The sequence below is a fragment of the Gemmobacter denitrificans genome, assembly GCF_036964905.1.
In the GTDB taxonomy this organism is placed as follows: domain Bacteria; phylum Pseudomonadota; class Alphaproteobacteria; order Rhodobacterales; family Rhodobacteraceae; genus Gemmobacter; species Gemmobacter denitrificans.
Genome location: NZ_JBALHR010000003.1, coordinates 397,526 through 454,058, shown reverse-complemented (window position 1 = coordinate 454,058; position 56,533 = coordinate 397,526). Strand labels below are relative to the sequence as shown.

The following is a 56,533-nucleotide window of genomic DNA, read 5'->3' as shown; positions in this document are numbered from 1 at the left end:
GCATCTGCAGGGGCGCGGTGATCATAGACCTGCAGCCCCGGTTCGGTGGTGGCCAGCGTCAGGGTCAGCCCGCCCTGCCCGGTCAGCCACAGCACATCCCGCAAATCCTCGGGCCAGTCAGACAGACAGAAATTCGTATCCAGTGCGGGCGCCCCCGGAACTACGGGCCGCCCCTGCCGGAAATCGAAGGCGCCACCCGCGACCGGCAAAAGCCGCCCCGTGGGGATCAGCGCCCCATCCACCTCGGTCATCCGGTCGGCTGCGATGCGCAGGTGATGGCCCCGGAAATCGGCGCTGCCGTCCAGGTTCCAATAGCTGTGATTGGCCAGGTTGATCAGGGTGGCCGCATCACAGCGGGCGGTGAGGGTCAGGCAAAGCTCGGTTGGGCGCAGGTGCCATTCGGCCTGCAAATGCCGCTGGCCCGGAAATCCACCGGCGCCATCGGGCAAATCCAGCGTCAAGGTCAGATGATCCGGGCCATGGGCGGCAATCGTCCAGGTCCGGGCATGGGTGCCATCAGGGCCTGAATGCAGGCAATGCGGCCCGTCATTGGCAGCGAAACGGCACAGGCGGCCCGCCACGGTGGCGCGCGCATGGGCAATGCGGTTCGCCACCGGGCCGACCAGCGCCCCGTGCCAGCACAGGGCGCCTTCGTAATCGGCCAGCCGATCCGAACCCAGCGTCAGCCCGTGATCCAGACCTTCCAGCCGCACCGATTGCAGGATGGCACCAAGCGTCAGGATCGTGGCGCTCAGCCCGCCCGCCTGCAGCGTGATGGCCTGCACTGCAGCGCCTGCCGCCGTTATGCCGAAGTGCCGGATCATCGCGCCCCACCCTGTTTGCGCAAAAATACTCCGGGGGCGCGCGGGAGCAAGTCTCAGTTCAGGCAATCCGCCAGATTGGTTGCCAGATTGCGCAGCAAGGTCGCATAGGCATCTGGCCCCGGGTCAATGGCGGCCCCTTCCGGGTCCAGCGGGGCGCCAAGTTTCACCCCGGTTGCCTCGGCCATCTGGGCGACCAGCTTCGGATCATGCCCGGCTTCGGGGAAAAGACAAAGCGCCTCGGCCCCGGCCTTGTCCTGCAACGCCCGCAGCCGCGCCGCACCCGGGGCGGTGGCATCGCCCAACGCCACCGACCCGGCCACCGTCAGCCCGTAATGGGCGGTGAAATAGCCATAGGCATCGTGGAAAACCACGAAAGGCTTGCCCTGCAAAGGGGTCAACTGCGCGGCAAGTTCGCTGTCCAGCGCGGCGATCCGTTCAGCCCCGGCAGCAGCATTCGCCGCATAGATCGCAGCATGTTCGGGATCGCGCGCGGCAAGAGCCTCGGCGATCACCGTCAGCCAATGCGCGGCATTATGCGGGTCAAGCCAGGCATGGGGATCAATTCCTTCATGGGCATGATCTTCATGCCCGGGCTCGGTGTGGTCGTCATGCCCTGCATCATGGTCGGCATGGTCATGCCCTTCGTGCGCGGCCTCTGGCGCGGCATGGCCGTGGCCCTCATGCCCGGCTTCCGCTTCGGCATGGTCGCCATGCACCTCCTTGCCTTCGGCATGGTCATGGTCGTCATGCGTCGCGCCAAATTCCCGCAATTCTGTGCCGGGCGCGTCCAGCAAACGCAGCTGGGGAACATCGCCCAGCCCATCCAATGTGCGGTCCAGCCAGGGCGACATCTGCGGCCCGGCCCAGATCACCAGACCGGCTTCGGCCAGGGCCGCTGCCTGACTGGGGCGCAGTTGGAAATCATGGGCATTGCCGCCCTTTTCCATCAGTATCTCGGGTTGGCCCAGATCCCCCATCACCATCGACACCAACGCATGGGTCGGCAGGAAATCCGTCACCACGCGCGGCACTTCGGCAAAGGCCGGGCTGGCAAGGGCGGTGGCCATCAGGATCGATATGGTATAACGCATCATCATGCTCCTTGCGCTGTGCTCGCCACGGGGTATGTATGTTATACCATAACACGTCAAGAGGCCAAAGGTGCAAACACCCGCCTTCCACAGCCATGATCACGCACATTGCACCGGTGATGTGCTGGCCCGCGCCGATGCGCTCATGTCCGAACGGGCTGCCCGGCTGACCCCGGTGCGCCGTCGCGTGCTGGAAATCCTGCTGGAAGCCCATCGCGCCATGGGGGCCTATGACGTGTTGCAGCGGCTGGCGGCCGAGGGTTTCGGCAACCAGCCGCCCGTCGCCTATCGCGCGCTGGATTTTCTGGTGGAACAGGGCCTTGCCCACCGCATCCAGCGGCTGAACGCCTTCACCGCCTGCATGCATCCGGGCGAGGCCCATGCGCCCGCCTTTCTGATCTGCCGCAACTGCAATGCCGTGGCCGAGGCCCCGGCCAGCCCGGTGCTTGCGGCATTGGAAGCTGCCGCAGGAAGCGAAGGCTTTGCCATCGAACGCGCCAGCATCGAAGCGGTGGGGCTGTGCCCGTCGTGCCAGGCGGCAGCATGACGCCGCTGGTCAGCGCCGAACATCTGTGTGTGTCGCGCGGCGGAACCGAAGTGCTGCACGATGTCAGCCTGTCGATCCGCAAGGGCGAGATCGTCACCATCATCGGCCCGAACGGTTCAGGCAAATCGACATTGCTGCGCGCCCTGCTTGGGTTGGTGCCTGCCGGGCATGGGCGGGTGACGCGCCTGCCGGGCCTGCGGATCGGCTATGTGCCCCAGTCCCTGCAGATCGACCGCAGTCTGCCGATGACAGCGCGGCGTTTCCTGTCGCTGCCAACCCGGCAGACCCGTGCTGCCACGGATGCAATGCTGGCGCGGGTAGGTGTGCCCGAAGTGGCCGAACGCCCGCTGACCGGCCTGTCGGGCGGGCAGATGCAGCGGGTGCTGCTGGCCCGCGCCCTGCTGACCGAACCCGAACTTCTGATGCTGGACGAACCGACCCAGGGGCTCGATCAACCCGGAGAGGCGGCCTTCTACCGACTGATCGAAGATGTCCGGCGCGAAACCGGGGCGGCGGTGCTGATGGTCAGCCATGATCTGCATGTGGTGATGAGCGCCTCGGATCGCGTGATCTGCCTGAACGGCCATGTCTGCTGCGAAGGCACGCCGCGCGTTGTTTCGAACGCCCCGGAATATCGCGCGCTGTTCGGCCTTGGCACACAGGGCGCGCTGGCGCTGTATCAACACGCCCATGATCATGACCACACCCATGACCACGCACATGGGCACCCCCATCACGACACGCATCATCACCATGACCCTGCTTGACGATTTCCTGATCCGCGCGGCCCTTGCGGGCATCGGGCTTGCTGTGGCCACCGGGCCGCTGGGCTCTTTCGTGGTCTGGCGGCGCATGGCCTATTTCGGCGATGCAACCGCCCATGCCGCCATTCTGGGCGTCGCACTGGCGCTGGCTGCCGATCTGCCGATCGGGGCCGGAACGCTGGCGGTGGCCTTGGCGATGGCGGTGACCGTGGCGACACTGGCCGCGCGCGGCTGGGCCATGGATACCACGCTGGGGGTGCTGGCCCATTCGGCGCTGGCGCTTGGTCTGGTGGCAGTCAGCTTCGTGCCCGATGCCCGCGTCGATCTTTCTGCCTATCTGTTCGGCGATATTCTGGCCGTCTCGCAAACCGATCTGGCCTTCATCTGGGGCGGGGCGCTTCTGGTGCTGGCCCTGCTGATCTGGCGCTGGTCGGCCCTGCTGACCTGCACGCTGAACGAGGATCTGGCGGCGGCCTCGGGTCTGCATCCCGACCGGGAGCGGCTGGTGCTGACGCTTGCATTGGCGCTGACCGTGGCCATGGCGCTGAAAGTGGTGGGGGCGCTGCTGATCGCGGCCATGCTCATCATCCCCGCCGCAACGGCACGGGGGCTGGCCCGAAGCCCGGAAACCATGGCCGCCCTTGCCGCGCTGATCGGTGGCGGGTCGGTGCTGGGCGGGCTGCAGCTGTCGCTGGCCGAAGATACCCCGGCAGGGCCTTCCATCGTAGTGGTGGCGATGCTGTGCTTTGCACTGGTCGCCGGGTTCGGGCGGATGCGGCGGGGCTGACCCCGCCGCCCGCGAAAGATCAGGACAGCGCGCGTTTCAGCGGCGGCACCCAGTTCAGCACCAGCAGATCAAAGGCCAGCACGGCAAGCAGGGTCAACCCCAGCACCGGGAAAGCCATCGACATCACCAACGCAATCAGCACCATGCCCTTGGTCAGCGGCACAAGGTCGGGGCGCGGCGGTGCCGCCAGACGCGCAGCCCCTGACGGGCGGCGCTTCCACCACATCACCACCGAGGTGACGGATACGGTGATCAGCAGCAGGCAGATCGCGATGTTCAGCACGGCGTTCCACAGGCCCATGAGACCCATATGCAGCGGGATACCCACCGCCATCGCCTGCCCTGCCGGGCTGTAATCGGCAAACGTCACATCGGCCAGAATCTTGCCGGTGAACTGATCCACATGCACGGTGCGGTCGCTGGTCGGATCGGGGCTGTCATTCGACATGCTGTCGCGGCTGATGGTCCAGACCCCGGTTTCGCCTTGGGGATAATTCAGCTGGAACCGTGCGTAGAAATCAAGGCTGCGCGCCAGGGCCACAAGGCTTTCCAGTTCAACCGGCACACCCGGCGCGGTGCCCGTCACGCCCGTATCCGAGCCCGAAGCCGGCATCGGGGTCTGTTCCAGCGCCCATGGCACTTCCTCGACCGAGGTATGGTTCATCGCGGCATGGGTCGCATCGGACAGCGGCACATTATCCCACTTTTCGGCGGGGAAGGTGCTCCAGGCCTGCACGAATTTGGCCCCCCAGATGCCTGCCCAGCTGAGCCCGGAAATCAGGAAGAACACAAGGATCAAGCTCATCCAGCTGCCAAGGCTCAGGTGCAGCGATTTCCAGAAGGCGCGGCCCGTGGCGCTGAAATCCGGCACCAGCATGCTGCGCAGGCCTTTGCCATTGCGCGGCCAGGCCAGATAAAGCCCGGTCACCACCAGCAAAAGGCACAGCGAGGCCGCAATCTCGATCAGCAGATCGCCCCAGAACTTGGCCTCACCCTGCATCAGAAGCTGGCCATGCAACCCATCGGCCAACTCTTCCCAGGTATCGCCCTCGGTCGTGCTTCGCAGGACTTCGCCCGAATAGGGGTTCAGCGCCACCATCTGCGCACCGCTTTCGGTGGCCACACGGAAAATCGCCGGGTTTTCCGCGCCATAGGGCGCGATATAGCGGGTCACAGTGCCCCCGGCATGGGCAGCGGCAGCTTCGGCCTGGGCCGAGACAGCCATCGCGCTGCCTTTGGGTGTCAGGCTGAGCCGTTCGCCATACTCCGGCGCAATGGCACTGAACCAGACCATCACGATACCGGTGACCGACAGCAGGATCAGGAAGGGGATGACATAAAGCCCGGCATAGAAGTGCCAGCGCCATGCGGCGAAATAAAGGGGATTGATGCGGGATTGCCCGCCACCGGCAGCATTGCCGGGCGTCTGGATCGACATGGTTGTCTCCGTCTGAAAGGAAAATGGGGTTTCGGTTCAGACGGTTGCAGGGGGGCCACGGGCAAACAGCCCACGCGGATCGAAAGCCGGACGCCACAGATCATCGGGCGCGGCGGGCGTCAGCGGGACAAGCGTTGCGGGCGGCAGCGCCACGGCAGGCGTGGCAGTGATCAGGGCCGCCATTCCGGCCTGGGCCCAATGGCAGCGGTCATCTTCGGGGGCTTGCTGCGAAACGGGCTCACCCGTGGCTGGATCGACACGCAGTTCGACCGCGCCCTGATCGGAACAGATGACCAGCGTCAGCGCGCCATCCGCCGACCGTTGCGGCATATACCCCGGTGCCAGCAGCGACAGCAGCATGAAGGGCACCACCAGCACAAGGCCGGTGAGGCGCATCAGGATCGACTGGCGGGGCGCGCGGGCGGTCATGCCCTTTCGATGCCCGGGCTTTGCGGTTTCGTCAAGACCACAGGCAGGCACCGCAGCCGCAAACCAGCGGTCGGCCAGAGTTCTCTCAGGCCGGTGGATCAACTGCGATCATCGTGGCCTGCATCAGCGCGATCAGCGTTTCCTGCCCATCGCGCAGGGCAAAGACCTCGGCCTGCGCCACAGTCAACCGCCGCCCGGCCTTTACCACCTTGCCGCGCGCCAACAGGCTTTCGCCCAAGGCAGGGGCCAACAGATTTATCTTCGCCTCGGCCGTCATCACCTCGCGCCCGGCGGGCATCAGGGTCAGGCTGGCATAGCCCGCCGCGCTGTCGGCCAGCGCAAAGGTCAGCCCGGCATGGCCCGCCCCATGCTGCTGGCTGCTGGCCGGGGTCAGCGGGGCGGCCAGTTCAACCAGACCCAGTTCAACCCGCACGACGGTGGCCCCGAAGGTGGTCATCAATCCCTGACGGGCAAAGCTATCCCTGATCCGCGCATCCATCATTCCAACCCTGCCGCCTGCATCAACCGTTGTGCTGCCGCCTCGGCCAGCCGCTCCCTGCCACTACCCTGGACCGGGATGCGCCCGGGTTCAAGAAACAGCGGCGCGGCCAAGGGGGTGACACGCTGCAACCGGCGCAATTCGATCCGTGGCCCCACGCGCTCCAGCAGTGCCTCGATCCGCTGGAAATCGACAAGACCGCACATCGCCTCTTCGCGGGTGATCTGCAACAGCAGATGGCCCGGATCGTGGCGGCGCAGCGTGTCATACAGGATGTCCGACGAAAAGGTCGCCTGTCGCCCCGACTTGCGCCGCCCCTGATGGCTGCGTTCGATCAGCCCGGCGATGATGGCGCTGGCGCGGAAGGTCCGCTTCATGACCGCATTCCCCGACAGCCAGCTTTCCAACCCGTCGCGCAGGCCCTGTGCATCGAACAGCCCGTCCAGCCGCGTGACGGGTTCCAGCCCCCAGATCAGGGTGGCGTAATCGGTGCAGACAAAGCCAAGCGGGGCAAGGCCGCGATCCTCCATCGCCTTGGTGACCAGTAGACCAAGGGTCTGCTGGGCATTGCGCCCGGCAAAGCCGTGGATGCACAGATGTTCGCGCCCGTCATGCGGAAAGCTCTCGCACAGCAGACTATCCGGTTCGGGCAGGCGTGACACATCGCGCTGCAGGGTCAGCCAGCGGGCCGTGTGGCCCGGCAGATCGGGCCAGCTGTCCTGTTGCAACAAGGTCAGGATGCGGTCGGTCAGCCGGGTGGAGGTGGCGAATTTCGTGCCGTTGAACACGGCAACCTTGGGGTCGCGGCCGGGCTGGCGGGTCACCTCGACAGTCAGTTCGTTCAGCCCTTCATAGCGCACCACCTGCCCGCCAATCAGGAAGGTATCCCCGGGGCTGAGCGTGGCGGCAAAGGCCTCTTCCACCTCGCCCAGAGGCACGCCACCCATCCGGCCCTTCAGGCGCACTTTCAGGGTTTCGGTGTCGATGATGGTGCCAAGGTTCTGCCGGATCACCGCAGCGCTGCGCGGGTCGCGCAACTGCCACAGCCCACCGCGCTGCATCAGCCGCTGCCAGCGATCATAGGCGCGCAGGGCATAGCCGCCGGTGGCGGTGAAATTCAGGCAATCGTCAAAGGCGGCGCGGTCAAGCCCGGCATAGGGGCCTGCACTTGTCACCTCGGCATACAGGCTGTCTGCGTCGAACGGACCGGCGCAGGCGGTGGCAAGGATATGCTGGCACAGCACGTCGCGCGGACCGGGGCCGCGCGGCTCGCCATCCAGATCGCGGGCGCGCACCGCTTGCAGCGCGGCTTCACATTCCACCACTTCCCAGCGGTTCGCAGGCACCAGCAGCGCCTTGGAGGGGGCGTTGTAGCGGTGGTTCGCCCGACCGATACGCTGCACCAGACGCTTGACGTTCTTGGGCGCGCCCACCTGAATCACCAGATCGACATCGCCCCAGTCGATACCAAGATCGAGACTGCCGGTGCAGACGACCGCGCGCAGGGCCCCTGCGGCCATGGCAGTTTCCACCCGGTCCCGCGCTTCGCGCGACAGGCTGCCATGATGGATGCCGATGGGCAGATCGTCGGTATTGGCCAGCCAGAGATCGTGAAAGAAGATTTCCGCCTGTGCCCGGGTATTGTGAAAGATCAACGTGGTGCGGTGGCGCTGCACTTCGGCCAGAATGGCCGGAATGGCATAGCGCCCGCCCCCGCCCGCCCAGGGCGGCGGCTGATCGGTCTGCAACATGGCGATATCGGGTTCTGGCCCCGGATCGGCTTGCAGGATCGCGGCCCCCCCGAGAAAGGCCGCCAGTGCCGGCGGGTCTTCCACCGTGGCCGACAGGCCCACACGGCGCAGACCGGGGCACAGCCGGGCCAGACGCGCAAGCCCCAGCATCAGTTGATCACCGCGCTTGCTTTCGGCCAGCGCATGGATTTCATCCACGATCACCCGCTGCAGACCGGCAAAGATGCGCGGCGCATCCTCATAACTCAAGAGCAGCGCCAGACTTTCCGGCGTGGTCAGCAGGATATGCGGCGGATCGGCCCTCTGGCGGCGGCGTTGGGTCTGTGTGGTGTCGCCGGTGCGGTCTTCGATGCGGATGGCCAGCCCCGCCCCTTCGACCGGACGGCGCAGGTTGCGGCGGATATCGGCCGTCAGCGCCTTGAGCGGCGAGATGTAAAGCGTATGCAGCCCGGGAGGTGGTGAGGGGCCCAGTTCGGCCAGCGTCGGCAGAAACCCGGCCAGCGTCTTGCCGCCCCCTGTCGGCGCGATCAGCAGGGTGGCCGGGTCGCCCCTGCGTTCCAGCATCGCCTGCTGATGCGGATGCAACGCCCAGCCTTGCGCGGCAAACCAGTCGGACAGGGGTTCGGGCAGATCAACCATGGCCCCAAGATAGCCGCCACGGCCCGCCTGCCAATCCCCCGGCCTGCAATCTGCCCAACGATCTGCGACACAGGCCCCGTGCACCTGTCGTATTCCGCCTTGCAGCCCCGGATGGCTCTGCTATCGCTGGGGCATGAAACTGCTTTTTCTTGGCGATGTGATGGGGCGCGCGGGCCGCGCCGTGGTGCAGGAGCGACTGCCGGGTCTGCGCACGGAGTGGGGTCTCGATTTCGTTGTGGTCAATGGCGAGAATGCCTCGCAGGGGATGGGGCTGACGGGCGAACATGCCAAGGCCCTGTTCGCTGCCGGGGCCGATTGTGTCACGCTGGGCGATCATGCCTTTGATCAGAAAGACATGCTGGCCCATATCGAGCAGGAACCGCGGCTGATCCGCCCGCTGAACTTTGCCCGCCTTGCCCCCGGCAAGGGCGCAAAACTGTTCAGCGATGCGCGGGGGCGCAAGGTGCTGGTGGCGCAGGTCCTGGGGCAGGTTTTCATGAAACGCCCCTTTGATGATCCGTTCTCGGCCATCGACACGGTGCTGAAGGCCCATCCGCTGGGCGGGTTGGCGCAGGCGATCATTGTCGATGTGCATTGCGAGGCGACATCGGAAAAGATGGCGCTTGGCCATTGGTGCGACGGGCGGGCCAGCCTCGTGGTCGGCACCCATACCCATGTGCCCACCGGAGACGCGCAGATCCTGCAAGGCGGCACCGCCTATCTGACCGACGCCGGCATGTGTGGCGATTACAATTCGGTCATCGGCATGGAAAAGCTGGAGCCGATGCGCCGCTTTGTCACCGGCATGCCCAAGGACCGGTTCACCCCTGCAGGCGGCCCGGCCACGCTGTCGGGGGTTTATGTCGAAACCGATGACCGGACGGGCAAGGCCGAAAAGGTGCGCATGATCCGGATCGGCGGACGGCTGGAGGAAGCCAGGCCATGATCTCCCGCCCAAGGGCGCTGGCTGCATTGGTGGCGCTTGGCGCAGGCTGGGGCATCACACAGCCATTGGGCAAGATGGCTACCGAAACCGGCTATCCGCCCTTCGGCATCATTTTCTGGCAGCTGGTCATCTGCACCTTGGTCCTTGGGACCATATCGCTGGTACGCGGCCGCGGGCTTGTGCTGCATCGCCGGGCAATGTGGTTCTATCTGGTGGTGGCCATTCTGGGCACGCTGGTGCCGAATTACACCTTTTACGTCTCGGTCGCGCGGCTGCCGTCTGGCATCATGTCGATCCTGATTTCCGCCGTGCCGCTGCTGTCTTTTCCCATGGCGCTGGCCTTGGGAATGGATCGGTTCAGCACGCTACGGCTGTTCGGGCTGTGCCTAGGGCTGGCGGGCGTCGCCCTGATCGCCCTGCCCGGCGGCACCGGGCTTTCGCCGGACATGATGCTGGCCTTTCTGCCGGTCGCGCTGATCGGCCCGCTGTTCTATGCGATGGAAGGCAATTTCGTCGCCCGCTACGGCATGGCCGGGCTTGACCCAATTCAGGCGATGTTCGGCGCATCGTTGATCGGGGTGCTGCTCTGCCTGCCGATGGTCTTGGCCATGGGGCAATGGGTGACGCCGACGCTGCCCCCCGGGCGTCCCGAACTGGCGCTGCTGATTTCGTCTGCCGTTCACGCGCTGACCTATGCGGGTTATGTCTGGCTGGCCACGGCGGCAGGTGCGGTCTTTGCGTCGCAATGCGGCTATCTGGTAACCCTGAGCGGAATGGTCTGGGCGATGCTGCTGCTGGGCGAACGCTTTGGCCCGACCATCTGGCTGGCCTTGCTGGTGATGCTGTCCGGGGTGGCGCTGGTATCACCTCGACAGCGTTCCGCCTGATCGCCTGCGCGCGCAACCGTGTCCTTTTGACCGCAGCACAACGCGGTCGGGCGACGAATCCTTTGCATTTCGGGGGCAAATAATCTACCAAGTCAGTCGAGTTTAACGCGGAGACAGCATGCTCGGGTTGGAACTGGCGCAGGAAACACAGGCCATTGTCGCAATTGGCATTCTGATGGGAATGTTCGCGCTGTTCGTGCGCGAAACCTTTCCGGTCGAAGTGACAGCACTGGGCGGTGCGGCGCTGATGATCCTGCTGGGCATCCTGCCAGAGAAGCAGGCACTTGGCGTCCTGTCCAACAATGCGCCCTGGACCATTGCGCTGATGTTCATGGTGATGGGTGGGCTGGTGCGCACCGGCGCGGTGGAAATCCTGATCGGCATGGCGGAACGGCATGTCGGCAACCGGCCCCGCACGACGCTTGTGGTTCTGTTCAGCTTTGTGGGGGTTGCTTCATCGGTGATGAACAACACGCCGCTGGTGGCCGTGATGATCCCGGTGGTGATCCAGATGGCGGCCAGGATCGGGAAGGCCCCGTCCAAGCTGTTGATTCCGCTCAGCCACATGACGGTGATGGGGGGCATGATCTCGTTGATCGGCACATCCACCAACCTTCTGGTCGATGGCGCGGCCTACAAGGCGGGGCTGGATCATTTCGGCCTGTTCGAAATCGCGCCGCTGGGCATTGCGGTCTTTCTGACGGGCGGAGCCTATCTCGCGCTGTTCAGCGACCGGCTTTTGCCGGAACGGCAATCCATGGCAAGCATGCTGGGGGATCGCAAGCGGCTGAAATACTTCACCGAAGTCGCCATCCCCGAGGATTCCGTGCTGATCGGTACGCCCGTGCTGGAGGTGCAGCAGTTCAAGCGCTCGGGCGTGCGGGTAATCGACGTGCTGCGGGGCGATCTGTCCCTGCGCCGCGATCTGCAGGCCGCCGTCCTGCAGGCCGGTGACCGCGTGGTGCTGCGCACCGAAATGACCGAATTGCTGGGCATGCAAAGCCGCACGGACATGCGGGTGGCCGACAAGCTGTCATCCGTCGAAACCGAAACGGTCGAGGTGCTGATCACCCCCGGCTGCAAGATGATCGGCCGCAGCCTGGGCGAAATGCGCCTGCGTCGCCGCTATGGCGTCTATCCGCTGGCCGCCCATCGCCGCAGCCAGAATATCGGTCGGCAACTGGACGAACTGGTCGTGCAAGTCGGCGATACCCTGCTGCTGGAAGGCCGGGCCGAGGATATCAAGCGCCTGGCCGCCGATATGGACATGGTCGATGTCAGCCACCCGACGCAACGCGCCTATCGCCGCGACAAGGCGCCGATTGCCATTGGCGCGCTGCTGTTCGTGGTCGTGCTGTCGGCGTTCGAGGTGGCACCGATCTATGCCCTTGGTTTTCTGGCCGTCGCTGCGATCCTTCTGACCCGCTGTATCGACAGTGACGAGGCTCTTGGATTCGTTGATGGACGCCTGATGGCGATGATCTTTGCAATGCTGATGGTCGGAGAATCGCTGGACAGGTCTGGTGCCGTAGCCATGATCGTTGCGGGTGTGAAACCCTGGATAGAAGGCCTGCCGCCGTTCTTGATGATCCTTGCCGTCTATCTGCTTGGGTTGATCCTGACAGAATTTCTGTCCAACAATGCGGTGGCCGTCCTGTATACCCCGATTGTGATCGAACTGGCCCAACAACTTGGCGTCGATCCGCGGCCCTTTGTGGTGGCGGTGATGTTTTCGGCCACTTTGGCCTTTGCCACCCCTATCGGCTATCAGACGAACATGATGGTTTATGGCCCCGGCGGATACCGGTTCACCGATTTCACGCGGGTCGGCCTGCCGCTGAACATCATCACCTGGCTGCTGTGTTCGGCGTTGATCCCGCTGATCTGGCCGCTTTACCCGTGACGTGCCGCGCGGATCAGCGCCGGGCCGTGGTGCGATAGCGTTCTTCGACCTCGTTGCACAACTGTCCGACGCGTGCCTCGTATTTCCGTTCGATCTTGCCGCGTGCAAGCTTCATCGATTGCAGGAATACCCGGGCAGCCAGACTGCGCGCCTTGATTTCGCTACGCACCGTGACGCGGGTACGCCGCGCGGACAGTTCCACGAATTCGACATCGATTTCGGCATCGAATGAACTGCCGCTGGCCGCGAATGCCAGAACATGCTGCGGATCGACCCGTTTCAGCGCGATCGCCACCTTGCGGGGTTTGCCGCGCCAGACAAAGCCGACGGTCCACCCCATGCCGGGGCCGAAGCTGGTCAGCCGGTCGGTGCGCAGCACATCGGCCCCCCTGCGCATCGCTGCGCGCTCCCAATTCTCAGTATCGGCAAAACTGCGGTAGACAAAGTCGATCGGGGCTTCGAGGTCTTCGCGGCTGCTGAGCTTCATGCGGTTCTGCCTTTTTCGGGCCTAGGCGACCCTGTTCTTGTCGGCAGTGAGTTTCACTTCAATCCAGCCTGTCCGCAAGCCAGTTTGACAACAGGAAATGCGCAATTGCACCCTTTCGCGCCGGTTTTACCCGGGGGTGTTCACCGGCCATGGCCGCCAGAACGTCCTCACGGTTGAGCCACAGGACATCTTCCAACTCTGCCGGGTCAATGGTCAAGGCGGTATCCAAGGCGTCGGCGGCGCAGCCCAACATCAGCGAAGCAGGAAAGGGCCAGGGCTGGCTGGCCAGATAGCGCACAGCCCCCAGTCGGACCCCCGCCTCTTCGAACACTTCGCGGCGCACGGCGGCCTCGATCGTCTCGCCCGGTTCGACAAATCCGGCTAGGCAGGAATACATCCCTTCGGGCCAGCCCGGTGATCGCCCCAGCAGGACGCTGTTGCCATGGGTGACCAACATGATGACGACCGGATCGGTGCGCGGGAAATGTTGCGCACCGCAGGCCGGGCAACTGCGTTGCCAGCCCGCCATCGCCAGGTCAGAGGCCGCACCGCAGGTGGCGCAGAACCCATGGCTGCGGTGCCAATGCAGGATGGCACGGGCCGTGGCCGCACATTCCGCCTCCATGGGAGACAGCCGTGTCATGATGGCGCGCAATTCCAGAAAGGCGTAGTCCTGCCCCAGGGCAGGGTGATGCTGCGCCGATTGATCCAGAAATCCGGCCTGCACCGCCTCGGCCCCCGCTTCCGGCGTCCAGTCGGAGATGTCCTGGGTGAAATGGCCGAAACCGTCGATCATCCCCAGAAAGACCGGTGGGCGACCATGGGCCAGCGTCGGATGCCCCTGGGCCAACCACCCCAGTTCGGCCCCGTCAGCACGGGTCAGCGGTTTGCCCCGCCACATCGGCAGAATACGCCCTGTCATCAGCAACCCGGCCAATGCGGCTTCGTCCCCCCGCAGGGCCGCAGCCCTGTCGAGCCCTGCCCCACCGAATGTCACGCTTTCGGCCTCGCGCATGGTTCTTCCCCTTTTGGCCCGGCTTGCCCCACCCCGATGTCGCACCGGTGTGGCATGCGTGTGGCGGCATTGCAACGGACCGTTCTGCAACACCTGAAAGAGATTCAACCAAAACGTGAGTTTGTGCTTTCATGCGCATTGACTTTGGGCAAAACCTGTCTTCCAATCCCGCCGTAACTGCGTGGCACGTCTGACAAATAACCAGTTCAGTCCAGTATTGACTGCCGTGCTTTGCCTTCGGAAGCGACAGGATCAGCAGGTGTCAAACTGCACCGATGCACAACTCTGGCCCGTGAAACTTCGCCTTTTGGCGACCACGGACATGCATGTTCATCTGCTGGGCTATGACTATTACGCGGACCGCGAAACAGAAGGCGTCGGCCTTGCGAAACTGGCCGGCCTGATTGCCGAAGCACGTCAAGAGGTGCCCGGATCGCTCTTGCTGGACAACGGCGATTTCCTGCAGGGCAATCCGATGGGCGACTATGTCATGCAGGCGGGCGGGCTGGAGCAAAGCGGGCAGCATCCGGCGATCCTTGCGATGAACCAGTTGGGCTATGATGCGGCCACGCTGGGCAATCACGAATTCAACTATGGTCTCGACACGCTGGAACGTGCCCTGAAAGGGGCAAACTTTCCGGTCGTTTCGGCCAATGTCGCCCGCAAGCTGGGGCCAGAACCGGCACGGGATCAGCTTTTGCTGTCGCCATGGGTGATCCTGAACCGCGATGTGCCGGATGGCGCGGGGGGAAGCCGACCGCTGCGTGTCGGCATCATCGGCTTTGCCCCGCCGCAGGTGGTGATGTGGGACCGGTTGCTGCTGGAGGGCCGTATCTTCACCCGCGGTATAGTCGAAGCGGCGCGGGTTCAGGTGCCCCAGATCCGGGCGGCCGGTGCCGATCTTGTCGTGGCCCTGTCGCATTCGGGGCTTGGCCCGCCCGAGGATGACGCCTTTGCAGAACATGCCAGTGCGGCCCTGGCAACTGTGCCCGGGATTGATGCGATAGTCGCCGGGCACAGCCATCTGACCTTCCCCCACCCTTCGCATCCCTCGTTTCCGGGTATGGATGCCGAACATGGCACCGTATTCGGCGTGCCCGTGGTGCAACCCGGCTATTACGGGTCACATCTGGGGGTGATAGATCTGGATCTGGAACCCCGACCCGAGGGCGGATGGCAGGTGACCGCTGCCCGCGCGCATTTGCGCGCCAGCGCAGACAGTTCCGTACCGCCCTCGCCGGCAATCGCCAGGGCCGTCGCAACCGACCATGCGGCAACCATCGCCTATGCAAGGCGGCCCGTGGGCTTTACCCGCATTCCCCTGCACAGCTATTTCTCCACAGTCGCGCCCTGCACCGCCTTGCGCGTCGTGGCGCAAGCCCAGGCGGCATTTGTACGCCGCCAATTGACCGGGCGGCCAGAGGCGGCGTTGCCTGTGCTTTCGGCGGCGTCGCCCTTCAAGGCAGGCGGTCGCGGGGGGCCGTTCAACTATACCGATGTGCCTGTGGGCGATGTGAAGCTGCGCAATGTCGCCGACCTATATATCTTCCCCAATACGATCGCCGCGATACGGATCACCGGCGCAGAGTTGCGGGAATGGCTGGAAAACTCTTTGGGGCTGTTCAACCGCATCCAGCCCGGAATGCAGGACCAGCCGCTGCTCAACCCGGCCTTCCCCAGCTACAACCACGACCGTATCCTCGGGCTCAGCTTCTCTGTCGATCTGTCGCAGCCTGCCCGCTATGACAGCCATGGGCATCTGGTGGACCCTGGTGCCAGCCGGGTGCGCGACCTGAGCCATGACGGTCGCCCGCTCGACCCTGCGGCCGAATTCGTTCTGGCAACCAACAGCTATCGCGTCACCGGTTGCGGCGGGTATCTGGCGGCAGGGCCAGACCGGCTGATTGATGTCGGGCGCACCCCGATCCGGGATATCCTGCTGCGCCACATCGCCGAAAGCCCGCCGCTGGAACGCCTGCCTCTCCGCGCCTTTGAAATCCTGCCGATGCCTGGCACCAGTGTGATCTATGACACGTCACCTGCGGCAGAAGCCTATCTTGACGAAATCTCGCATCTGCAGCCCGAACCCTTGGGCCTGACAGAGACGGGCTTTGCCCGCTTCCGTCTGCATCTGTGATCGGCTAAGCCCGGCCGCAACGGGCAACGGAAAGGGGCGGCAGATGGCAAGTGGGGTGATCTTCGATCTGGACGGCACGCTGATCGACACGGAATCCCTTGCCCTGTCCACTGGCCTGGCTGTGGTGCGGGACCATGGCTTTGCCGTGCCCGAGGCAGTGATGCACCAATTGATCGGGCGCGATCTTGCGACGGGCGACCTGATCCTGCGCGCGGCCTGCCCCGATCTTGACATTGCCGCCCTGCATGCAAAGTGGAGCGCAGCCTTCGAGACCGCCATGACGCGTGATGGTCTGCCACTGAAACCCGGCGCCGTGGATTTGCTGGCGCGGCTGGATCGACCGCTGGCGCTTTGCACGTCATCGCAGCGGGCCAGCGCGCAGCGCAAACTGGCGATGACAGGGCTGCAGGCCTATTTTGCCCATATCGTTGTGCGCGAGGATGTGACCAGCCCGAAACCCCACCCCGAACCCTATCTGCTGGCGGCATCCTTGCTGGGCCTTCCCCCAGCCGAATGTGTTGCCTTCGAGGACAGCGAGGCGGGCGCGCAATCGGCGCAAACTGCAGGTTGCCGCGTGGTGCAGGTGCCTGACATCCTGCCCACGCAAGGGCAATTTGCCGATATCGTCGCGCCGAACCTGCTGGACGGCGCGCGCCGCGCCGGGATCATCGCATGACCGCCCGATCACCCTGGCCGCTGCGGTTGCTGGTCGGCGCGCTGGTTCTGGCCGGTCTGTCGGTGTTGGGCTCGACCTGGTTTGCCCATCGGTTGATGGTGTCGGTGTTGACCGCGACGGCCTTTGCATCGGCGGAAGGCCCGGCCCCGGGCAATGCGCCATCCGATCCGCTGGCCATCGGGTATCGCGGCACGCCCGAACAGGCCTTCGGGCTGGCATTCGAGGAAGTCTCGGTCGCAACGCCCTTGGGCCCCGCCCCGGCATGGCTGGTGCCGGCAAAGCCGGGCCCGGTCGGCGAATCCGGTCGCGCGGCGATCTATCTTCACGGCATCGGTGGGGCGCGCGAAGACGGCTATCCCTATCTGCCTGCATTGCACGAGGCCGGGTTGCCCGTGTTGATGATGACCTATCGCCATGACGCGGGCGCGCCACCTGCCCCGGGTGGATTGCGGCAGATGGGGTTGACCGAATGGGAAGATCTGGAGGCCGCTGTCGCCCTGATGCAGGCACGCGGCCATGACCGGATCGTGCTGGTCGGGGCCTCGATGGGGGGCGGGATTGTCGGGCAATTTCTGGCCCGCTCACCCCGTGCAACCGCCGTCGAGGCGCTGGTTCTGGATGCGCCCGCGCTCGATTTCCCCATGGTGATGCGTCATGTCACCGACCGGTTGGGCCTGCCCTTGCGCAGCATCGGGGTGCGGCTGGCGGTGCCCGCTTTCGCAATCAGCCATGGCGTGAACATGGCCGAGGCGCGCAGCATTGCGGCGGTGGCCGCTTTCGACGGGCCAGTGCTGCTGATCCATGGCGCGGCGGATCGCGTCGTGCCCGATCGCATCAGCCTTGCCGTGCTGGCCGCGCGTCAGGGCCAGACCACTGTGCTGCGCACCAGTGCTGACCATCTGCAAAGCCACCGCACCGCGCCGGAAAAGTTTGACCGCGTGCTGCGCGACTTTCTGGCAAGCCTGCCGCGATAACACAAAAGGGGGCCATCGCCCCCTTTTTGATCTTCATTCATTGCTGAATTGCCGCCCGATGTCACATCGGGCAGCCAGCCTTCATGCCTCGGGGATCAGGATTTCACGCTTGCCCACATGGTTGGCCGGGGTCACGACGCCCTGTTCTTCCATCTGTTCCACAAGCCGGGCCGCCTTGTTGTAGCCGATGCCCAGCTTGCGCTGGATATAGCTGGTGGAACATTTGCGATCCTTCGCCACGATGGCCACTGCCTGATCGTAAAGCGCATCCTCGCCATCGGTATTGCCCCCGGTATTGAGGCCAAGGACCGCATCGATATCGCTGGCCACGTCATCCTCGGGGCCTTCGACCACGCCAGACATGTAGCTGGGCGGGCCAAAGCTCTTCAGATGGGTGACAACTTCTTCCACTTCCTCATCGCTGACAAACGGGCCGTGGATACGGGTGATGCGCTGGCCATTGCCCATATACAGCATGTCGCCCATGCCAAGCAGCTGTTCGGCGCCCATCTCGCCCAGAATGGTGCGGCTGTCGATCTTCGAAGTCACCTGGAACGAGATCCGGGTCGGGAAGTTGGCCTTGATCGTGCCGGTGATCACATCGACCGAAGGCCGCTGCGTCGCCATGATCAGGTGAATGCCGCTGGCCCGCGCCATCTGTGCAAGACGCTGGATGCAGGCTTCGATTTCCTTCCCGGCCACCATCATCAGGTCGGCCATCTCGTCCACGATGACCACGATATAGGGGAAGGGTTCGGGCGCGAATTCCTCGGTCTCGAACACCGGTTCGCCAGTATCTTCGTCAAAGCCGGTCTGGATGGTGCGCTTGAACATCTCGCCCGCGGCCACGGCCTCGCGCACGCGGCCATTATAGCCGTCGATGTTGCGCACACCCATCTTCGACATCTTGCGATAGCGTTCCTCCATTTCGCCCACCACCCATTTCAGAGCGACGACCGCCTTTTTCGGGTCGGTGACGACGGGGCTGAGGAGATGCGGAATCCCGTCATAAACCGACAGTTCCAGCATCTTGGGGTCAATCATGATCAACCGGCATTCTTCCGGCGTCAGCTTGTAAAGCAGCGACAGGATCATGGTGTTGATCGCGACCGACTTGCCCGAACCGGTGGTCCCCGCAATCAGAAGATGGGGCATCTTGGCCAGGTTCGCGACGACCGGGTCGCCGCCGATGTCCTTGCCTAGCGCCAGCGGAAGGCGCATCGCGCTGTCGCCAAAATCGCGTGCGGACAGGATTTCGCGCAGGACCACCTTTTCGCGGGTGGCATTGGGCAATTCAATCCCGATCACGGTGCGCCCGGGCACGGTGGACACGCGTGCCGACAGGGCCGACATGCTGCGCGCGATGTCATCGGCCAGACCGATCACCCGGCTGGCCTTCAGACCCGGTGCCGGTTCCAGTTCATACATGGTCACCACAGGGCCGGGGCGGACGCTGACAATCTCGCCCTTGACGCCATAATCATCCAGCACGGATTCCAGCATGCGCGCGTTTTCTTCCAGCGCCTCATCTGACAGCGTATGGCGCTGCACCGTGCTGGCCGAAGTCAGCAGCGACAGTGGCGGCAGTTCATAAGCCTGCGCCATCTGATCTTCAAACCGCAACCGGGGCTGCGTTTCGGCCACCGCGCGGGCCGAAGGCTGAAGCGGCTTCTTCACCGGATGCTGGACAACCTTGCGGGCTGTCGTGCCCTGCAGGGCAAAGGCCGGGACCGGCGCAGGAACATGGCTGTCAGCGAAATCGTCCTCTGCGGGCCAGTCCGCGGGCAGGGCTTCGGCATCCGACGCCAGTGCCGCATCTGCCAGCGCGTCCCAATCTGCCGAAGCGTCCATAGGTGCGGCCATGGGGGGCTGCGGTTCGGACCGGACCATTTCAGGACGGGCTGGTTCCGCGCGCGCGGGTTCGATACGGCTCGGGGCGGGGCGGGCCATGACGGGCGGTTCGGCGCGGAAACCAACGGTGTTTCCGGCGGCCTTTCCGGCCAGACCCGAACGCGGCAGGGCTGCCAGAGGCTGGGGCGCAGCCATGCGCGGCGGAGCAGACAGGGCAGGAGCAGACATTGCTTGAGGGGCCGGGCTGGCCACAGGGGCAGCGGCCATCGGTGCCAGTGGGCGCCGCAGCGGCGCTGGCCGGTCAAGCTGCGGCACGGGCAGGCCGCTGTCATCCGCCAGCGCCACCGGGCCTTCCATCTGGGCCGGATCAAAGGCTTGCACCTGTATCGGGGCCATCTTGCGCGGCGTCATCAGCGGTGCCGCCAATTTAGGTGCGGCTTTGGGCGACAGGACCATCGGCGCCTGCATGGCGGCAACGGGTTTCGGCGCGGGGCGCGGCATGGGCGCGGGGGCCAGCACCGGGGTGGCCGGGGCCAATTCGACCGGCATATCCGCCACATGCCGGGCCAGCTGCGCCTGCGCTGCCGCAGCGCGCGCCGCAGCCGAGGCCACCGCCGCCGACACCGCCGAAAGCGACCGCGCTGCATCTGCAGGCAAGGCTGCCGCTGCGGTGACCGGGGGTTCCAACCGGGTTGCGGGCTCTGCACTGGCACGCCGCGACAGGGCCGGTTCGCGCCGCGCGATTGCCGCCTGCAGCGGGGTCATGTGCGGCTGGGGCGCGGCAACGCCGATGCCCTGACGCACCCGCGCCTTGATGACATCGCTGATGCGGGCCTTGATGCGGTCTTCGGTCGGGCTATCGGTCACTTCGGTCTGGTCCGGCAGGGGGGCTTTGAAAAGTTCAGGCTCGGGGTCGGGTTCCACCACGCGGCGCAGCCGATCCAGAAACCCTTCCTTCCGGCGCGGGGCGGGGGCCATTTCGACCGGGGCTTCAAATTCGGCATAGGGTTCCGCAGGTTCGACCCAGTCTTCGACCACCGGCTCTGCCAGCGGGGGCAGGGGGGCTTCGGCGCGGATCACCCGCCCGCGCGGGGCAGCGCCCATCGCGGGGGCAGCCATCTGGGCCGGGCGTGGTATGGCCATCGGGGCCGGAGCCGCCAGCTGTTCCATCTGCATCTCGGCCCGTGCTGCGCGCTTTTCCGCGTGACGCGTCTGCAGCGCCAAGGCAGCACGGGCGGCACTGGCCCCCCCCTGCCCCAACAACGCCATCAGCGCCGCATAGCCGCGTACCATACCAATGGCCCCGGCATGGCGCAGGGCCTCCAGTTCCTCGCGGTCAAACCCGGTGACAAACAGCAGCATGGCCAGCGCCGCCAGGCCGGTCAGCAGCGACAGCATGACCAGACCGAACGAGGCTTGCACACTGGCCATGTTGATCATGCTGCCCAGCACGGTTTCCCCGAACAGCCCGCCCAACCCGAACCGGTGCGGCCAATCGGGATCGGGCACGAAAGTTGCGGCAAAGACTGCGCACATGGCCACCGCGATCAGGGCGAAAACCACGCGCCCTGCGGCTCGGTCAGCCCCGCGATGCGTGATGAACCGCCCGGCCCAGACTGCCAGGATCAGCGGGATGGACCAAGCCCCCTTTCCCACCACCAGCATCAGCGTATCGGCGACCGAAGCCCCGATCCGGCCCAGCCAGTTCTGCACAGGGGCGTCGGACGCGGCCAGCCAGCCGGGATCTTCGGGCGAATAGCTGCCCAGCATCACCACAAAGACCAGCGCCAGCACCGCCAGACCGATCCCGATCAATTCGCGCGCACGGCGTTCCAGCGCAGCTTGGGTATTGGGGTCGATGAGCGGTTCACGTTGACGCATCTGATACAGGGCCATCTGCCGTCCTCACCCGTAAATGCAATCGCGCAGCCGGATCAGGCCGCGTTCGGTTTCGTCCTGCGGAGCGACCAGCGCCACGCGGATGTAGGGCTGGCCGGGGTTCTGCCCGTCCGCTTCGCGCGACAGATAGGCCCCGGGCAGAACCCGCACGCCGGTCTGCGTCCAGAGTTTTACCGCCGCCGCCTCGCCATCCTCGACCGGAAGCCAAAGGAAAAAGCCCCCTTCCGGCGAAGCATAGCCTTGCATCCCCGAGAAGATGCGGTCAGCCGCATCGAATTTGGCCTGATACAAGGCGCGCGAGGCAGTGACGTGATCTTCGTCCGCCCAGGCCGCTTCGGCCACCCGTTGCAACGGCAGGGGCAATGGTGCCCCGGCAAAGGCGCGCAGCTTGCGCAGGCGGATCATGCTTTCCGGCCCGGCCGCCACAAAACCCGACCTCAGCCCCGGCAGGTTGGAGCGTTTGGACAGCGAATGAAAGGCCAGCACACGTTCCGGGTTGGCGCCCACATCCTGCGCCACCTGCAGGATGCCGGGCGGCGGGGCCGTCCGCCAGATTTCGGAATAACATTCATCCGCAAAGATCACGAAATCATGCTTTTCTGCCAACGCCAGCAGGGTTTCCCAATAGGCGCGATCCGCCACCGCGCCCTGCGGATTGGCGGGCGAACAGATATAGGCCACAGCGACACGATCCAGCAGATCAGGCGCCAGGCCCGCATAATCCGGCAGATGGCCGGTTGCGGCTGTTGCAGGCACATAGACCGGTTCGGCCCCCACCGTCAGCGCGGCCACCGCATAGACCTGATAGAACGGGTTGGGCATCAGCACCGCAGGCTGTTTGCCGTTCTTGCGTTCGGGGCACAGCGCGATCAGCGCATTGAACAACCCCTCGCGCGTGCCGTTCAGCACCATCAACCGGTTTTCCGGCAGCGCAACCCCATAGCGGCGCTGCACCCAGTCCCCGATCCGGGCCAACAATTCCGGCGTGCCGTCATTGGGCGGATAGACGCCAAACCCATCCAGATTCGCGGCCAGAACCGGACCGACAAAACCGGGCATGGCATGTTTGGGTTCGCCAATCGTCATGGAAATCTGCGGCCCGCCGGGCGGCAGATGATCCAGAAGTTTCCGCAGGCGCGGAAACGCATAATCCGGCAGGTTCGAAAACCGCTCAGGAAACGCCATGTGTACTGCCTCATGTCGGGGTCATGTCGCCCCGTTTGAAGGCAGGATAGCGGGCTATTCCTGCGCGGTCCAGAAAAACGACACACCATCCATGGTATGCTGCGGGATATTGTGGCTTTTTCGCTGCTTGCGGTTTCTGAACGCTGCGCAGCATTCCACCCGTCGCCCCGCCTCATGGCCCGGCTGAAAACTCGGTCTGCCGGGCCCGAATGCGCCATGTGTCGCAATTTACCGGATCACAGTCGCCTCAGCCGCATGACAAATTTGTGAAATGCCCATGCTCCCGCGCGACCGGGCTGCCCAGAACGGACAGTCCGGAGCAACCGGAGGGAGGGAGCCATGGCTATCAAGCCACCACTAAGGGATTTGCCGATCACTACGGCCAACAGCGGGTTTTATGAAGGGTTCAACACGATTGTCACCATCGGGTCCAAGCTGCTTGTGGGCCTGCTCATCATCTGGGCCGCGGCCTTTCCCGAAAATGCAGGAGCTGCCCTTTCGGCACTGAACGGCTTTCTGCTGGGATCGTTCGGCACATGGTACATCTATGTCATGGCCTTCTATCTGATCACCTGCCTTGCGCTGGCGATCTGGCCTGCCACTGGGCGCATCCGGTTGGGGCGCGATGGTGAAGAACCTGAATTTTCAACATTTTCATGGTTTTCCATGATGTTCGGCGCCGGGATCGGCATCGGGATGCTGACCTATTCCACGGGCGAGCCGATCTATCATTTCTCCACCAACCCCGAAGTCATCACCGGCCAGGTGACCGCCGAAAGCGCCGAGGTGGTGCGGGCAGCCTTCAAATGGTCGTTCATGCATTGGGGCCTGTCGGCCTGGGGCTGCTATGCCCTGACAGGGCTTGCACTGGCCTTCTTCAGCTATCGCCGCGGACTGCCACTGACCATCCGTTCCGGGCTGACACCCTTGTTCGGGCGCAGCCTGTCGGGCCCACTGGGCCATGCCGTGGATATCGTTGCCGTGATCGCCACCGTGCTGGGCGTTTCGGTCACTATCGGCTTTGGCGTGTCGCAATTCGCCAGCGGCTTTTACAATATCACCGGCGCAGGCTGGGTGATGCAGGCCGACGGCACCACCCCCAGCAATGCCGCCATGATCGGGGCATTGGTCATCATCATGGGCCTTTCCACCCTTTCGGCGCTGTCGGGCGTTGGCAAGGGCATCAAATGGCTGTCCAACCTGAACATGGGCCTGACCTTCTTCTTCCTGGCCTTTCTGCTGGTCTTTGGCTCCACCGCCTTTGCGCTCAAGGCGCTGTTTGTCGGGATCGGAGATTACCTGATGGGCCTGCCTGCCATGATGGTCACCGTCTGGCACCCCGATGGCACCGAGACAGGTGATGCGCTGGCCGCATGGCAAGGTGGCTGGACCATCTTCTACTGGGCCTGGTGGATCGCTTTTGCCCCCTTCGTGGGCCTGTTCCTTGCCCGCATCTCGCGCGGGCGCAGCCTGCGTGAATATGTGATGGGTGCCATGATCGTGCCCTCGATCATGTGTTTCATCTGGTTTGCCATGGCGGGCGGAACCGCGATCGACCTTGAACTGAACGGCGGTGCCAATCGCGCCATCCTTGATGCAGGTCTTTCAAGCCAGTTGTTTGCAACGGTGAACCAGCTGCTTTCACCTGCGTTGGCCGTGCTGATGTCGGCGATGCTGGTCGTGCTGCTGCTGACCTATCTGGTCACCTCGGCCGATAGCGCCATCCTGATCATCAACACCATCAACGCTGCGGGCGATGAAACGCCCAAGGGCAAGGTGCATATCCTGGTCTGGGGTGTGGCGCTGACGCTGGTGATTTCGGTACTGTTGCTGGCGGGCGGTCTGTCGGCGATCCAAACCGCGATGATCATCGGTGCCCTGCCCTTCAGCTTTGTTCTGGCCCTGATGGGGATTGCCCTGATCAAGGCGCTGATCCGTGACGGGCAGCGCGCGAAAACCGGCTCATCCCGCGAATAAGTCCGCCTTTGGGCAGTGAACATCGGGTCGCCCCGCTGGGGCGGCCCTTTTGTTTGGCCTGCGTCAAGCCCTTGGGTGGAAAATCCGGCAGTTGTCATGACAAACGCCGCCCGATTCCGGGCGGCGCAAGTTCGTGTTTCTGCGGGTCAGCCTCTCAGGAAACGGCTTTCGGGCTTGTTTGCGCAGTGATTGGTCGCCCAAACACCATTTGACGAGACACCCAATTTTTGTCCATCGACTTCCTGTAACCAACTGATTTTGTTGATATGAGGTTTGTTGCGTTCCAAGGCCTTTGTCCATTTGGCAGTCTATTTTTGTCCACTGGAAAATTTTCCGTGTGAATCAAAAGGGCCGCCCAAGCGGGCGGCCCTCAATGCACGGGGATGGCAACAGGCTATGCAGCAAGATCGGACCGACTGAAATAATATCGGCCCACGAGGCGATTGGGCGCAATCGGGTTGATCCCCCGCAATGCCAAATCGGCCGCCAGCTTCTTAACGGGAAGCCCAAGTTCGGCTGCCAGATCTGTCAGTGAAACATGCCGATCGAGGAATGCGTTGAGATCGGTCACCGGGATGGATCTCTTTTGCACCCCTTTGGCGTTAGTGAAGGTGACGCTTGCGAGATACGGGGCGCCACCCTTGTCCGTCTGTTTGGCGAGAAACTCAAGTTTCGAAGGGCTGATGCGCAGGCGCTTTGCCGCCTCATCAACACTGAGCATCCCTTGATCACCCAGCTGGGCAACCGCAACCTTGATCTCTTCCGGATCGACAACGATGCCTTTGAAACGCAGGTCGCGATCGAGACAGCCAACACGGGTCAGGTGTCCGTCAAGGATTGCCTTGATGATGTCTAGCACCGGCCAACGTGAGGCTTCGGCTGCCGCAACAATCTCAAGCATCCCGTCATAAGGTGGGGTTTTGATGGTCACAGCACGGAAGAGCTTATCAAGGAAAGCGTCAGCGTCCTTCCTTGCGACGTTTCTGAGAAAGCTGGCTTGGCTTTCTGGGAAATCAAACAAACGCGGGATTACTCCCGAGCGAACAAGTGTTTCTGCCTGGGTCCGGTTGCAGTTCAGGTATTTGGGCAAGTGATTGGTTGGGATCGAGTCCCGGATGCGGTCGAATAGAGCAACCCCAGCCTCTGCATCAAAGACCGTTCGAACACTTGCCTTGTCGGGGTCTCCTTTTGCGAGACCAGCAAGGATCACCGCGCGGTTCACGGTTTTCGGGTGTTCACCTGAAACTTTGGCAAGACTATGGATCGAATGAACGCGCTGACAGTCAACGACCTGTCCCATCAACCGGGTGCCTTTTGCGATCGGGAAGTTGTCGAGCACATAGTCCCTCACGACATCGCTAACGGGTCCCTTCGACTTTTCGTTCTTGTTGAATTGAAGCCATTGATAGAGGCGGCCGAAGATGTGTTGCGGACCGCCCTTCAGGCCGGCTTTCACAGCGCGGTTGTAGCCTTCATCCAATGCTTCGCGGATCCCGTGTTCGCCACGCGCGGCGAACCCGAAGCCAACATCCCCCGCCTTGTTCCAGTCAGAAAGCGTGAGCTTGTTGAGGTTCGTGCACTGATTTCCGCAGGCGCAAGAACCCGAAGGGGCGTCTTTGGCTTCGGTCCGACGCCATCACGCCATTCTTTTTCGGCCAAGGCGTTTGCAGGATCAGGCAGTTCTTCGCGGAGATACTCTTCCGCCTTCTTGCGGATGCGGTCCATGTTTTGCGTGATCGAGGCATCGGTCATGCGAAGGCGATTTCCGCAAGCCAAATCGGCGTCTTTGCCGATACGACCCTCCGTATCCGCGTCATCTGCGTTTGGCGCTGCGAGTTCCTTGACCGCGCGAACCATCGCATAGCGCCCATCAAGGACGGCCTTTTGACCAGCCGTGAGCGAGGCAACAAAGACGTCATCGTCCGGTCCGAGACGGGCAGGCCGCGCATGTTCAGGCAGAAGGCCAAAGGGGATGATCGACACTGCCCCCGCCGCGTTCATCTGGGTCAGGACCGAGATTTCAAGCGTGGTTTGTGTGCGAGGATCGTCCATCAAGTGGAACGTAACGCTGTCCATGTTGCGGTAGGCAAAACGCCAAACAGCATCGTTGAACTTGTAAATATGGTGGGGTTCCAGACTGAAGCAGGGCAAGAAGTTTCTGGAGATCTTAGACATTTTAGCGCTCTTTCGTTGAATTGTGACAGGAACAGTCCGGCAACCGTGCAGCTGCGAGACGCTGATTTTTTTGTATGGTGGCGAGGACGCGGGGCGTGACGCGCCCTAAACCGGTATCGATCCGCAAGGGGATGCCGGTCCCGCGCGCAGCACGCGCGGGCCAGTGAGTCCCTTTCTTGATCGGAAAATCAGGCGGCGGAGCCGGTGCCGCCAATTGCTTGCGGCTTGTTTGCCACCAGCATGCGCTGCCGCGAAAGGTTCCAGCCCAAGGTCAAATCTGCACGCTGCACGATCGTCGAAGGCTTGATTTCAACACGCGCGAGGGTGGTCAGATAGAGGCGTCTACAAAGACGAAGGGGAGATTTTCAGGCGATGCCGCGACCTGTTCCGGCCCCGATGAGTGGGGTCAGACTTGGGTCGCTCATATGAGCTGAGAGGGCACAATCCTGTTCATGCCCCTATCGATGCCCGCGATTTTCGCGGGCGTCAAGCGGGGCAAACTGGCGGATTTGGGGATCCAGGGCCTGAGGTGGATTTCTCTGGATTTTCAGGTCCATCGGCCCCGAAAAGGGCCGATGGACAAACTTTAGCGTCCGCGATGGACAGAAAACGCCGAAAAAGGACAAACTTTAGAGGCGTCTACACATTCATACCGTCCGGACAGCCCTCAGCCGCATTTGGAATGGCCGCAATCGGTGCAGGTCATGCAGCCTTCCTTCATTTGCAGCGCATAGGAGCCGCAGGAGGGGCAGGGGTTACCCTTCGGTGCGCCGCCGACCACCATCACTTCGGCTTGCGGGTCCGATTTCAGGCCCATGCCCTCGCCCTCGATAAATCCGATATGGATCAGGTGGCGTTCGATCACGCCGCCGATGGCCGCGAGGATCGAGGGGATATAGCGCCCTTCCATCCAGGCACCGCCGCGCGGGTCGAACACGGCTTTCAGTTCCTCGACCACAAAGCTCACATCGCCGCCGCGACGGAACACCGCCGAGATCATCCGGGTCAGCGCCACGGTCCAGGCGAAATGCTCCATGTTCTTGGAGTTGATGAAGACCTCGAAGGGGCGGCGGTGGTTGGCAATGATGATGTCATTGATGGTGATATAGAGCGCATGCTCGCTGCCCGGCCATTTCACCTTGTAGGTATGGCCTTCCAGCGCGGCGGGGCGATCCAGCGGTTCAGAGAGATACACCACCTCGCCGCCTTGCGTGGTTTGCGGGGCCTCGGCCGGGGTTTTCTCGCTGCTTTCCGACACGGTCAGTACCGAACCCGTCACCGCATTGGGGCGATAGGTGGTGCAGCCTTTGCATCCCTGATCCCAGGCGGCCATATAGACCTCCTTGAAGTCATCAAAGCTGATGTCTTCGGGGCAGTTGATGGTCTTGGAGATCGAACTGTCGATCCATTTCTGCGCGGCGGCCTGCATGCGCACATGATCCAGCGGCGGCAGGGTTTGCGCGTTCACGAAGTAATCCGGCAGCGCGGCGTCGCCCTTGAGGTCGCGCCACAGTTTCACGGCGTAATCGACCACTTCTTCCTCGGTGCGCGAGCCGTCTTTCTGCAAGACCTTGCGCTTGTAGGCATAGGCGAAGACTGGCTCGATGCCCGAGGACACATTGCCCGCATACAGCGAGATGGTGCCGGTGGGGGCGATGGAGGTGAGCAGCGCATTGCGGATGCCATGGGTGCGGATGGCCTCGCGCACGTCCTCATCCATCTGCATCATGTTGCCGGTGGCCAGATAGGCGTCGGCGTCGAACAGCGGGAAGGGGCCTTTTTCCTTGGCAAGATCGACCGAGGCCAGATAGGCGGCGCGGGCGATGGCCTTCATCCAGGCTTCGGTCTGGGCAGCGGCCTCTTCCGAGCCATAGCGCAGGCCCAGCATCAGCAGGGCATCGGCAAGGCCGGTCACACCGAGGCCAATGCGGCGCTTGTTGCGGGCTTCTTGTTCCTGCTGCGGCAGCGGGAAGCGGCTGGCATCCACCACATTGTCCATCATGCGCACGGAGAGGTGCACGAGGCTGTCCAGCGCCGCCGGGTCCAGCCTGGCCTTTTCCGAGAACGGGTCGGTGACCAGCGTGGCGAGGTTGATCGAGCCCAGAAGGCAAGCGCCATAGGGCGGCAGGGGCTGTTCGCCGCAGGGGTTGGTGGCGGCGATCTGCTCCACATAGCCCAGATTGTTCATCTTGTTGATGCGGTCGATGAAGATCACACCCGGTTCGGCGAAATCATAGGTGTTGCGCATGATCTTGTTCCACAGATCGCGCGCTTGCACGGTGCGATAGACCTTGCCGCCAAAGACCAGATCCCACGGGCCATCGGCCTTGACCGCATCCATGAAGGGATCGGTGACCAGAACCGAAAGGTTGAACATGCGCAGGCGGGCCGGGTCTTTCTTGGCCTCGATGAAGGCCTCCACATCCGGGTGGTCACAGCGCATGGTGGCCATCATGGCCCCGCGACGCGAGCCTGCCGACATGATGGTGCGGCACATGGCATCCCAGACATCCATGAAGGACAGGGGGCCAGAGGCATCGGCGGCCACGCCCTTCACCTCGGCGCCGCGCGGGCGGATGGTCGAGAAATCATAGCCGATGCCGCCGCCCTGCTGCATGGTGAGCGCGGCTTCTTTCAGGGCGTCGAAAATGCCGCCCATGCTGTCGGGCACGGTGCCCATGACGAAGCAGTTGAACAGGGTCACATTGCGCCCGGTGCCTGCCCCCGCGGTGATCCGGCCTGCGGGCAGATATTTGAAGCCTTCCAGCGCCTTGTAGAATTGCGCTTCCCAATGGGCCGGATCTTTCTCCACCTCGGCCAGCGACCGGGCGATGCGGCGCCAGGTGTCTTCCACGCTGCCATCCACCGGCGTGCCATCGGCCTCTTTCAGCCGGTATTTCATGTCCCAGATTTGCTCGGCAATGGGGGCGGCGAATCGAGACATGGGAAAATCCTCTATTTGGTGGTCTGCGGGGGGAGGCCCTACAGGATACGCGTCTTCTAGGGAAGCGTCAAAGGCCTTGCCGTGTCGGCAGGTCCGGCCTATCTGGGCTGCAGCGATGGGGGTAATCGTGGCTGATTTCGTCAATATCCTGAAACTCTGTGTCGGGGCCGAGTCGGTCGAGGATCTGGAGCAGTGGCAAGCCAGCCAGGCCCATCGCTGGCCCACGGGCCGCGCTGTCCATGTCACCCGCATGTGGCCGAAACGCGCGCCCGAAGTGCTGTCGGGCGGCAGCCTTTACTGGGTCATCAAGGGTGTGGTTCTGGCCCGGCAACGGATTCTGGGGTTGGAAAAGGTGGCTGGCGGTGATGGAATCGACCGCTGCGCCCTGCTGCTGGATACCGAAGTGATCCGCACCGAAGCCGCGCCGCGCCGCCCCTTTCAGGGCTGGCGCTATCTGGCCCCGCAAGACAGCCCGGCCGATCTGCCCAAAGGCCGCAGTGCCGATGATATATTGCCGGAATCACTGGCTCTGGCGCTGGCCGAAATCGGGCTGCGTTAGTTTCCCTGCCATCAACGATCCGCCAGAATACCTTGGGTTGGTCGCGCCCTCGCCCCCATCCTGCCCGATTTGGAGATCAATACAGGTCCATCAACCCGCATAAGTCGCATGGGAAAAACAATGGACCGACTGACCGAAATGGAAGCCTTCGCCACTGTGGTGGATCAGGGCGGCTTTACTGACGCGGCCAAGAAGATGGGCATTTCCAAATCTGCCGTGTCCAAGCATGTCTCGGCGCTTGAGGCCCGGCTGGGTGCGCGCCTTCTGAACCGGACCACCCGCCGCGTCTCGCCCACCGAGATCGGCCTTGCCTATTACGATCGCGCCCGCCGGGTGCTGAATGACGCAGGCGAAGCGGATGCGCTTGTCACCTCCATGCAATCGGCCCCGTCGGGCCTGCTGCGCATCAGTGTCGCTACCGATTTCGGGGTGAACCTGCTGTCGCCGATCCTTGGGGATTTTCTGCTGGAATACCCCGATATCACCGTGAACATGGTGCTGAACAACCGCTATGTGGAACTTATCTCCGAAGGGTTCGACATGGCGATCCGGGTGGGCGAGCTGGAGGACAGTTCGCTGCGCGCCCGCAAGCTGACCGAAACCTCAAAACGGATGATCGGCAGCCCGGCCTATTTCCAGAAGTTCGGCCGTCCGATGAAGATCGACGATCTGAACGAACACAAGCTGCTGCATTACTCCAATCAGGCCAATGGCAATGTCTGGAAGGTCACCGCACCTTCGGGCGAAAAGCGTCAGGTGCGCTCCAACGGCTGGCTGACGGTGAATGACGGGCAATCGCTGCTCAATGCCGCGATTTCGGGTCTGGGCATCGCCTATCTGCCGTCCTTCCTTTATGCCGATGCCATGAAGGCGGGCCAGATCGAAGAGGCGATCCCGGGTCTGCCGCTGGAAACGCTGGGCATCTATGCGGTCTATCCGCCGGGGCGCTTTACCCAGCCCAAGGTGCGGGCCTTCATTGATTTTCTGGCGCGGCGCTTCATGGAAAAGGGCCCCGACAACTGGTGAGACGACAGGTTTACTACGGTGCGGCCAACTGGGTCGAGGTGAGCATCACCTCGACCCTTCTGTTTCGGGTGCGCCCTTCCGCTGTCAGATTGCTGGCGCGCGGGGCCAGCCAGCCTACCCCTTGCGCGTCGATCCGGCTGGCATCGGCCCCCAGGGCGATCAGGGCCTTGCGTACCGATCGCGCCCGCGCTTCCGACAGGGCGACATTCCCGGCCAGGGCACCTGACGCATCCGTGTGGCCGATCAGCGCCACCTTCGCGTCGGGCCGGGCCGACAGATAGGCCACCAATGCCGCGAGCGATGCATAATCCCCCGGCGCCAGCGCATCGGCGCCAGAGGCAAAGACCAGATCCTCCAGCACGACAGCCCCCTGCCCTTCCAGCCGCGCGGCCAGATCGCCGGGCGGGGGGGCAATGGTGGTCGCAGTCGTGCCGGTATCGGGCCCCGGATCGGCGGTTGCATTCACCGGGGGCGGAGCCGCATTGGCGCCGTCCAGACGTGTCAGCTGCACATGGCCCGACTGCCGCGACCGGCTGACCAGCAGCATCAGCAGCCCGTCGCCTTTTTCCGCCAGCAGATACCGAAAATCCCCCAGATCAACATGCATCTCGGGTTCGGTCTGCACCGGCAGGGCATAGCGGAAGTCAAACCCGCCACAGGCAGACGTTTCACAGGAAAACACCTCGGTCCAGCCATCCGCCAGAACCTGGGCCCGCAGATGCGCCATCAGATCCAGTGTGGCCACAGGCCCTTCGACACGCCAGGTGATCTGGGTTACCGTGCCATTCCCGATGCGCTGCGGCAGGTCCGCCCCGTCGCGCCAGGCGCCAACCGGCAGGCGCAGGGTCTGCGACGGGGTTTCCAGCCGCGAGGTTTCCGCAACCGGTGCCGGAAATTTCAGGTCTTGCGCCTGAACAGGGCTGGCAAGGATCAACAACAGGCCAACAAGGGTTTTCATCAGGCTCACTTCACGCGGTAATGGTAACGGGTCACCGGGGCGAACCCCATGTCGTCATACAGGGCGCGGGCGGGTGCATTGGCCTCGGTCACCACCACCGCAAAATCATGCACGCCCTGTTCCGCAGCCCAGTTGATCGCGGCCTGCATCATGTTGCGCGCAGCCCCTCGGCGACGCAGGGCCGGACGCACCTGGAGTGCATGCAGCATGGCAGCGCCCTCTGCACAGACCACGAAAGCCGCCCCCGAAGGCGTGTCATCGCTGCGGCCCAGAATGGCCGCCTTTGGCCCTGCAGCCCTGTCCATCACCGCCAGTCGCCCCGGTCCGATGCCACCCTCGGCCCAAAGATCGGCGGCTATGGCCAAAGGGGGCCAATGCACAAAGGCCGCCATACCGCTGACATCCCCCCGCAAGGCCGAAATCGATGCCGCATAGCCCAAGACGGGATCATGCACCCGATACCCGCGCGCCGCCAGCGCCTGATCCAGCGCAGCATCCCCCTCGCGGATCAAGAACAACGGGTCCTGCCCCATGGCTTGCATGGCCAGTTCAGCAGCCTCCAGATCCGCCGCAGCAAAGCCCCCTTCGGCGGTAGCTGCCGAAACCCTCTGTCCTCCGCCCCGGCCTTCGCGCAAGGTGAAGGGGCCGCAGCGGTGCTGCGCGAAGGCGGGCCATGTCGCCTCCAGCAAGGACATGAGCGCCGCAGGTGTCATGCGAACAACGCGCAAAGCTTGGTCATCGCCGCATCCAGACGGGCGGCATCCGTTCCCCGGATCACCAGATTGGTGCCATGCGCCCCATTCTGGATGAAGGGATAGGACCCCATCGACAGATCAGGGAACTCGGCCGCCAACGCCCCGAAAGGCCCGGCGATTTCGCCCTCGCCCCGGTTCAGGCGCAAGCTCTGGCTCAGCAGCGGGTCCCCCCCGGTCAGGCCGGGCAGAACGCTGGCCACCATGGCCTGAAAGATGTTCGGCACCCCTGCCATCACATGCACATTGCCCAGACTGAACCCCGGCGCGGTGGAAACCGGATTGTCGATCAGCCGCGCGCCATCGGGGATACGCGCCATACGCTGACGTGCCGCGTTGAACTCTAGCCCGGCCCGGTCGTAATGCGCCTGCAACAGCGCCATGGCGTCAGTGCGATGGCCGATCGCCACACCAAAGGCCGCGGCAATCGCATCGGCAGTGATGTCGTCATGCGTGGGGCCGATCCCGCCCGAGGTGAAGACATGATCCCACCGGGCCCGCAGATCATTCACCGCAGCGATGATCGCCGCATGATCGTCAGCCACCACCCGTGCCTCCATCAGACGGATGCCGCGCGCGGTCAATTCACCGGCCAGATGGTGGGTGTTGCCGTCGCGGGTCCGGCCCGACAGGATTTCATCGCCGATCACCAGCATGGCGGCAGTGGGGTTGGACATGGCAGTCTCCGATCCTTTTTGCGCCAAGCTAGCGTGACCGGCCCCGCAATCAAACCCCCGCCCTCTGGCCTTTTTCCATTTCCCGCCGTATCTACAGCCCATTCGAGCGAAAGGACGCCCCCGTGAACGACATCCGTGGCCGCATTACCCGAGATGGCATCCGCATCTATGACGATGCTGATTTCGCAGGGATGCGCACCGCCGGGCAGGTCGCGGCGGAAATCCTGGATGCGGTCATCCCTTTGGTCAAACCCGGCGCGACCACGGGCGAGATTGATGCCTTCATCACCGCCGAGGTCACGCGGCGCGGCGTCGTTTCGGCCACCATCGGCTACAAGGGCTATCAGCACGCCTCCTGTATTTCGGTGAACCATGTGGTCTGCCATGGCATCCCGGGCAGCAAGGTGCTGGCGGATGGCGATATCCTGAACATCGACGTCACGGTGATCGTGGATGGCTGGTATGGCGATACCAGCCGGATGTTCGTGGCGGGTGCCTTGCCGCGCAAGGCGGAACGGTTGATCGAGGTGACGCATGAAGGGCTGATGCGCGGCATTGCGGCGGTGAAGCCCGGCAATACCTTCGGCGATATCGGCCATGCGATTCAGGCCTATGTCGAAGCCAACCGCATGTCCGTCGTGCGCGATTTCTGCGGCCATGGTCTGGGCCGCGTCTTTCATGCCCCGCCAAATGTGCTGCATTATGGCCGCCCCGGCACTGGCCCGGTGCTGGAAGAGGGCATGTTCTTCACCATCGAACCCATGGTCAACCTTGGCCGCCCGGAAACCAAGGTGCTGGCTGATGACTGGACTGCCGTCACCCGCGACAAATCGCTTTCGGCACAATACGAACATTCGGTGGGGGTGACCGCCACAGGCTGCGAAATCTTTACCCTGTCACCAGCAGGCAAGTTTTTCCGCACCTGGGAATAAGCGCGGCACCTGGGGATCTGGTCGGCGTCAGACCCCCAGCAGCACCATCAGCACATAGATCGCATTGGCCGCGATCAGACAGGCCACCGCAAAACTGCCCAGATCCTTGGCATGTTTGGCGAATTGCGCCCATTCTGGTGCAAGGTGATCCACCACCTCCTCCACCGCGGTATTGAGCGATTCGATCGCCAGCAGCACCAGCCACAGCACGGCAAAACCCAGTATCTCGCGCAGCGCCGCGCCCCAAAGCGCAAGACCAACTGCAACGCCAAGACCGGCCAGCACTTCGTGTCGGAAAGCCGTCTCGCCCAGCATCCGGCCCAGACCCGCAGCAGAGAACCGGGCTGCGGCGAACAGATGGCGCAGGCCATGCTTGCGGGCGGGGCGGGGCTGCGCAGTGCGCGTCTGGTCTGGGTCGGTCATGCGGGTCCTTTCGGCATCGCCGCAGAATCGGGCAATTCGCGCGGTTTATCCAGCCCAAAGCTTGCAGCAAGCTTGCGGTCTTGCCAGTGGCCGCCCACCATGGCATGAATGATATGATATAACATTTCAAATACAGCTCATGCCCCAGAATCTCCGATCCCCCCGCGCCCGCTGGCGCAAGGGCAGCCCCATGCAACGCCATGACCGGCTGCCACCCGCTTTGCGGCGCTGGCTGATCCATGCGGCCCTGCCATGGAGCGCTGCGTCGGTCCTGCATCTGTGGCAGCGCACCTTGCGCGAAGGCGGTTCGGAATCACTGGCGTTGCAGCGGCTTGACGCCGCCGAACGGGCGACCCTGCGACGAGAGGCACCCCGGGTCTGGGGGGCGGCCTATCCCGTATGTGAAAACAGCCCGTGACCTGGGGGGACACGGGCTGCCGTCAATGCGGCGCGAGGGAGGAGGAACGCGCCGCCGAGCTCCGGCCACCGGGGGAGGATCCGGCAGACCGGTCGAAAACCTTACTTGCCGAAGGCGGCCTGATGCGCGATCTGGGCGATCTGGCTGCGGTGCATGCCCATATCGGCCAACTCACGGTCGCTCAACGCATCCAGTTCGGCCACGGTTTTCGCATAGGTCATGCGCCGGGTGATCGCGGTCTTCACCGTTTCCACCAGGGTGGACAAACGGAAGCCGGTCGCGCGTTGCGAAGAAACATAAGCCATTTCATATACCTCTCGGGTTCATCGCAGGGCAGGCAGCGGATCCGCCTCTCCTGATGGCGCTAACATGGGGTCAATGCCGCAGCTGCACAATCCGCCGGAATGCGATTCCTGCCATGCAATTTCCGCATGGCTTGCGAGCCCATGCTCGGGCAACCCGCGCAAGACAGCCGCACATGTCAGGTCGATGACAGGTTCCTGTGCGCAGATGGCGTCCGAGATGGCACGAGGAGGTGCCATCCAGCCGGAATCACCCCGCAATGTCGGGGTTCAGGGAGGAAAACCGATGAAACACGCTATTCTTGGCGCGGCGCTCAGCTTTGCGCTGGCTGTCCCGGCGCTGGCCGCCGATTACACCATCATGGCCCCGGCCTCGCCCGGTGGTGGCTGGGATTCCACCGCCCGCACCATGCAGGAAGTGATGCAGGCCGAAGGCATTTCAGGTTCGGTTCAGGTGCAGAACGTGCCGGGTGCCGGCGGCACCGTCGGCCTTGCGCAATTCGTGGCCTCGGCCAATGGCGATGCCTCGCAGCTGATCGTCGGCGGCTATGTGATGGTCGGCGCGATCCTGACCAATGGTTCGCCGGTCTCGCTGGCTGATGTGACGCCGATTGCACGGCTGACCGGCGAAGCCGTGGCCATCGTCGTGCCCGCCGCATCGCCCATTCAGGACATTCAGGGCCTTGTCGATGCGATGAAGGCCAATCCGGGCGCTGTCAGCTGGGCGGGCGGTTCGGCTGGCGGGGTGGACCACATCACCGCAGGCCTTCTGGCCAAGGCCGCCGGGGTTGACCCGACCAAGATCAACTACATCGCCTTCTCGGGCGGTGGCGAAGCGACGGCTGCCATTCTGGGCAATCAGGTGACGGCAGGTCTCTCGGGTCTGGGTGAATTCCTGCCGCAGGTGCAGGCAGGCACGATGCGCCTGCTGGCCGTGTCGTCGGGCGAACGTCTGGCCGGGATCGAAGCGCCGACGCTGAAAGAAGCAGGCTTTGACGTGGTCGTGCAGAACTGGCGGATGGTTGCAGCCGCGCCGGGCCTGAGCGACGAACAGAAGGCCGCCGTATCGGCTGACATCGAAAAGCTTGCCAAATCCGCGGGCTGGCAGAAGGCGCTGGCAGACAAGGGCTGGGCCGACACCTATCTGGCCGGTGCCGATTTCGAGGCGCAACTGGCCAAGGAAATCGAAGCCACCACCGCGATCCTCAAGGACATCGGTCTGGTGAAATGAGCCAGTTCGGCCAAAGCGGACGCCGCCCCGATGGGGCGGCGTTCATCATCGCGGCGGCACTGGCCGCCATCGGCACGGTGATCTTGTGGGATGCCGGACGCCTGCCCGACAATGGCGGTTATTCCGGTGTCGGCGCGGGCGATGTGCCAAGGTTGATCGGCTATGCCCTGCTGGGCCTGGCCCTGTGGACCGGGATCGACGGAATGCGCGGTGCTGATCCGCGCCCGAAGCAACAGCCCGTGCCGCTTCTGTGGCTGCTGGGGGGCCTGTCGGTGATGGTTGCCAGCATCCACTGGATCGGCTTTGCCCTTGGTGCCACCATCCTGTTCACTTGCGCCGCCGCCGCTTTCGGTGAACGCCGCTTCCACATCGCCATTCCCTCGGGGCTTGTGCTTGGCCTGGTCATCTATGCTGTCTTCGACCAGATCCTGAAGCTGAACCTGCCCGCTGGACCGATTGAAACCCTGATTTTCGGGGGCTGACACATGGATACGTTCGGATTTCTGCTGCAGGGGCTGGGCACTGCCCTTGACCCCATGATGCTGCTTTATGCGCTGATCGGGGTAACCCTCGGCACCGCCGTCGGCGTGCTGCCGGGCATTGGCCCTGCGCTAACCGTGGCCTTGTTGCTGCCTGTCACCTATGGGCTTGATCCGGCAGGGTCGCTCATCATGTTTGCGGGCATCTATTACGGCGGGATGTATGGGGGTTCGACCACGTCGATCCTGCTCAATACCCCCGGCGAAAGTGCCTCGATCGTCACGGCGCTTGAGGGCAACAAGATGGCCCGGGCCGGGCGCGGCGGGCCTGCCCTGGCCACTGCCGCCATCGGGTCATTCGTCGCCGGGCTGCTGGCCACGCTGGCACTGGCATTCCTTGCGCCGCATGTGGTGAAGCTGGCGCTGGTCTTTGGCCCGCGCGAATATTTCGCGCTGATGATGCTGGCCTTTGTCACCGTTTCGGCGGCCTTTGGCGAAAGCACGCTGAAGGGGCTGACTTCGCTCTTTATCGGGCTGGCACTGGCGCTGGTGGGGATCGACCAGCTGACCGGGCAGGCCCGGCTGTCCTTTGGTGTGCCGCAACTGCTCGACGGGATCGAGGTCACCACGCTTGCCGTCGCCATGTTCGCCCTGGGCGAGGCCCTGTTTGTCGCCGCACAAGGACCACAGGCCGATGCGGGTGTTCTGGCTGTCAAGGGCTCGGTCCGCATGACGGCGGCCGACTGGTCGCGGTCGTGGAAATCCTGGCTGCGCGGCACCGCCATCGGCTTTCCCATCGGGTCCATGCCGGCTGGTGGGGCCGACATCGCCTCGTTCCTGTCCTATGCGACGGAACGCAAGATGTCGAAACACCCCGAGGAATTCGGTCATGGTGCCATTGAAGGCGTGGCCGGACCCGAAGCTGCAAACAATGCCGCCGCCGCCGGAACGCTGGTGCCGCTGCTGACGCTGGGCCTGCCCACCACGGCCACGGCGGCCATCATGCTGGCGGGGTTCCAGCAATTCGGGCTGCAGCCCGGCCCGTTGCTGTTCATTTCGGCCCCGCAGCTGGTTTGGGGCCTGATCGCCTCACTGCTGATTGCCAATGTCATGCTGGTGGTGTTGAACCTGCCGCTGATCCGCTTCTGGATCCTGCTGCTGCGCATTCCGACGCCTTGGCTTTATGGCGGTATCCTTGTGTTTGCGACTCTGGGCACGCTGGGCGTGAACCCTTCACCGGTTGAACTGACGATGCTGGTTCTGTTCGGCCTGCTGGGCTATCTGATGCGGCTTTATGGCTATCCGATCGCTCCGGTGGTTGTCGGGCTGATCCTTGGCCCGATGGCGGAACAGCAGTTGCGCCGGGCCTTGGCCATCTCGCAGGGCGATCCGGTCACGCTGGTGCAAAGCCCGGTTGCGGCCTTCCTGCTGGGTCTGGCCGCGCTGGCGCTGATCTTGCCCATGGTGATGCGCGCGCGCGGCAAGGGGCAGGTTCTGTCACAGGTGGCTGGCTCCGACGATTGATCGCAGCGCTTTCCCGTGCCGGGGCAGCAACAAGGGGGGGCGCCAATGCGCCCCCCTTTCGCATCCCCCTTTGCCCGCCTGCGGCAATCTTGCCCCATTGCGCCGGATGCGGGAATTTCCGATAATATTACTCGGAAACCGCGCCTGCCATCTTGGCCCGCCGTATCGGAAAGACCATGACCCTCCGCCTCGCCCTTGCTGCGCTTTGGCTCGCAGCCCCCGCCATGGCCCAGACACTGGACGACCGGCACCTGCCTGTCATCCCGCGCAGCGCCGAAGAAACGGCCCGGATCACCGCGGTGACCGCGCCGCCCGCCGATTTCACCGCGCCCGAGACGTTTGAAGCCAAACCCGCCGGTGCGGCCACGGTGCGGCTGATCCCCACCGCCGATGCCTTTTCCAAATCCTCGGCCAATATGCCGTTCGAACGCGAAATGGATTTCAAGCTGGGCAATGGCCTGTTTCGCAAGACATGGGTGGCAGCGCCTGCCTCGACCCGGGCGTCGGACGGTCTTGGCCCGCTTTACAATGCCCGCGCCTGTCAGGATTGCCACCTGAAGGATGGGCGCGGCCATGTGCCCGAAGGCCCTGAAGATACCGCTGTGTCGATGTTCCTGCGCCTGTCGATCCCAGGCGGCCCCTCGCCCGAAGGCATTGCCGATTGGCTGGCCACGCGCCCCGATCCGAATTTCGGCGGCCAGTTGCAGGATTTCTCAGCCCCCGGTCATCGGCCCGAAGGCCGCATGGCCATCAGCTATGCTGAAGAACCCGTCACCCTGTCTGACAGGCTGCAGGTCTACCTGCGCCGCCCCACCTACGCGGTGGCAGATGCCGCCGCCCCGCTGCATCCCGATATCCAGCTTTCGCCCCGCGTGGCCCCGCAGATGATCGGGCTGGGTCTGCTGGAAGCGATCCCGGCAGCCGATATCCTTGCCCATGCCGATCCCGATGATGGCGATGGCGATGGCATTTCCGGCCGCCCCAATATCGTGCCAAGCATCGAATTCGGCGTGCCGATGCTGGGCCGCTTTGGTCACAAGGCGGGCAACCCCACCGTGAAGGAACAATCGGCGGGGGCTTTTTCCGGTGATATGGGCCTGTCAAACCCGTTGCATCCGTCTCCTGCCGGGGAATGCACCCCGGCCCAGACCCAGTGCCAGACCGCCATTCACGGGCAAGAGCCGGGCATCCGTGACGGGCTGGAGGTCGATGGCCAAAGCCTTGATCTGGTGACGTTCTATTCCCGCAATCTGGCCGTGCCCGAACGGCGCAAGACGGATGATCCGCAGGTATTGCGCGGCAAGGCGGTGTTTCACCAGGCGCAATGCGCCACCTGCCATGTGCCGAAATTCGTCACCCATCGCCTGAAAGACCAACCGGAACAGAGCTTTCAGTTGATCTGGCCCTATACCGACCTTTTGCTGCATGACATGGGCGAAGGGCTGGCCGATCACCGGCCCGAAGGCCGCGCGACCGGGCAGGAATGGCGCACAGCCCCGCTTTGGGGGATCGGCCTGACGGCGCAAGTGTCTGGCCACAGTCAGTTTCTGCATGATGGGCGGGCGCGCAGCCTGCTGGAAGCCGTGCTTTGGCATGGCGGCGAAGCGCAATCCGCCCGCGATGCCGTGGTGGCCCTGCCCACAGCCGACCGCGAAGCCCTGATCGCCTTTCTGGAAAGCCTATGATGCGCCTGCCACTTTTGCTCGCCCTTGCGCTGCCCCTTGCCCTGGCGATACCGGCCCGCGCCGATGTGGCCGAGGCAATCCGCGACCATGTCCTGCCCGGCCATGCGCGGCTGACCGAGGCAACGGCTGCGCTGGCCGCCAGTGAAAGTTGTGTGCCGGATGATTTGCGCCCGCTCTGGCATGATGCCTTTGACGCCTGGCTTGGCGTGGCCCATCTGCGGCTTGGCCCGGTCGAGGAAGAGGGCCGCGCGCTTGCCATCGCCTTCTGGCCTGACCCAAAGGGGATCGGGGCCAAGCAACAGCGGGCCCTGCTGGCCAAGGCCGATCCGGCCGTGCTGACCCCTGAAAACTTTGCCCGGCAATCGGTGGCGCTGCGCGGTCTTTTCGCTCTGGAACGGCTGCTGTGGCCGACCGAGGCTTGGACAGGCGATTATCCTTGCGCGCTGATCCATGCTACCGCCGATGATCTGGCCGCCACGGCACAGGCGGTGCAGGCGGGCTGGGAGAACGGCTTTGCGGACAGCCTGCTGCACCCCGGCCCCGGCCTGCGCTACCTGACCGAAGCCGAGACGCGGCAAGCCCTGTTCACCACGCTGATCACCGGGCTGGAGTTCAACGCCGATCAGCGCCTTGGCCGCCCATTGGGCAGTTTTGACAAGCCGCGCTCCGAACGTGCCGAAGCGCGCGTCAGCGGACGTAGCCTGCGCAACATCGCCCTCTCGCTGATGGCGTTGCGCGATCTGGCCCATACGCTGCATGCGGATCTGCCGCGCAGCGATGCCGGTTTTGCCACGGCGCTGCAACAGATCGACCGGATGCAGGACCCTGCCTTGCAAGGCGTGGCCGAGCCGCAGGGCTGGCTGAAGGCCGATATCCTTGCCCAGCAGATCCGCGCCATCCGCGATGCGGCGCTGGCGGAAATCGGCCCCGCCCTTGGCGTCGGGATCGGCTTCAACGCCGCTGACGGGGATTAAGGGCCATGCGCCGCCGCACATTTCTGGCCGCCATGCTGGCCAGCGCCGCGCCCCGCCCCGTCTGGGCCGATGTGGGCAGCCCTGCCTGGCTCGCCGCCGCCGCCCTGCCCGACGGAAGCCACCGGCTGCATGGTCTGTCTGCGGCAGGCGACATCCTTTTCGCCCTGCCCCTGCCCGCGCGCGGCCACGCCGCAACCGCCCACCCCGAACGCCCCGAGGCGGTGGCCTTTGCCCGCCGCCCCGGCACCTTCGCACTGGTGATCGATTGCCGGGCCGGGCGTGAAGTGGCACGCCTTACCCCGCCCGATGGGCGACAGTTCAATGGCCATGGCGCGTATTCTGCTGATGGATCAGTGCTGTATACATCCGAAGTGGTGGCTGAAAGCTCTGAAGGTCGCCTTGGTCTTTGGGATGCCACGCGCAGCTATGCCCGGATCGGCGAATGGTCCACTGGCGGGATCGGCCCGCATGATGTGAAGCGCCTGCCCCTGTCTGATGACCTGATCGTCGCCAATGGCGGCATCCAGACCGACCCGACAGACCGGACCAAGCTGAACCTCGACCGGATGCAGCCTTCGCTGGTGCGGATTGCCCCGGATGGCCGGATCATCGACCATGCCGGAATTGCCGATCTGCCGCAGAACTCCATCCGGCATCTGGCAATGCTGCCCGATGGTCGGGTGGCCTTTGCCCTGCAATGGGAAGGCGATCCCGCTGAAACCGTGCCGCTTCTGGGCCTGTGGACCCCCGGCAGCGCCCCCATCCTCCTGCCCGCCCCCGAAACCGAGGGCTATGTGATGCAGGGCTATGCCGGATCGGTGGCCTATAGCCCGGCGCTGCAAGCCCTTGCCATCACATCGCCCCGGGGCGGCGCATTGCAGGTCTTTGGCAGCGATGGCCGCTTCATCGCCACCCATCGCCGCGCCGATGTCTGCGGTGTGGCCGCAAGCCCGGACGGTTTTCTGGTGACCGATGGCAATGGCGGGCTTTCAACCCTGTCGGACCGATTGATCCCCGCGCAAGCGGCACCTGTGGCATGGGACAATCACCTGATTGCGCTTTGACCGGGTGCCATGACCGCTTTCCCGGGCGGAAGGGAAATGTTATGCAGCGCGGGCGCAAATCGCGCGCCAGAGTTCAATCAATTTGCAGGTGAGAACATGCCTTCGGTCGTCGTGAATTACAGCTGGATGGACACCGGAACGGTGATTGCCCTGGGCAATGGCCAGGATGCATGGATCGGAACCTTGGGGCTTGTGGTTTCATCCAATGGCGGGGCTACTATACGCGGCAACGGCGGCGGACATTGGATCACGCTCGCCGGGCAGTTGGCAGGTGGCACCGCAATTTCGCTGGGTGGGGCTGCGGGCCAGTCCACCGGGCATCGCGTGACCCTGACCTCCAGCGCGCTTATCACCGCTGATGACACCGGCATCGCATTGAACGGGCGCGGCGCAGTGATCCGCACGGCAGGTATGATCGAAGCGGGCGATACCGGCATTGCGCTGGCGGGCGCGGCAGGGCCGGTGGCGCGCCTGTCCAACAGCGGCACCATCAGCGGCGATCAGATCGGGGTGGAACGCAGCGGCCCTGCCGGGCTGGTGCTGACCAATACCGGCACGATCACAAGCCCGGGCGATGCGATCCGTATCGTCAACGGCACCGGGGCCGAGGCTGACAGCCGCATCGTGAACCGTGGGCAGATCGAAGGCGCCATCCGGCTGGCCGATGGCGATGATCTTCTGGACAGCCGCACAGGCAGCATCGAGGGCAGCATCGACCTTGGCGCGGGCAATGACAGGCTGCTGCTGGGCACCGGCAGCTACAGCGCAAAGGGTGGGGCCGACACAGATACTGCCAGCTATCAGGCCGATACAGCCGGTGTCGCCGTGGCACTCGATGATGGTTTCGAATGGGCTGGCGAAGCCGCCGATGATGATCTGACCGGGTTCGAGAACCTGATCGGCGGCAAAGGTGCCGACTGGCTGCGCGGCGATGCCGGGGCCAACCGGATCGAAGGCGGGATTGGGGCAGATCGGCTGGAAGGGGAAGATGGCAATGACACGCTGACCGGCGGGCGCGGCACTGACACGCTGACCGGGGGCGACGGCAATGACGTGTTCGTCTTTTCCCGCAAGGCCGAAGGCGGCGACAGCATCACCGATTTCGGGGCGTCCAGCGGCAACAATGATGCGATCCAATTGATCCGCGCGGGCTTTGGCCTGTCGGGCATGGCGGCAGGCACGCTGGCGTCGCAGTATTTCCGCAGCGGCACCAATGTCGAGGCCGCCTATGCGACCGACCTGTTCCTGTTCCGCACAAGCGACAGCACGCTGTGGTTTGATGCAGATGGCAATGGCGCGAAAGAGGCCATCCTGATCGCCGATCTGCAGGATGGGGCGGTGCTGACCCACGCCGATATCCTTCTGGCCTGAAACGCGCCCGCAGCCCGACCGTCACAAAACGTGATCAAATTCCCCGGTTGCAACTGCCGCCGGGGCGTGGTCAGACTTCGGCGATCATGGCAACCGGGGGCAGAGCGATGCAGGTCTTCATCAACGGCTTTGGTCGGATCGGACGTTCTGTCCTGCGGGCCTGGGCGGGTGGGGCTGCGCCGGATCTGAGTATTGCGGGGATCAATGACATCGCCGCTGCGGAAATGTGCGCCTATCTGTTCCAGTATGACAGTGTCTTTGGCCCGTTTCCGGGCCTTGTGACGCTCGAACCCGGTGCGCTGGTGGTGAATGGCACGGCCATTCCGCTGCATCGCACGCCCGATATTTCGGGGCTGGACCTGCGCGGCGTCGATCTGGTGATGGAATGTACTGGCCGGGCCGACGCCCGGGCCGTGGCCGAACGCGGGTTGCAGGCCGGGGCCCGGCGGGTGCTGATCTCGGGCCCTTCGGCTGCCGCAGATCTGACGCTGGTTCTGGGCGCGAATGAAACCCAGCTTGCCGGGCAGCGGATCGTGTCCAATGCCTCCTGCACCACCAATGCGCTGGCCCCGCTGGCGCGACTGATCCATCAGCACTGGGGCATCGTGACCGGATCGATGACCACCATCCATTGCTATACCGGCAGCCAGCCCACGGTAGACGCCCCGGCCGCCGATTTCGCCCGGTCACGCGCCGCCGCGCTGTCCATGGTGCCCACGACCACCTCGGCGCAGCGGCTGGTGGACCGGGTCTTGCCCGAACTTGCCGGTCGGCTGGAGGGCAGCGCCGTGCGGGTGCCCACGGCCAGCGTTTCGGCCGTTGATCTTTGCGTGATGACCGAACGCCCGACAGATGCGGCAGCGGTAAATACAGTGTTCCGCACGGCGGGCGGGGTGATCGGCGCGACCGACCTGCCGCTTGTCTCATCCGACCTGCGCGCAAGGCCCGAAAGCATCGTCATGGCCTGCCCCGAAACCCGGGTCACCCGGGGCGGGATGCTGCGGGTCTTTGGCTGGTACGACAATGAATGGGGCTTTTCCAACCGCATGCTTGATGTCGCCCGGCTGATATGCGCCGAGGTCGCCCCCGCCTGATCCTGCGTCGTGATCATGGCTTGACGGAAATCCCCGCACCGGCGATTGTCGGCACCGATGGTTCCCGGCCAAACCAAGCGCGGCCGGGTGAAAAGGGAATACGGTGTGGTGTAGGCAACAGCCGCCAAATCCGTGACTGCCCCCGCAACTGTAAGCGGTGAGCGACCTCCGAAACCACTGGCCCCAAAGGCCGGGAAGGTGGAGCAAGCCACGACCCGCGAGTCAGGAGACCTGCCATCAGAGCAATCAACCGACCCGGGCGGGGTGCCCCGGATGGAGCATATGATGGACCTTTCCAAACCGCGGCCCGTGGCCGCACCCCCTTATTCCGTGGCGCAAACCGCGCCGCATCAGATTCTGGTCTGCAAGGCCTGCAAGCATCAGGGGCAGGCCTGCGCCCCGGGGCATGCGCTTTTGAAAAAGCTGCGCGCGGCCATTGCGACGGCGGGGCTGGATGAGGCGTTCGAAGTGTCGGGCACTGCCTGCCTGGCCGGATGTGTGACCGATCATGGCAAACCCTGCGTGGTCGGTTGGCGGGCCACGGCCAAGGCGACATGGCTGTTCGGCGACATCGACCCGAACCAGCCGATTGACGATCTGGTGGAATTTGCCCGGCTATATGCCGCTGTCGAAGATGGCTGGATGGGCGGCAAGGATTGCCCGCCGCGCCTGTGCGACAACACTCTGGCCCGCATTCCCGCCGCGATGATCGTGACCCGCGAAGGCACCATCCAATGACCGCAGCGGTCGAACTGTCGGGGGTGTGCTGGGGGCCAAGGGGCCGGCCTGACATCCTGTCGGATATCAACTTTAGCGTGCCGCAGGGGCAGATCATGGCGGTCTGCGGTGCGAACGGGGCCGGAAAATCCTCGCTCTTGCGGCTGATCTACCGTCATCAGGCCCCGCGCCGGGGCACGGTGCGGCTGATGGGGCGCGATATCTGGGCGCTGTCCGCCACGGATGCCGCGCGCAGCCTTGCGGCCGTGCTGCAGGAACAACCTACCGATTTTGCCCTGACCGCGCGGCAGATCGTGGCCCTTGGCCGCCTGCCCCATCGCCGGGGCTGGGGATCCGGCCTTGCCACGCCCGGCGGCGAGGATGCCGCGATCATCGAAGCCGCGATCCTGCGCATGGACCTGACTGCCATGGCAGACCGCCCGTTCGGCACGCTTTCGGGCGGGGAACGCCAGCGGGTCATGGTGGCGCGCGCGCTGGCCCAGCAACCACGGGTGATCGTGCTGGACGAACCCACCAACCACCTGGATATCCGCCATCAGCTTGAACTGCTGGCACTGCTGAAAGGCCTTGGCCTGACTGTCATCGCCACGCTGCATGATCTGACACTGGCCGCCGAATTTGCCGAACGCGTGCTGATCCTGCGCGATGGCCGCATTCTGGCCGATGGTCCGCCTGATCTGGCGCTGTCGGAAACCACCCTTGCCGACGCCTTTCAGGTGAAGGCGCGCATCGACCGCAGCGGCCCCAGCCCGCGCTTTTCCTTCCATCTCTAACCTTCAGGACCCAAGATGATCCGCCTCTCCCTGCTTGCCCTTCTCTGCTCGGCCTCTGCTGCGGCCGCCTTCCCGGTGACCGTGAAAAGCTGCGACCGCGAGGTGACCTTTGATGCAGCCCCTGCCCGCGCCATTTCCAATGACGTGAACCTGACCGAAATGATGCTGGTTCTGGGCCTGCGGGACCGGATGGTCGGCTATACCGGCATTTCCGGCTGGAAAACGCTGGACGAGGAGATGCGTGACGGCGTGGCCGAACTTCCCGAACTGTCGTCGAAATACCCGACAAAAGAGATCCTGGCTGGTGCCGAAGCCGATTTCTTCTTTGCCGGCTGGAACTACGGGATGAAGGTCGGCGGCGAGGTGACGCCGGAAACGCTGGCCGCTTTCGACATCAAGACCTATGAACTGACCGAAAGCTGCATCCATATCGGACCCAAGTCCAAATCCAGCATGGATGACATGTATGCCGACATTCTGAACCTCGGGCGCATCTTCGGGGTCGAAGACCGCGCCGAAGGTCTGGTGGCGGGATGGCAGGCACGTCTGGCCGAAGTGACAGCGGGGGTGGATCGCGCAAACCCGCTGCGCGTATTTGTCTATGACAGTGGCGAGGAAGCGCCCTTCACCGCCGGGGCCTATGCCATGCCCACCGCGCTGATCGAGGCGGCAGGCGGCACCAATATCATGGCCGACCTGGAAAAAAGCTGGGCCGAAATCAGCTGGGAACCAGTGGTGGAACGCAATCCGCAGGTTGTGGTGATCGTGAATTACGGCGACGTGACCGCCGAACAGAAGATTGCCTTCATGAAGGGCAATCCAGCCTTTGCCGGGATCGACGCCGTGAAGAACGACCGTTTCGTCGTGCTGGAATATGTCGAGGCGACGCCGGGCCCCCGCAACATCAAGGCCGTCGAAAAGCTGGTCGCCGGGTTCAAGGGCAACTGAGGCATGGCCGACACCACCGCCCCCGTTTCACTGGCCCGCCGGGTTGGCACAGGCTCTGGCCTTGCCCTGCTGGCGGGGGTGGTGGTGCTGGTTTCGGTCGTTCTGGCCGTCTCGGTCGGATCGGTGGCGATCCCACCCGGCACGGTCTGGGCCATCGCGCTTGACCATGTCGCGCCGGGGCTGGTGACACCGGACTGGAGCACGGGCCGCGCCAATATCGTCTGGGAAATCCGCTTTCCCCGTGTGTTGCTGGCTGGGCTGGTGGGGGCAGGCCTTGGGCTGGTGGGGGCGGCGCTGCAATCGGTTACCCGCAACCCGCTGGCCGATCCGCATTTGCTGGGCATTTCCTCGGGCGGGGCCTTCGGGGCTATTGCGGCGCTGCTGCATACCGGCATGTTCCTAGGCCTGCTGACGGTGCCGCTGATGGCCTTTGGCGGGGCACTGCTGGCCACGGCTCTGGTGCTTGGCGTGGCACAGCTGGCCGGGGCGAGCAGCGCCGACCGGCTGGTGCTGGCCGGGGTCGCGGTCAGCTTTGTCATTCTGGCCGGGGCCAATATCCTGATCTTTCTGGGCGATCCCCGCGCCACACATACGGTTGTGTTCTGGATGCTGGGCGGGTTGGGGCTGGCACAATGGAGCCATCTGATCTGGCCGCTGGCGGTGCTGCTGCCCTGCGGAGTGTGGCTATGGGCGCAGGCCGGGCGGCTGAACGCCATGAGCCTGGGCGATGAAACCGCCGCCAGCCTGGGGATCGAGGTGGGCCGTTTCCGGCTGACCGTTTTCGTCGCGGCAGCGCTGATCACCGGGGTCATGGTGGCGTTTTCGGGCCTGATCGGCTTTGTCGGACTGATGATGCCGCATCTGGTGCGGCTGATGGCGGGGGGCGACAATGCCCGCGTCCTGCCCGGATCGGCGCTGGCCGGTGCGGTGTTCCTGATCTGGGCCGACGCCGCCGCGCGTGTGGTCATGGCCCCCGAAGACATGCCCATCGGCGTCGTCACCGGGTTGATCGGCGGGATTTTCTTTATCTGGATGATGGCGCGGCGGCGCTGATCCGTCAGATCACCAGCGCGCCTGCCCGATTTTCGATCAGCCGCAGCAGCGACAAGGCCGTCAGCGCCGATGATTTCGGGTTTCCTGCCAGCGGCAGATTGTCCAGCGTGATCTCCATCCGCCCGAAAGCCCCTTGCGCCAGCACCCGGTGACGGTTTGCCCCCGCCGCCGGATCGGCGATCAGTCGAATCCGGGTGGCATCAGCCCCAAGGCCCGCCAGCGCCGTAATCAGCGCCACATTGGCATTCTGCGGAAAGCGCCGGGCAGCCTCGCGCGCCGGACCTTCGAAGAACACGGTAGGTGCGGCAAGGCCGGACAGATCGCACAGGCTTTCGGCTTCGGTGCCCTGCCAGGCGCGAGCGGGCTTGATCACCTCGTGGATCACTGAATCCAGCGGAAGCCGGGCCGCCGCAGCCAGCGCGCCGATCCCGCCCAGGGCCCCGGGCGGGATGACCACCTGCCGCCCCTGCGCCCGCGCCAGATCGACCAGTCGGTCCAGCACCCCGTCTTCGGCAAAGGCAGAAGTCGAGGCCGGTGCGAAATCCGCACCCGCGCGCAAGGCCGCCAGCCCCCAGGGCAGCACAGCTGCCCGCCCGGCCGCCTCGACCACCAGATCGGGGCGAAGCGCGGCCAGATCGGCCGGATCGGTCAGCACCGGACAGGGCAGGCCGTCGCGCGGGGCGCGCAGCCCTACGGCCACCAGATCGACCGGGGCCTTGCGGGCCATCAGAAGGCGGGCCACTTCGGCGCCGATCGCCCCCCATCCGATCAGAACCAGCCGCATCACACCCCCACCCAAGCCTGCACCGCATCATGATCGCGGGTCAGGTCGGCGCTGGTGCCGGACCAGACGGTCACGCCCTTTTCCAGAATGAAGTGCCGGTCAGCCAAACGCTTGAGCACCGAGAAGGTCTTGTCGATCAGCAGGATGGATTGGCCTTCCTGTTTCAGACGTTCGACCACATGCCAGATCTCGGCGCGGATCACCGGGGCCAGCCCTTCGGTCGCCTCGTCCAGGATCAACAGGCGCGGATTGGTCATCAATGCGCGGCCCACCGCCAGCATCTGCTGTTCGCCCCCCGACAGGGTGCTGGCCAACTGCCCGGCGCGTTCGCCCAGCCGTGGAAACAGGTCATAGATGCGCGCCAGCGTCCAGGGCGAAGCCGCGCCGCGCCGGTTGGCCGCCGTTGCCACCAGATTTTCCCGCACGCTCAGAGTCGGGAATATCTGCCGCCCCTCGGGCACCAGACCGAAGCCCAGCCGTGCCACCTTTTCCGGTGGCAGCCCGCCGATGGCACGCCCGTCATACTCCACCGCGCCGCCGCGCGGGCTGACAAGCCCCATGATGCTGCGCACCGTGGTAGTCTTACCCATGCCATTGCGCCCCATCAGGGTGACCACCTCGCCCTCATGAATATCAAGCGAGATGTCGAACAGCACCTGACTGGCCCCATAGCCGGCTTGCAGATTGCGGACAGACAGCATCAGGCGTCCTCCTCCCCCAGATAGGCTTCGCGCACGGCGGGGTTGGCGCGGATGTCATCGGCCGTTCCTGCCGCAATGATCCGGCCATAGACCAGCACCGAAATGCGGTCGGCCAGTGCAAAGACCGCCTCCATGTCATGTTCCACCAGCAGCATCGCACATTCCGCACGCGCGGCGTGCAGGGCGGCGATCATCTGCTGGCTTTCCAGATGACCCAGACCCGCCATCGGTTCATCCAGCAACAGAAGCCGGGGCCGCTGCGCCAGTGCCATCAGCAGCTCCAGTTGCTTCTTTTCGCCATGCGCCAGATCGGCCACCCGCACCCCGGCCCGAACTGCCAGCGCCGATGTCTGAAGGCTTTGCTCCACCTCATCCCAGATTTCGGCGCGGCGGACGGCACGGTCGAAGATACGGAAATTGCCGCCTTCCCGCGCCTGAATGACCAGACCCAGGTTCTCCCGCACCGTCATGTCATCCAGCAGCGAGGTGATCTGGAATGTCCGCCCCAACCCAAGCGCCACACGTTCCGCAGGCGCAAGCCGGGTGATATCGCGGCCCGCCAGATGGATCTGCCCGGCATTCGGGATCAGTTCGCCGCAAATCTGGTTGATCAGCGTCGATTTTCCGGCCCCGTTCGGCCCGATCAGCGCATGTATCTCGCCGCTGTTCACCGTCAGCGATACATGGTCGGTGGCTGTCAGCCCGCCGAAGGTCTTGACCAGACCGGATATCTCCAGCACATGCGTCATGCCCGGCCCCCTGTCAGCTTGCGGATCAGCGCCATCAGCCCGCCGCGTGACGTCAGCACAACAACCAGCAACAGGATGCCCACCGGCAGCATCCAGTGTTCGGTGTAGCGGGCCAGCGTGGTTTCCAGCGTGAACAGTGCACCGGCCCCGATGAACGGCCCGGCCAGGGTGCCCACCCCGCCCAGAATGACCATCACCATCAGCTCGCCCGACCGAGTCCAATGCATCATGTCGGGCGAGGTAAAGCGCAGGAAGTTTACCATCAAGGCGCCCGCCAACCCCGCCCCCATGCCCGACAGGATGAACGCCACCAGCTTGTAGCGATAGGTCGAAATGCCCATGGCCGCCATGCGCCGTTCATTCTGGCGGATGCCCGCGATGATCTGGCCAAACGAGGATTGGACCAGCCGCCGCAGGAACAGGTAATAGGCTGCGGCAAAGACCAGCACGACCCAGTAAAGCGTCGCCTTGTCCTTCATGTTCAGCCCCGGCAGGCTGTTGGTGCGGCGCACCATGATGCCGTCCTCGCCGCCATAAGTCTTGAGCGAGATGAACAGGAAGAAGAACATCTGCGCAAAGGCCAGCGTGATCATGATGAACTGCACGCCCCCGGTGCGCAGCGACAAGGCCCCCACCAGCGCTGCCGCCAGCCCGGCCACAAGGATTGCGGCGGGAAGCGTGATCAGCATCTGATCCGTGCCGGGGATCACGCCCAGAAACGAGGTACCAGCATCAAAATGGTGATACAGGATACCCACCACATAGCCGCCGATCCCGAAAAAAGCCGCATGCCCAAAACTGACCATCCCGCCATAACCCAGGATGAAATTCAGACTGGCCGCTGCCATGCCATAGATCAGCGCCTGCCCGACAAGGCGGGTCCAGCTGGTCTGCCCTGTCAGTTCGGCGGCAAAGGGCACCAGCGCTAGGGCGACAAACACTACCAGAAGCCAGAGATTTTCGCGTGTCATGCCCGTTTACCCCCGTGCCGCGAACAGGCCGCGCGGGCGGACCAGCAAGACAAGTGCCATCATCAGATAAATCCCCATGGAGGACAGCCCGACACCAAGCGCCTGTGCCTCGGGCCCCGGCATGACCTGTTGCAATGTTGCGGGCAGAAAGGCCCGCAACATGGTGTCGAACAGGCCCAGCAGGATCCCTGCGACAAAAGCCCCTTTCACCGACCCCACCCCGCCGATCACCACCACCACAAAGGTGGCTAGAATGATCTCGTCCCCCATCCCCACCTGCACCGATACGATGGGCGAGGCCATGACGCCCGCCAGCCCCGCCAGCAGCGCGCCAAGGGCAAAGACGGCGGTGTACAGGCCCCGGATGTTCACCCCCAGTGCCCGCACCATCTGCCGGTTGGTGGCCCCCGCCCGCACCAACATGCCGATCCGGGTCTTGTTGATCAGCAGGTACAGCCCCACGGCCACGGCCAGCCCGACGCCGATCACGAACAACCGATAGGTCGGATAGGGCAGGCCGGGCACGATCTCGACCGAGCCCGCAAAGATCTCGGGCAAGGTGGTGAACAGCGGCTGACGCCCGAAAATCAGGACCGTGCTTTGGTTGAAGATCAGGATAAGCGCGAAAGTCGCCAGAACCTGATCCAGATGATCGCGGTCATACAGCCTGCGGATCACGCCCATTTCGACCAGAAGGCCCATCAGGCCGGCCATCACCAGCCCGGCCAGCAATCCCGCCCAGAAATTGCCGGTCTGGATCGCCACCCAGGACGCGGCAAAGGCCCCGACCATGTACAGCGCGCCATGGGCCAGGTTGATGACGCCCATGATCCCGAAGATCAGCGTCAGCCCGGCGGCCAGCAAGAAGAGTGTGACACCATATTGCAGCCCGTTCAGAAGCTGCTCGAACAAAAGGATCATTGCCGCCTGCGCCCCCTGGCCAGCCCGTTGCAAAGTGGCCGGAAGGTGCCCCTTCCGGTCCTGTGACCGGCCTGCAGGGCCGGAAGGTGCCCCTTCCGGCCGGGCCGGTTGTCAGATCACATCTTGCAATTGGCGGCGTAGACGTCGCCCACGGCTTCGCGGATCTTCTCCTTGGTCACGATCTTCGGGTTGCCAGCCTCGTCGGCTTCGATCGCGGTCATGTACCAGTCCTGCACCGGATGCTGGTTCGGGCCAAAGGCAAAGCTGCCCCGGGTCGAGGTGAACTCGGCCGCCTTGATCGCCGCCTGCAGCGCCGCGACATCGCCATCGCCGCCCGCCTTGTTCAGCGCCGAACCGATCAGCAGACCGGTATCATAGGCCTGTTGGCCATAGGTGGTCAGCGGAACGTCGGGATGCGCTGCCGCCCATGCGGCGACCATGGCCTTCGACGCTTCATTCTCGAAATCGGCGTTCCAGTGGGTTGTGCCGGTAATGCCGATGGCCGCAGGGCCGACAGCCTTCAGGATGACCGCATCATAGGACGGCTCCGACAGCACCATGGGCACGGTGCCCAGAAGCCCGGCCTGCTGATACTGTTTCAGGAAGGCAATGCCCTGCCCGCCCGGATGGAACTGAAACACGACCTGCGGGGCCTTGTCGCGAATTTGCGCCATTTCACCGGCGAAATCAGACTGTTCGACCCCGGTATAGATCTCTGTCACCTCGCCGCCGAATTCGCGGGCAAACCCGGCAATGGCATCCTTGCCGGCCTGATAGTTGGGGGCCAGCGCGACGGCAGTGGTGAAGCCCATCTTCTTGGCCGCCGCACCCGAAGCCTCGTGCAGGCTGTCATTCTGCCAGCTGACGACAAAGTAATTCGGATGACACTTTTCCCCCGCCAGTGGCGACGGCGCGGCATTGGGGCTGACATAGATCGCGCCCGCGTCCAACGTCTCGGGCACGACCGCACCCGACACGTTGGAGAAGACGATGCCGGTCAACACCTTGATGCCTTCTTCGTTCAGCATCCGGTCGGCGGCCTGCACCCCGGTGTTGGGGTCGCGGCCGTCATCCTCCACCACCAGTTCGAACGGTGCGCCTGAGGCCTGCAGGCCCAGCGTCAGGCCATCCCGGATCTGTTCGCCCAGATAGCCCGCCGGGCCGGAAAGGGTGGTGATTACGCCGATCTTGGTGCCTTCGGCAAAGGCGGGCACGGCAAGCGCCACAAGCAAGCTGGCAGAGGTCAGAAGTCGCTTCATCTCGTTCTCCCGGTTGGTGTTGGATTCTTGTTCTTGTTGTTTGTCGGGCCAGTTTGACATGCCCGCCATTTATTTCAAGCCTAAAATATCTACAGCTTCACCCAGCCCGCCGGAGGTTTCTTGCCCGGATGCAGCGCACCACATTGCGGGCAGGTACGCAGCGTTTCATCGGCATAGAAGGCGGCATAGATCGGCGGCAGATCATCGACGATGGATTCCAGATCCACCTCGGCCCGATGCACCCGAGCGTTACATTCGAAGCAATACCATTCGATCGCGTCCAGCGCGCCTTCGGGGCGGGCCGGCTCGATCACCAACCCGATCGATCCTTCTTGCGGGCGCTGCGGCGAATGGCGGATATGCGCGGGCAGCAGGAAGATGTCACCTTCCCGGATCGGCACATCGTAGAACTCGCCCGTCGCCGTGTCATGCAGCTTCAGCAGCATGTCGCCCTTCAGCTGATAGAAGAATTCCTCCACCGGATCATCGTGATAGTCGCAGCGTTCATTCGGGCCACCCACCACGGTGACCATGAGACCGGCATCCTTGAACACCAGTTGGTTGCCCACCGGGGGCTTAAGCAGGTGCTTGTGTTCGTCGATCCATTTCTGGAAATTGAAGGCGCTCAGGCGGGTCATGTTGTCCTCCGCAGGGTCACAGTTTGAGGCCGCAGGCTTCGAATGCAAGCCGTGTTTGGGTTTTTTCCGCTTCTGTCAGTTCCAGGCAGGGCGGGCGCACCCGCCCCCCGGTCTGGCCCAGCAGCTCTTGCCAGTATTTCTGGTGGGCATGGGGCTTTTCGGCGGGCCGGGTCGATTTCAGCGCATGGCGCACCGGTTCCAGGCTGTCACGGATCGCGCGGGCCGTGGCCACATCCCCGGCAAAGGCCGCATCGGTATAGGCCCGCATCCGCCGGTCGGCGGCCGTCTGGATCAGATAGGGCGGCGAGGAACACAGATACAGCCGCCAATCCAGTTCAAGGATGTTGTCCAGCCATTCCTCTTCTGACGCGGTGGACACAATCATCCGATCCCCGGCCAGCCGCGACAGTTCCACATACATCGGACGCGGGGTGGAATACTTGATCGCCACCACAGTTTCGATATCGGCCAGCCGGTTGCACAGTTGCGGGCTCATCAGATAGCCGCTGTCCGGGTGGCTCCACAGGGCGATGCCGATATCCACCTTGCTGGCGATGGTTTCGTAATAGCGGATCAGGGTTTCATCCTGTTCCTTGAAGAAGTGCAGCACCGGCGCATGCACCACGATGTAATCGGCACCGCAGGATTGCGCGTGGCGGGCCAGGTCGATGACCACATCCATGTTCTGATCGGAACAGGACATGATGGTCTGCGCGCGACCATCCGCTGCCTGCACCGCCAGATCGAAGGCGCGCTTTCGCTCTTCGACCGACATGGAAAAGAACTCGCCCTGCTTGCCCGCGATGAAGAACCCGTCGATCCCCAGATCGGTGATCCAGTGGTTCATGTTTGCGGCAAAGCCCTCTTCGTCGATCGACAGATCGTCGCGAAACGGCATCAGCCCGGCGGCCCAGATGCCTTTCATATGGGCAAAGGCATGGGCCTTGGCATCCTTGCGGGTGTATTTCACGATGTCGCTCCTGAAACGGTGGGATCGCGGTCCAGTTCCATCTTGTGCGAGATGGTCTTGGTCACGGTGTAATGATGCAGTCCTTCGGCCCCGCCTTCGCGGCCATGGCCCGACAGTTTCACGCCGCCAAAGGGTACTTCGGCCACGCTGGCCTCCAGCGTGTTGATCGACAGATTGCCCGCCTCGATCCCGTCGGTCAGCCGATCCACATTGGCGGCAGAATGGGTAAATCCATAGGCGGCAAGGCCATAAGGCAGGCTATTGGCCCGCGTGATGGCGTCATCCAGATCGCGCACCGGGTTGATGATCGCCAGCGGACCAAAGGGTTCTTCGCGCATCACGCGGGCATCATCGGGCACTTCGGCCAGAACGGTGACAGGGAAGAAATAGCCCGGCCCGTTGGGCCGCGTGCCCCCCGCCAGAACCTTTGCCCCCTTGGCCCGCGCATCTTCAACCAGCGCGTCCAGCGCGGCGATGCGCCGGTGATTGGCCACCGGCCCCATTTCGGTGGCAGCGTCCAGCCCATTGCCCATGCGGACCGCTGCAGCGCGTTCGGCGAAGGCTGCGGCAAAGGCCTGATAGCCCTGCTCCATCACGAAAAACCGGGTGGGCGACGTGCAGACCTGCCCGGAATTGCGCGCCTTGCGCGTGGCCGACATCCGCCCCGCCGCCTGCAGGTCCACATCATCGCAGACAATGACCGGCGCATGCCCGCCCAGTTCCATCAGCACCGG

53 protein-coding genes and 1 riboswitch (2 of these 54 cut by a window edge) are annotated in these 56,533 nt (G+C 64.1%); of the genes, 26 read left to right on the top strand and 27 right to left on the bottom strand.

Going from position 1 to position 56,533, the window contains the following annotated elements:
- Together V6590_RS07930 and V6590_RS07925 are read right to left on the bottom strand one after the other, a co-directional pair.
- On the bottom strand, window positions 1-824 hold the 5' portion of the coding sequence (locus V6590_RS07930) for an aldose epimerase family protein (RefSeq protein ID WP_335421636.1). It extends 139 nt beyond the left edge of the window; 824 of the gene's 963 nt are visible here — the first part of the coding sequence; its start codon is at window positions 822-824; the stop codon falls past the left edge of the window.
- Window positions 825-877: 53 nt separating this feature from the next.
- Window positions 878-1,915, bottom strand: a complete 1,038-nt coding sequence (locus tag V6590_RS07925) for a zinc ABC transporter substrate-binding protein (protein ID WP_335421634.1) — start codon at window positions 1,913-1,915, stop codon at window positions 878-880.
- Between the two features lie 70 nt (window positions 1,916-1,985).
- Between V6590_RS07925 and V6590_RS07920 the strand changes: the two genes are divergently transcribed.
- From V6590_RS07920 to V6590_RS07910, 3 genes are read left to right on the top strand one after another with little or no spacing between them, the layout of a single operon-like run.
- Entirely contained in the window at window positions 1,986-2,462 is a 477-nt protein-coding gene (locus V6590_RS07920) for a Fur family transcriptional regulator (protein ID WP_335421632.1), read from the top strand.
- Entirely contained in the window at window positions 2,459-3,229 is a 771-nt protein-coding gene (locus tag V6590_RS07915; RefSeq protein ID WP_335421630.1) for a metal ABC transporter ATP-binding protein, read from the top strand. The genes V6590_RS07920 and V6590_RS07915 overlap by 4 nt, the downstream gene beginning before the upstream one ends.
- The gene (locus V6590_RS07910; RefSeq protein ID WP_335421735.1) at window positions 3,222-4,013 is read left to right on the top strand and encodes a metal ABC transporter permease; all 792 of its coding nucleotides are present in this window, start codon (window positions 3,222-3,224) and stop codon (window positions 4,011-4,013) included. The genes V6590_RS07915 and V6590_RS07910 overlap by 8 nt, the downstream gene beginning before the upstream one ends.
- Before the next feature lie 19 nt (window positions 4,014-4,032).
- Here V6590_RS07910 and V6590_RS07905 read toward each other — a convergent pair whose 3' ends face one another.
- The 4 genes from V6590_RS07905 to V6590_RS07890 form a co-directional block, all read right to left on the bottom strand.
- Window positions 4,033-5,451 carry a PepSY-associated TM helix domain-containing protein gene (locus tag V6590_RS07905; protein WP_335421628.1) on the bottom strand — a complete coding sequence of 473 codons (1,419 nt, stop codon included), beginning with the start codon at window positions 5,449-5,451 and terminating at the stop codon, window positions 4,033-4,035.
- Between the two features lie 36 nt (window positions 5,452-5,487).
- Window positions 5,488-5,880, bottom strand: coding sequence for a hypothetical protein (locus V6590_RS07900; RefSeq protein ID WP_335421627.1), 393 nt, complete (start codon window positions 5,878-5,880; stop codon window positions 5,488-5,490).
- Between the two features lie 85 nt (window positions 5,881-5,965).
- A complete protein-coding gene (locus V6590_RS07895) occupies window positions 5,966-6,337 on the bottom strand; it encodes a PaaI family thioesterase (protein WP_335421624.1) in 372 nt (123 codons plus the stop codon).
- Window positions 6,338-6,378: 41 nt separating this feature from the next.
- On the bottom strand, window positions 6,379-8,769 hold the full coding sequence (locus V6590_RS07890; RefSeq protein ID WP_335421622.1) for a ligase-associated DNA damage response DEXH box helicase: 2,391 nt from the start codon (window positions 8,767-8,769) through the stop codon (window positions 6,379-6,381).
- A 133-nt stretch (window positions 8,770-8,902) separates the two neighbouring features.
- On the opposite strand from V6590_RS07890, the gene V6590_RS07885 reads away from it, so the two are divergent.
- The 3 genes from V6590_RS07885 (at window position 8,903) to V6590_RS07875 (ending at window position 12,505) form a co-directional block, all read left to right on the top strand.
- Entirely contained in the window at window positions 8,903-9,715 is an 813-nt protein-coding gene (locus V6590_RS07885) for a TIGR00282 family metallophosphoesterase (protein ID WP_335421620.1), read from the top strand.
- On the top strand, window positions 9,712-10,602 hold the full coding sequence (locus tag V6590_RS07880) for a DMT family transporter (protein ID WP_335421619.1): 891 nt from the start codon (window positions 9,712-9,714) through the stop codon (window positions 10,600-10,602). Before V6590_RS07885 ends, V6590_RS07880 begins: the two co-directional genes overlap by 4 nt.
- Window positions 10,603-10,720: 118 nt before the next feature.
- Window positions 10,721-12,505, top strand: a complete 1,785-nt coding sequence (locus V6590_RS07875) for an SLC13 family permease (RefSeq protein WP_335421617.1) — start codon at window positions 10,721-10,723, stop codon at window positions 12,503-12,505.
- Window positions 12,506-12,518: 13 nt separating this feature from the next.
- Here the strand turns inward: V6590_RS07875 and V6590_RS07870 are convergent, their stop codons facing one another.
- On the bottom strand, window positions 12,519-12,992 hold the full coding sequence (locus V6590_RS07870) for an SRPBCC family protein (RefSeq protein ID WP_335421615.1): 474 nt from the start codon (window positions 12,990-12,992) through the stop codon (window positions 12,519-12,521).
- A gap of 58 nt (window positions 12,993-13,050) precedes the next feature.
- Window positions 13,051-14,007, bottom strand: coding sequence for an NAD(+) diphosphatase (nudC, locus tag V6590_RS07865; RefSeq protein ID WP_335421613.1), 957 nt, complete (start codon window positions 14,005-14,007; stop codon window positions 13,051-13,053).
- Between the two features lie 181 nt (window positions 14,008-14,188).
- Between nudC and V6590_RS07860 the strand changes: the two genes are divergently transcribed.
- Genes V6590_RS07860 through V6590_RS07850 form a run of 3 tightly spaced genes read left to right on the top strand, consistent with a single transcriptional unit; the run spans window position 14,189 to window position 17,794 of the window.
- Entirely contained in the window at window positions 14,189-16,144 is a 1,956-nt protein-coding gene (locus V6590_RS07860; RefSeq protein WP_335421610.1) for a bifunctional 2',3'-cyclic-nucleotide 2'-phosphodiesterase/3'-nucleotidase, read from the top strand.
- A gap of 43 nt (window positions 16,145-16,187) precedes the next feature.
- On the top strand, window positions 16,188-16,820 hold the full coding sequence (locus V6590_RS07855) for an HAD family hydrolase (protein WP_335421608.1): 633 nt from the start codon (window positions 16,188-16,190) through the stop codon (window positions 16,818-16,820).
- Entirely contained in the window at window positions 16,817-17,794 is a 978-nt protein-coding gene (locus V6590_RS07850; RefSeq protein ID WP_335421606.1) for an alpha/beta hydrolase, read from the top strand. The genes V6590_RS07855 and V6590_RS07850 overlap by 4 nt, the downstream gene beginning before the upstream one ends.
- 81 nt (window positions 17,795-17,875) lie before the next feature.
- On the opposite strand, the gene V6590_RS07845 is transcribed toward V6590_RS07850, so the two are convergent.
- Together V6590_RS07845 and V6590_RS07840 are read right to left on the bottom strand one after the other, a co-directional pair.
- Complete coding sequence (locus V6590_RS07845; protein WP_335421604.1) at window positions 17,876-21,541, bottom strand: DNA translocase FtsK; 3,666 nt, start codon at window positions 21,539-21,541, stop codon at window positions 17,876-17,878.
- A 9-nt stretch (window positions 21,542-21,550) separates the two neighbouring features.
- The gene (locus tag V6590_RS07840; protein ID WP_335421602.1) at window positions 21,551-22,729 is read right to left on the bottom strand and encodes an aminotransferase class I/II-fold pyridoxal phosphate-dependent enzyme; all 1,179 of its coding nucleotides are present in this window, start codon (window positions 22,727-22,729) and stop codon (window positions 21,551-21,553) included.
- A 339-nt stretch (window positions 22,730-23,068) separates the two neighbouring features.
- Here V6590_RS07840 and V6590_RS07835 point away from each other — a divergent pair, with 339 nt between their 5' ends.
- Entirely contained in the window at window positions 23,069-24,706 is a 1,638-nt protein-coding gene (locus tag V6590_RS07835) for a BCCT family transporter (protein WP_335421600.1), read from the top strand.
- A 394-nt stretch (window positions 24,707-25,100) separates the two neighbouring features.
- Here the strand turns inward: V6590_RS07835 and V6590_RS07830 are convergent, their stop codons facing one another.
- From V6590_RS07830 to V6590_RS07820, 3 genes are all read right to left on the bottom strand, one after another.
- Window positions 25,101-26,186, bottom strand: a complete 1,086-nt coding sequence (locus V6590_RS07830) for a hypothetical protein (RefSeq protein ID WP_335421598.1) — start codon at window positions 26,184-26,186, stop codon at window positions 25,101-25,103.
- Window positions 26,159-26,881, bottom strand: coding sequence for a hypothetical protein (locus tag V6590_RS07825; protein ID WP_335421596.1), 723 nt, complete (start codon window positions 26,879-26,881; stop codon window positions 26,159-26,161). Before V6590_RS07825 ends, V6590_RS07830 begins: the two co-directional genes overlap by 28 nt.
- 667 nt (window positions 26,882-27,548) lie before the next feature.
- Window positions 27,549-29,825 (bottom strand): adenosylcobalamin-dependent ribonucleoside-diphosphate reductase, encoded by a 2,277-nt coding sequence (locus V6590_RS07820; RefSeq protein WP_335421595.1) that lies wholly within the window; start codon window positions 29,823-29,825, stop codon window positions 27,549-27,551.
- Between the two features lie 127 nt (window positions 29,826-29,952).
- Between V6590_RS07820 and V6590_RS07815 the strand changes: the two genes are divergently transcribed.
- On the top strand, window positions 29,953-30,384 hold the full coding sequence (locus V6590_RS07815; protein ID WP_335421593.1) for a DUF1489 family protein: 432 nt from the start codon (window positions 29,953-29,955) through the stop codon (window positions 30,382-30,384).
- A gap of 120 nt (window positions 30,385-30,504) precedes the next feature.
- Window positions 30,505-31,410: a LysR family transcriptional regulator gene (locus tag V6590_RS07810; RefSeq protein ID WP_335421591.1), complete on the top strand. Its 906-nt coding sequence runs from the start codon at window positions 30,505-30,507 to the stop codon at window positions 31,408-31,410.
- Window positions 31,411-31,423: 13 nt separating this feature from the next.
- Here the strand turns inward: V6590_RS07810 and V6590_RS07805 are convergent, their stop codons facing one another.
- The 3 genes from V6590_RS07805 to V6590_RS07795 are packed head-to-tail and all read right to left on the bottom strand — an operon-like array spanning window position 31,424 to window position 33,797.
- Complete coding sequence (locus tag V6590_RS07805) at window positions 31,424-32,368, bottom strand: OmpA family protein (RefSeq protein ID WP_335421589.1); 945 nt, start codon at window positions 32,366-32,368, stop codon at window positions 31,424-31,426.
- 5 nt (window positions 32,369-32,373) lie between these two features.
- Window positions 32,374-33,081 carry a GNAT family N-acetyltransferase gene (locus tag V6590_RS07800; RefSeq protein WP_335421587.1) on the bottom strand — a complete coding sequence of 236 codons (708 nt, stop codon included), beginning with the start codon at window positions 33,079-33,081 and terminating at the stop codon, window positions 32,374-32,376.
- Entirely contained in the window at window positions 33,078-33,797 is a 720-nt protein-coding gene (locus tag V6590_RS07795; protein WP_335421585.1) for a competence/damage-inducible protein A, read from the bottom strand. Before V6590_RS07795 ends, V6590_RS07800 begins: the two co-directional genes overlap by 4 nt.
- Before the next feature lie 122 nt (window positions 33,798-33,919).
- Between V6590_RS07795 and map the strand changes: the two genes are divergently transcribed.
- Complete coding sequence (gene map, locus V6590_RS07790; protein WP_335421583.1) at window positions 33,920-34,729, top strand: type I methionyl aminopeptidase; 810 nt, start codon at window positions 33,920-33,922, stop codon at window positions 34,727-34,729.
- 27 nt (window positions 34,730-34,756) lie between these two features.
- Here map and V6590_RS07785 read toward each other — a convergent pair whose 3' ends face one another.
- The gene (locus tag V6590_RS07785) at window positions 34,757-35,152 is read right to left on the bottom strand and encodes a diacylglycerol kinase (RefSeq protein ID WP_335421581.1); all 396 of its coding nucleotides are present in this window, start codon (window positions 35,150-35,152) and stop codon (window positions 34,757-34,759) included.
- A 139-nt stretch (window positions 35,153-35,291) separates the two neighbouring features.
- On the opposite strand from V6590_RS07785, the gene V6590_RS07780 reads away from it, so the two are divergent.
- Window positions 35,292-35,570, top strand: a complete 279-nt coding sequence (locus V6590_RS07780) for a DUF6525 family protein (RefSeq protein ID WP_335421580.1) — start codon at window positions 35,292-35,294, stop codon at window positions 35,568-35,570.
- Window positions 35,571-35,671: 101 nt separating this feature from the next.
- Here the strand turns inward: V6590_RS07780 and V6590_RS07775 are convergent, their stop codons facing one another.
- On the bottom strand, window positions 35,672-35,875 hold the full coding sequence (locus V6590_RS07775) for a DUF1127 domain-containing protein (protein WP_335421578.1): 204 nt from the start codon (window positions 35,873-35,875) through the stop codon (window positions 35,672-35,674).
- A 283-nt stretch (window positions 35,876-36,158) separates the two neighbouring features.
- Here V6590_RS07775 and V6590_RS07770 point away from each other — a divergent pair, with 283 nt between their 5' ends.
- The 12 genes from V6590_RS07770 (at window position 36,159) to V6590_RS07715 (ending at window position 48,806) form a co-directional block, all read left to right on the top strand.
- Window positions 36,159-37,103 (top strand): Bug family tripartite tricarboxylate transporter substrate binding protein, encoded by a 945-nt coding sequence (locus tag V6590_RS07770; RefSeq protein ID WP_335421576.1) that lies wholly within the window; start codon window positions 36,159-36,161, stop codon window positions 37,101-37,103.
- Window positions 37,100-37,585 carry a tripartite tricarboxylate transporter TctB family protein gene (locus V6590_RS07765; protein WP_335421574.1) on the top strand — a complete coding sequence of 162 codons (486 nt, stop codon included), beginning with the start codon at window positions 37,100-37,102 and terminating at the stop codon, window positions 37,583-37,585. The genes V6590_RS07770 and V6590_RS07765 overlap by 4 nt, the downstream gene beginning before the upstream one ends.
- A 3-nt stretch (window positions 37,586-37,588) precedes the next feature.
- On the top strand, window positions 37,589-39,106 hold the full coding sequence (locus tag V6590_RS07760; protein ID WP_335421572.1) for a tripartite tricarboxylate transporter permease: 1,518 nt from the start codon (window positions 37,589-37,591) through the stop codon (window positions 39,104-39,106).
- 176 nt (window positions 39,107-39,282) lie between these two features.
- Entirely contained in the window at window positions 39,283-40,791 is a 1,509-nt protein-coding gene (locus V6590_RS07755; protein ID WP_335421570.1) for a di-heme oxidoreductase family protein, read from the top strand.
- Window positions 40,791-41,765, top strand: a complete 975-nt coding sequence (locus tag V6590_RS07750; protein WP_335421568.1) for an imelysin family protein — start codon at window positions 40,791-40,793, stop codon at window positions 41,763-41,765. The genes V6590_RS07755 and V6590_RS07750 overlap by 1 nt, the downstream gene beginning before the upstream one ends.
- 5 nt (window positions 41,766-41,770) lie before the next feature.
- Complete coding sequence (locus tag V6590_RS07745; RefSeq protein ID WP_335421566.1) at window positions 41,771-42,829, top strand: DUF1513 domain-containing protein; 1,059 nt, start codon at window positions 41,771-41,773, stop codon at window positions 42,827-42,829.
- A 96-nt stretch (window positions 42,830-42,925) separates the two neighbouring features.
- Complete coding sequence (locus tag V6590_RS07740) at window positions 42,926-44,200, top strand: calcium-binding protein (RefSeq protein WP_335421564.1); 1,275 nt, start codon at window positions 42,926-42,928, stop codon at window positions 44,198-44,200.
- Between the two features lie 107 nt (window positions 44,201-44,307).
- The gene (locus V6590_RS07735; protein ID WP_335421562.1) at window positions 44,308-45,294 is read left to right on the top strand and encodes a type I glyceraldehyde-3-phosphate dehydrogenase; all 987 of its coding nucleotides are present in this window, start codon (window positions 44,308-44,310) and stop codon (window positions 45,292-45,294) included.
- 41 nt (window positions 45,295-45,335) lie between these two features.
- A riboswitch (cobalamin riboswitch) is annotated at window positions 45,336-45,547 on the top strand.
- Between the two features lie 32 nt (window positions 45,548-45,579).
- A complete protein-coding gene (locus V6590_RS07730; protein WP_335421561.1) occupies window positions 45,580-46,032 on the top strand; it encodes a DUF1636 family protein in 453 nt (150 codons plus the stop codon).
- Window positions 46,029-46,805 carry an ABC transporter ATP-binding protein gene (locus V6590_RS07725; protein WP_335421559.1) on the top strand — a complete coding sequence of 259 codons (777 nt, stop codon included), beginning with the start codon at window positions 46,029-46,031 and terminating at the stop codon, window positions 46,803-46,805. The genes V6590_RS07730 and V6590_RS07725 overlap by 4 nt, the downstream gene beginning before the upstream one ends.
- Before the next feature lie 15 nt (window positions 46,806-46,820).
- Window positions 46,821-47,753 (top strand): ABC transporter substrate-binding protein, encoded by a 933-nt coding sequence (locus V6590_RS07720; RefSeq protein ID WP_335421557.1) that lies wholly within the window; start codon window positions 46,821-46,823, stop codon window positions 47,751-47,753.
- A gap of 3 nt (window positions 47,754-47,756) precedes the next feature.
- The gene (locus V6590_RS07715) at window positions 47,757-48,806 is read left to right on the top strand and encodes a FecCD family ABC transporter permease (protein WP_335421555.1); all 1,050 of its coding nucleotides are present in this window, start codon (window positions 47,757-47,759) and stop codon (window positions 48,804-48,806) included.
- Window positions 48,807-48,810: 4 nt separating this feature from the next.
- Here the strand turns inward: V6590_RS07715 and V6590_RS07710 are convergent, their stop codons facing one another.
- The 9 genes from V6590_RS07710 to V6590_RS07670 all read right to left on the bottom strand — a co-directional run.
- Window positions 48,811-49,590 (bottom strand): aspartate dehydrogenase, encoded by a 780-nt coding sequence (locus tag V6590_RS07710; protein WP_335421553.1) that lies wholly within the window; start codon window positions 49,588-49,590, stop codon window positions 48,811-48,813.
- Entirely contained in the window at window positions 49,590-50,291 is a 702-nt protein-coding gene (locus V6590_RS07705) for an ABC transporter ATP-binding protein (protein WP_335421551.1), read from the bottom strand. Before V6590_RS07705 ends, V6590_RS07710 begins: the two co-directional genes overlap by 1 nt.
- Window positions 50,291-51,040, bottom strand: a complete 750-nt coding sequence (locus tag V6590_RS07700; RefSeq protein ID WP_335421549.1) for an ABC transporter ATP-binding protein — start codon at window positions 51,038-51,040, stop codon at window positions 50,291-50,293. Before V6590_RS07700 ends, V6590_RS07705 begins: the two co-directional genes overlap by 1 nt.
- Entirely contained in the window at window positions 51,037-52,011 is a 975-nt protein-coding gene (locus V6590_RS07695) for a branched-chain amino acid ABC transporter permease (protein WP_335421547.1), read from the bottom strand. Before V6590_RS07695 ends, V6590_RS07700 begins: the two co-directional genes overlap by 4 nt.
- A 6-nt stretch (window positions 52,012-52,017) precedes the next feature.
- Complete coding sequence (locus tag V6590_RS07690; RefSeq protein ID WP_335421545.1) at window positions 52,018-52,932, bottom strand: branched-chain amino acid ABC transporter permease; 915 nt, start codon at window positions 52,930-52,932, stop codon at window positions 52,018-52,020.
- A gap of 116 nt (window positions 52,933-53,048) precedes the next feature.
- Window positions 53,049-54,191 carry an ABC transporter substrate-binding protein gene (locus tag V6590_RS07685; protein WP_335421543.1) on the bottom strand — a complete coding sequence of 381 codons (1,143 nt, stop codon included), beginning with the start codon at window positions 54,189-54,191 and terminating at the stop codon, window positions 53,049-53,051.
- 89 nt (window positions 54,192-54,280) lie between these two features.
- On the bottom strand, window positions 54,281-54,829 hold the full coding sequence (locus V6590_RS07680; protein ID WP_335421540.1) for a 3-hydroxyanthranilate 3,4-dioxygenase: 549 nt from the start codon (window positions 54,827-54,829) through the stop codon (window positions 54,281-54,283).
- 16 nt (window positions 54,830-54,845) lie between these two features.
- On the bottom strand, window positions 54,846-55,799 hold the full coding sequence (locus V6590_RS07675) for a dihydrodipicolinate synthase family protein (RefSeq protein ID WP_335421538.1): 954 nt from the start codon (window positions 55,797-55,799) through the stop codon (window positions 54,846-54,848).
- Window positions 55,796-56,533, bottom strand: the 3' portion of a protein-coding gene (locus V6590_RS07670) for an NAD-dependent succinate-semialdehyde dehydrogenase (RefSeq protein WP_335421536.1). Its footprint extends 726 nt past the window's final position; 738 of the gene's 1,464 nt are visible here — the last part of the coding sequence; its start codon lies off the right edge, out of view — the gene reads right to left on this strand; it ends in the stop codon at window positions 55,796-55,798. The genes V6590_RS07675 and V6590_RS07670 overlap by 4 nt, the downstream gene beginning before the upstream one ends.

Coding starts and splice junctions, on each gene's coding strand:
- V6590_RS07925 (WP_335421634.1), bottom strand. CDS start 1,915: ATGCGTTATACCATATCGATCCTGATGGCCACCGCCCTTGCCAGCCCG.
- V6590_RS07915 (WP_335421630.1), top strand. CDS start 2,459: ATGACGCCGCTGGTCAGCGCCGAACATCTGTGTGTGTCGCGCGGCGGA.
- V6590_RS07905 (WP_335421628.1), bottom strand. CDS start 5,451: ATGTCGATCCAGACGCCCGGCAATGCTGCCGGTGGCGGGCAATCCCGC.
- V6590_RS07900 (WP_335421627.1), bottom strand. CDS start 5,880: ATGACCGCCCGCGCGCCCCGCCAGTCGATCCTGATGCGCCTCACCGGC.
- V6590_RS07895 (WP_335421624.1), bottom strand. CDS start 6,337: ATGACCACCTTCGGGGCCACCGTCGTGCGGGTTGAACTGGGTCTGGTT.
- V6590_RS07890 (WP_335421622.1), bottom strand. CDS start 8,769: ATGGTTGATCTGCCCGAACCCCTGTCCGACTGGTTTGCCGCGCAAGGC.
- V6590_RS07885 (WP_335421620.1), top strand. CDS start 8,903: ATGAAACTGCTTTTTCTTGGCGATGTGATGGGGCGCGCGGGCCGCGCC.
- V6590_RS07880 (WP_335421619.1), top strand. CDS start 9,712: ATGATCTCCCGCCCAAGGGCGCTGGCTGCATTGGTGGCGCTTGGCGCA.
- V6590_RS07875 (WP_335421617.1), top strand. CDS start 10,721: ATGCTCGGGTTGGAACTGGCGCAGGAAACACAGGCCATTGTCGCAATT.
- V6590_RS07870 (WP_335421615.1), bottom strand. CDS start 12,992: ATGAAGCTCAGCAGCCGCGAAGACCTCGAAGCCCCGATCGACTTTGTC.
- nudC (WP_335421613.1), bottom strand. CDS start 14,007: ATGCGCGAGGCCGAAAGCGTGACATTCGGTGGGGCAGGGCTCGACAGG.
- V6590_RS07855 (WP_335421608.1), top strand. CDS start 16,188: ATGGCAAGTGGGGTGATCTTCGATCTGGACGGCACGCTGATCGACACG.
- V6590_RS07850 (WP_335421606.1), top strand. CDS start 16,817: ATGACCGCCCGATCACCCTGGCCGCTGCGGTTGCTGGTCGGCGCGCTG.
- V6590_RS07845 (WP_335421604.1), bottom strand. CDS start 21,541: ATGGCCCTGTATCAGATGCGTCAACGTGAACCGCTCATCGACCCCAAT.
- V6590_RS07840 (WP_335421602.1), bottom strand. CDS start 22,729: ATGGCGTTTCCTGAGCGGTTTTCGAACCTGCCGGATTATGCGTTTCCG.
- V6590_RS07835 (WP_335421600.1), top strand. CDS start 23,069: ATGGCTATCAAGCCACCACTAAGGGATTTGCCGATCACTACGGCCAAC.
- V6590_RS07825 (WP_335421596.1), bottom strand. CDS start 26,881: ATGTCTAAGATCTCCAGAAACTTCTTGCCCTGCTTCAGTCTGGAACCC.
- V6590_RS07820 (WP_335421595.1), bottom strand. CDS start 29,825: ATGTCTCGATTCGCCGCCCCCATTGCCGAGCAAATCTGGGACATGAAA.
- V6590_RS07810 (WP_335421591.1), top strand. CDS start 30,505: ATGGACCGACTGACCGAAATGGAAGCCTTCGCCACTGTGGTGGATCAG.
- V6590_RS07805 (WP_335421589.1), bottom strand. CDS start 32,368: ATGAAAACCCTTGTTGGCCTGTTGTTGATCCTTGCCAGCCCTGTTCAG.
- V6590_RS07800 (WP_335421587.1), bottom strand. CDS start 33,081: ATGACACCTGCGGCGCTCATGTCCTTGCTGGAGGCGACATGGCCCGCC.
- V6590_RS07795 (WP_335421585.1), bottom strand. CDS start 33,797: ATGTCCAACCCCACTGCCGCCATGCTGGTGATCGGCGATGAAATCCTG.
- V6590_RS07785 (WP_335421581.1), bottom strand. CDS start 35,152: ATGACCGACCCAGACCAGACGCGCACTGCGCAGCCCCGCCCCGCCCGC.
- V6590_RS07780 (WP_335421580.1), top strand. CDS start 35,292: ATGCCCCAGAATCTCCGATCCCCCCGCGCCCGCTGGCGCAAGGGCAGC.
- V6590_RS07775 (WP_335421578.1), bottom strand. CDS start 35,875: ATGGCTTATGTTTCTTCGCAACGCGCGACCGGCTTCCGTTTGTCCACC.
- V6590_RS07770 (WP_335421576.1), top strand. CDS start 36,159: ATGAAACACGCTATTCTTGGCGCGGCGCTCAGCTTTGCGCTGGCTGTC.
- V6590_RS07765 (WP_335421574.1), top strand. CDS start 37,100: ATGAGCCAGTTCGGCCAAAGCGGACGCCGCCCCGATGGGGCGGCGTTC.
- V6590_RS07760 (WP_335421572.1), top strand. CDS start 37,589: ATGGATACGTTCGGATTTCTGCTGCAGGGGCTGGGCACTGCCCTTGAC.
- V6590_RS07755 (WP_335421570.1), top strand. CDS start 39,283: ATGACCCTCCGCCTCGCCCTTGCTGCGCTTTGGCTCGCAGCCCCCGCC.
- V6590_RS07750 (WP_335421568.1), top strand. CDS start 40,791: ATGCGCCTGCCACTTTTGCTCGCCCTTGCGCTGCCCCTTGCCCTGGCG.
- V6590_RS07745 (WP_335421566.1), top strand. CDS start 41,771: ATGCGCCGCCGCACATTTCTGGCCGCCATGCTGGCCAGCGCCGCGCCC.
- V6590_RS07740 (WP_335421564.1), top strand. CDS start 42,926: ATGCCTTCGGTCGTCGTGAATTACAGCTGGATGGACACCGGAACGGTG.
- V6590_RS07735 (WP_335421562.1), top strand. CDS start 44,308: ATGCAGGTCTTCATCAACGGCTTTGGTCGGATCGGACGTTCTGTCCTG.
- V6590_RS07730 (WP_335421561.1), top strand. CDS start 45,580: ATGGACCTTTCCAAACCGCGGCCCGTGGCCGCACCCCCTTATTCCGTG.
- V6590_RS07725 (WP_335421559.1), top strand. CDS start 46,029: ATGACCGCAGCGGTCGAACTGTCGGGGGTGTGCTGGGGGCCAAGGGGC.
- V6590_RS07720 (WP_335421557.1), top strand. CDS start 46,821: ATGATCCGCCTCTCCCTGCTTGCCCTTCTCTGCTCGGCCTCTGCTGCG.
- V6590_RS07715 (WP_335421555.1), top strand. CDS start 47,757: ATGGCCGACACCACCGCCCCCGTTTCACTGGCCCGCCGGGTTGGCACA.
- V6590_RS07710 (WP_335421553.1), bottom strand. CDS start 49,590: ATGCGGCTGGTTCTGATCGGATGGGGGGCGATCGGCGCCGAAGTGGCC.
- V6590_RS07705 (WP_335421551.1), bottom strand. CDS start 50,291: ATGCTGTCTGTCCGCAATCTGCAAGCCGGCTATGGGGCCAGTCAGGTG.
- V6590_RS07700 (WP_335421549.1), bottom strand. CDS start 51,040: ATGACGCATGTGCTGGAGATATCCGGTCTGGTCAAGACCTTCGGCGGG.
- V6590_RS07695 (WP_335421547.1), bottom strand. CDS start 52,011: ATGACACGCGAAAATCTCTGGCTTCTGGTAGTGTTTGTCGCCCTAGCG.
- V6590_RS07690 (WP_335421545.1), bottom strand. CDS start 52,932: ATGATCCTTTTGTTCGAGCAGCTTCTGAACGGGCTGCAATATGGTGTC.
- V6590_RS07685 (WP_335421543.1), bottom strand. CDS start 54,191: ATGAAGCGACTTCTGACCTCTGCCAGCTTGCTTGTGGCGCTTGCCGTG.
- V6590_RS07680 (WP_335421540.1), bottom strand. CDS start 54,829: ATGACCCGCCTGAGCGCCTTCAATTTCCAGAAATGGATCGACGAACAC.